The organism is Enterobacter sp. H2G27 (assembly GCF_054403075.1).
The window spans coordinates 3784749-3842419 of the sequence record NZ_JBSVSI010000001.1; the positions used below are offsets into that span (position 1 = coordinate 3784749).

Below are 57671 nucleotides of genomic sequence, written 5' to 3' on the forward strand. Positions count from 1 at the left end.
GATCGGTCAGGTCGGATTCATCAACCTGGGACAACCGCCACTGCTTATGTTCGGCGTCAAATTTCGCCGAAGAGGCGTGGCGAACGGACTGCAGACGGCGCTGGTCATCGAAAGCGTAGATGCTCACCCCGCCCAGTTCATCATTCCCCTTCACCCGTTCGATGTAGACGAAGTTTTTACCGTCTTTAGCCCATAAACCTTGCTGAGTCGAGAGCAGTGAACCACCGTACATGGCCTGAGCACGGTAGTTACGCGCCATCTGTTCACCCTGAGGCGCAACCCATTCGCCAATCGCCATGGTCAACAGCACCAGTGGGATTGCGGTTTTCATCACCGACAGCGCAACCTGCATACGGGTAAAACCCGAGGCCTGCATAACGACCAGCTCGCTGCGCTGCGCCAGCATTCCCAGCCCCAGCAGCGCACCCAGCAGGGCCGCCATCGGGAAGAAGATCTGTACATCTTTCGGCACGCTGAGCAGGGTATACATCCCCGCGCCCAGCGCGTCATAGCTCCCCTGCCCGGCTTTTTTCAGCTGATCGACAAATTTGATAATGCCGGAGAGCGACACTAGCATGAACAACGTCATCATGATGGTGGTAAAAATGGTTTTACCGATATAGCGATCAAGAACGCCAAACGCCTGCATTAGATGGCTCCTTTACGCGAGAATCGGGCACGTATACGGCGCACAGGCACCGTATCCCACAGGTTTAACCCCAGCGCCAGTAAGATGTACAGGCTGTTGACGAACCATGTCCAGACCATAGGGTCCAGCTTACCCTTCGCGCCGTTGGAACGAATCGAGGTTTGCAGCAGGAAATAGATCAGGTAAAGCAGCATCGCCGGCAGCATAGAGAGCACGCGTCCCTGACGCGGGTTCACCACGCTCAGCGGAACGACAATCAACGCCATCATAAACACGGTGAAGACGAGCGTGATACGCCAGTGGAACTCAGCGCGCGCCCGGTCAGTATCGGTATTCCAGAGGGTACGCATGTCCATTTGCTCGGTATCCGTTGGATCGAGCGTCACGGTCTGATGGCCGATAATGGCCTGATAGTTCTGGAAATCCGTAATACGGAAGTCGCGCAGCATCGCGGTGCCTTCGAAACGAGTACCTTTGTTCAGCGTCACGACCTGTGAACCATCTTTGCGCTGAGCCAGCTGACCGGAGTCTGCAACCACCACTGAAGGACGCGCGTTTCCTTTGGGACGCAGCTGCGCAAGGAAGACGTCGTTGAATTTACTGCCGTCAACGCTCTCAATAAACAGCACGGAGTTTCCGTCGGTTGCCTGCTGGAACTGCCCCTGGGCTAACGCCGCCATGCCGGGGTTGGCTTTCGCTTCGGCCAGCACTTCGTCCTGATGGCGGGAAGACATGGGCCCCGCCCACATCACATTCACCGCCGCAACGATACCCGTGAACAGCGCCAGTATCATGGCGGCTTTCACCAGGACCGCTTTGCTCAGGCCGCAGGCGTGCATCACCGTGATTTCACTCTCGGTGTAGAGTTTCCCAAGCGTCATGAGCAGGCCAAGGAAAAGACTTAGCGGCAGGATAAGCTGCGCCATTTCCGGGATCCCTAAGCCAAGCAGGGAAAGTACCAGATTTGTTGGAATTTCGCCGTCAACGGCCGCACCGAGGATCTTAACCAGCTTCTGACAGAAAAAAATCAGCAGCAGGATGAAAAGGATCGCCAGTTGGCTTTTGAGCGTCTCCCGCACCAGATATCTTATGATTATCACTTTAAATACGCCCGTAAAAACCCGTCTCTTTGCTGGAAAATCGCTTGTTTCATGGCTTAAACGTCATTTATTCTCTTGAGTCGTCGAAATCATCGCTAAGATTAAAACATCCGGCGGATTCACGCTTCAGGATTGTTTCTGACGTGTCGAAACCGTAGTAACGTAAGATTAACACGAAGTCACCACAACAGCGGACATGAGTTACGAAAGGTTTCAATTCTATCCGTAGCTGCCGCCGTTGTCTTTAAGATTCAGGAGCGTAGTGCATGGAGTTCAGTGTAAAAAGCGGTAGCCCGGAGAAACAGCGGAGTGCCTGCATCGTTGTGGGCGTCTTTGAACCACGCCGACTCTCCCCGATCGCCGAGCAACTCGATAAAATCAGTGACGGCTATATTAGCGCCCTGCTGCGCCGTGGCGAACTGGAAGGCAAACCTGGGCAGACGCTGTTACTGCACCATGTTCCGAACGTACTGTCAGAGCGTATTCTGCTGATTGGCTGCGGCAAAGAACGCGAGCTGGATGAACGTCAGTATAAGCAGGTGATTCAGAAAACAATCAATACGCTGAATGATACTGGCTCAATGGAAGCCGTCTGCTTCCTGACCGAGCTGCACGTCAAAGGGCGTAACACCTACTGGAAAGTGCGTCAGGCGGTTGAAACGGCAAAAGAGAGCCTGTATAGCTTCGATCAGTTGAAAACCAATAAAAGCGAGCCGCGTCGTCCGCTGCGTAAAATGGTCTTTAACGTGCCAACCCGTCGTGAACTGACCAGCGGTGAACGCGCTATTCAACACGGTCTGGCCATTGCAGCCGGCATTAAAGCGGCTAAAGATCTCGGCAACATGCCGCCGAACATCTGTAACGCGGCGTACCTGGCTTCTCAGGCGCGTCAGCTGGCCGACGCCTACAGCAAAAACGTCATTACCCGCGTCATCGGCGAACAGCAGATGAAAGAGCTGGGGATGCACTCTTATCTGGCGGTCGGTAACGGCTCGCAAAACGAATCCCTGATGTCGGTCATTGAGTACAAAGGCAACCCGTCCGAAGACGCACGCCCGATTGTGCTCGTCGGTAAAGGCCTGACCTTCGACTCCGGCGGTATCTCCATCAAGCCTGCCGAAGGCATGGATGAGATGAAGTACGACATGTGCGGTGCGGCGGCGGTTTACGGCGTGATGCGGATGGTTGCGGAACTTCAGTTGCCTATCAACGTGATCGGCGTTCTGGCGGGCTGCGAAAACATGCCTGGCGGCCGCGCCTATCGTCCGGGGGACGTTCTGACCACCATGTCCGGCCAGACCGTTGAAGTGCTGAATACCGACGCCGAAGGCCGTCTGGTACTCTGTGACGTGTTGACCTACGTTGAGCGCTTCGAGCCGGAAGCGGTGATTGACGTCGCCACGCTCACCGGAGCCTGTGTGATTGCGCTGGGCCATCACATTACCGGCCTGATGTCGAACCACAATCCGCTGGCGCACGAGCTGATTGGTGCGTCAGAGCAGGCCGGGGACCGCGCATGGCGTCTACCGCTGGGTGACGAATATCAGGATCAGCTGGAGTCTAACTTTGCGGATATGGCGAACATTGGCGGACGTCCTGGCGGGGCGATCACCGCGGGCTGCTTCCTGGCGCGCTTCACCCGCAAGTACAACTGGGCGCACCTGGATATCGCGGGCACCGCGTGGCGCTCCGGCAAGGCCAAAGGCGCAACCGGTCGCCCGGTAGCGCTGTTGTCGCAGTTCCTGCTCAATCGTGCGGGTTTTAACGGCGACGAGTAAGTCAAAACGGCAGTAAACCGTAGGCCGGGTAAGGCGAAGCCGCCGCCCGGCTTAAGCATTTAAAGTGAGCACAAGAAGCCCCATATATGAAGAATGCAACGTTCTACCTTCTGGACAACGACACCCATCAGGATGGCCTCAGCGCCGTCGAACAGCTGGTGTGTGAAATTGCCGCAGAACGTTGGCGCGCAGGCAAACGCGTGTTGATAGCCTGTGAAGATGAGCAGCAGGCGATTCGTCTCGATGAAGCGCTGTGGGCCCGCCCGCCGGAGAGTTTTGTTCCGCATAACCTGTCAGGCGAAGGTCCGCGCGGCGGGGCACCGGTTGAAATTGCCTGGCCGCAAAAGCGCAACAGCAGCGCGCGCGACATTCTGATTAGCCTGCGGATAGATTTTGCAGATTTTGCCACCGCTTTCACAGAAGTGGTAGACTTTGTCCCTTACGAAGAATCTTTGAAACAACTGGCGCGCGAACGCTACAAAGCGTACCGCCTGGCTGGTTTTAACCTGAATACGGCAACCTGGAAATAATGGAAAAGACATATAACCCACGCGATATCGAACAGCCGCTTTACGAGCACTGGGAACAGCAGGGCTATTTCAAGCCTAACGGCGACGAAAGCAAAGAGTCCTTCTGCATCATGATCCCGCCGCCGAACGTCACCGGCAGTTTGCATATGGGTCATGCTTTCCAGCAGACCATCATGGACACCATGATCCGTTACCAGCGCATGCAGGGCAAAAACACGCTGTGGCAAGCGGGGACTGACCACGCGGGTATCGCGACCCAGATGGTGGTTGAGCGTAAAATTGCCGCTGAAGAAGGAAAAACCCGCCACGACTACGGTCGCGACGCTTTTATCGACAAAATCTGGCAGTGGAAAGCGGAATCTGGCGGCACCATTACCCGTCAGATGCGTCGTCTCGGCAACTCCGTAGACTGGGAGCGCGAGCGCTTCACCATGGATGAAGGCCTCTCCAATGCCGTTAAAGAAGTCTTCGTTCGCCTGTATAAAGAAGACCTGATTTACCGCGGCAAACGCCTGGTAAACTGGGATCCGAAACTGCGCACCGCCATCTCTGACCTGGAAGTGGAAAACCGCGAGTCTAAAGGCTCCATGTGGCACATCCGCTATCCGCTGGCCGACGGTGCAAAAACCGCCGACGGCAAAGATTACCTGGTGGTCGCGACCACCCGTCCGGAAACTCTGCTGGGCGATACCGGCGTGGCCGTTAACCCGGAAGATCCGCGTTATAAAGATTTGATCGGCAAATTCGTGGTGCTGCCGCTGGTAAACCGCCGTATTCCGATTGTGGGCGACGAACACGCCGACATGGAAAAAGGCACCGGCTGCGTGAAAATCACCCCGGCGCACGACTTCAATGACTATGAAGTGGGTCGTCGTCACGCCCTGCCGATGATCAACATTCTTACCTTCGACGGCGATATCCGCGAAAGCGCAGAAGTGTACGATACCAAAGGCAACGAATCCGACGTTTATTCCAGCGACATCCCGGCGGAGTTCCAGAAGCTGGAACGTTTTGCCGCGCGTAAAGCGATCGTGGCTGCCGTTGACGCACTGGGCCTGCTGGAAGAGATCAAGCCTCACGACCTGACCGTGCCGTACGGCGACCGTGGTGGCGTGGTAATCGAGCCAATGCTGACCGACCAGTGGTACGTGCGTGCCGACGTGCTGGCGAAACCGGCTGTGGAAGCGGTTGAGAACGGCAGCATTCAGTTCGTGCCGAAGCAGTACGAAAACATGTACTTCTCCTGGATGCGCGATATTCAGGACTGGTGTATCTCTCGTCAGCTGTGGTGGGGTCACCGTATCCCGGCATGGTACGACAATGAAGGCAACGTCTACGTTGGCCGCAGCGAAGATGAAGTGCGTCAGGAAAACAACCTGAGTGCAGACGTTGCGCTGCGTCAGGACGAAGACGTGCTGGACACCTGGTTCTCCTCCGCGCTGTGGACCTTCTCCACCCTCGGCTGGCCAGAAAACACCGACGCGCTGCGTCAGTTCCACCCGACCAGCGTGATGGTGTCCGGCTTCGACATCATCTTCTTCTGGATTGCCCGCATGATCATGATGACCATGCACTTCATCAAAGACGAAGACGGCAAGCCGCAGGTTCCGTTCCATACCGTCTACATGACCGGTCTGATCCGCGACGACGAAGGCCAGAAGATGTCCAAATCCAAGGGTAACGTCATCGACCCGCTGGACATGGTTGACGGGATTTCTCTGGAAGATCTGCTGGAAAAACGCACCGGCAACATGATGCAGCCGCAGCTGGCGGAGAAAATCCGCAAGCGCACCGAGAAGCAGTTCCCGAACGGGATTGAGTCTCACGGTACCGACGCCCTGCGCTTCACCCTGGCGGCGCTGGCCTCTACCGGCCGTGACATCAACTGGGACATGAAGCGTCTGGAAGGTTACCGTAACTTCTGTAACAAGCTGTGGAACGCCAGCCGCTTCGTGCTGATGAACACCGAAGATCAGGATTGTGGCTTCAACGGTGGCGAAATGACGCTGTCTCTGGCTGACCGCTGGATCCTGGCGGAATTCAACCAGACGGTGAAAGCGTTCCGCGAGGCGCTGGACAGCTACCGCTTCGACATCGCGGCGGGCATCCTGTATGAATTCACCTGGAACCAGTTCTGCGACTGGTATCTGGAGCTGGCGAAGCCGGTCATGAACGGCGGCACTGAAGCGGAACTGCGCGGCACGCGCAACACGCTGATTACCGTTCTGGAAGGCCTGCTGCGCCTGGCGCACCCGGTTATTCCATTCATCACCGAGACCATCTGGCAGCGCGTGAAGGTGATTGCTGTCATCAACGCAGATACCATCATGCTGCAGCCGTTCCCGGAATTCGATGCGGCGAAAGTCGATGAAGCGGCATCAGCGGATACCGAGTGGCTGAAGCAGGCGATCGTTGCGGTACGTAACATCCGTGCTGAAATGAACATTGCCCCTGGCAAACCGCTGGAGCTGCTGCTTCGTGGCTGCAGCGAAGCTGCCGTTCGTCGCGTCACAGAGAACAACACCTTCCTGAAAACTATGGCGCGTCTGGAAAGCATCACCGTGCTGCCTGCGGATGACAAAGGTCCGGTTTCCGTGACCAAAATCATCGACGGCGCCGAGCTGCTGATCCCGATGGCGGGTCTGATCGACAAAGACGCCGAGCTGGCTCGTCTGGCGAAAGAAGTGGCAAAAGTCGACGTGGAAATTGGCAAAATCGAAAGCAAGCTGGCGAACGAAGGCTTTGTAGCCCGCGCGCCGGAAGCGGTCATCGCGAAAGAGCGTGAGCGTCTGGTTGCCTTCGCCGATGCGAAGACCAAGCTGATTGAGCAGCAGGCGGTTATCGCTGCCCTGTAATGCTTTTACCCCTTACGCTTCAGAGCGTAAGGGGTATCCTTCCTGAAAACTCCTCGCTTGCACTCCCCTTTCTGCGGTGCTATTAACAGCAGTTATGTGTCAATTTTTGTAATGAGTAATGCTATGAGCGTGATTACCCCCGTCGCGACGACGATGCGCCGGATCGCTGAGCAGGATAACCCGGCTATCGCCGCCGTTATCCGCACCGTTTCTGCCGAATATGGCCTGACGGCTGACAAAGGCTACACGGTTGCCGACCCGAACCTGGACGCGCTTTACCAGCTCTACAGCCAGCCAGGGCACGCCTACTGGGTAATCGAGCAGAACGGCCAGGTTGTCGGAGGCGGCGGCGTGGCGCCCCTCAGCTGCAGCGAGCCGGATATCTGCGAGCTGCAGAAAATGTATTTCCTGCCAACGGCGCGCGGGCAAGGACTGGCGAAAAAGCTGGCGCTGATTGCTCTGGATCATGCGCGCAAGCAGGGCTTCACCCGCTGCTACCTTGAAACGACCGCGTTCCTCAAAGAGGCCATCGGCCTGTATGAACATCTGGGCTTTGAGCATATCGATGCGCCCCTGGGCTGTACCGGTCACGTTGACTGCGAAGTCAGAATGCTGAAAAGTCTGTAACTTTCGTTCCTGCCCTCTTCTGTTAAGCGGCTGTAAACTGAATGCTCTACACTCTCAGTTCACACCACAACGGGGGAAACACGATGTCGAAGATAAAAAGCTACGCCGCACCGCAGGCGGGTGCAGAACTTGAGCTGTACGAGTACGATGCGGGCGAACTAAAAGCAGAAGACGTCGAAGTACAGGTTGATTACTGCGGGATCTGCCACTCGGATCTCTCGATGATCGACAACGAATGGGGCTTCTCCAGCTATCCGCTGGTTGCCGGACACGAAGTCATTGGCCGCGTCGTGGCGCTCGGTAGCGCCGCGCAGGACAAAGGGCTGAAAGTAGGCCAGCGCGTAGGCATTGGCTGGACGGCACGCAGCTGTGGTCACTGCGACGCCTGTATCAGCGGAAATCAGATCAACTGCCTCGAAGGCGCCGTTCCTACCATCCTGAACAAAGGCGGTTTTGCCGATAAGCTGCGCGCCGACTGGCAATGGGTGATCCCGCTGCCGGAGAGCATTGATATCGAATCCGCCGGTCCGCTGCTGTGCGGCGGTATCACCGTCTTCAAGCCCCTGCTGATGCACCATATCACCGCCACCAGCCGCGTGGGCGTCATCGGTATTGGCGGACTGGGGCATATCGCCATCAAGCTGCTGCATGCGATGGGCTGCGAAGTCACGGCGTTCAGCTCGAACCCGGCGAAAGAGAAAGAAGTGCTGGCGATGGGGGCGGATAAAGTGGTGAATAGCCGCGATCCGCAGGCGCTGAACGCGCTGGCGGGCCAGTTTGATCTGATCATCAACACCGTTAACGTGGATCTCGACTGGCAGCCGTACTTTGAAGCGCTGGCCTACGGCGGTAACTTCCACACCGTGGGTGCGGTGATGAAGCCGCTGCCGGTTCCGGCGTTTACCCTGATCGGTGGGGATCGCAGCATATCCGGTTCTGCTACCGGTACGCCGTACGAGCTGCGAAAACTGATGAAATTCGCCGGACGCACCAAAGTGGCACCGACCACCGAACTGTATCCAATGTCGAAAATCAACGAAGCGATCCAGCACGTGCGCGACGGTAAAGCCCGCTACCGCGTGGTGCTGAAAGCGGATTTCTGATGTGAGTTTGCCGGGTGGCGGCTTCGCCTTACCCGGCCTACCTTCACTGCTGCGCCAATACGTTAAATACTTCCGCTACCGCGACCGCTCCCGGATCCATTACCCCATCCAGGTTCTCTTTATTGACATACGACGAGCGTCCCGCGCCGGCTTTCGCCATTTTCGCCGTTGCTTCGGCACCGTGCTGTGCAGCCTTCGCCGCTGCCTCGATATCTCCCTTCAGCAACGCCTCCAGCGCCGGTTGCAGCGCATCGATCAGCGTGCGATCGCCGAGATCTGCCCCGCCGTACTGCTTCATCTGCGCCAGTCCGCTGAGCAAGGCCTCAGGGAGCGTCTGACCATCGTGAAGCTTTTGCCCGGCCGCGGTGAAGAAGATCGACATCAGCACCCCGCTCGACCCGCCCATCACCGTCGCCAGCCGCTCGCCAACCAGCAGCAGCAGCTTAGACACATCATTAAGCGGGAGCGTGTTCTCCTCCAGTCGCTGCGCAATATCCCGCGCCCCTTGCGCAAAGGTGGAGCCGGTATCGCCATCACCCACTTTCGCATCCAGCGCGTTCAGGCGGTTTTCCAGCTGGATCAGCGTTTTTGTCACTGAGAAGACACACGCTCCCACCTGCGGATTGTCCGATGAGGTATATTCCACTCGATCATGAATGGCGCTGTGCTCAACGGTACGCAGTGGCGCAAACGCCACGGGCTTCTGCCAGCCCAGCGTCTCGACATCAGCGTGAATCGCCTTTTCGAAGAAATCAGTGAGCTTCAGCAGCGTCAGCGAAAAGCCTTTCATATCCAGCGCGCTGACCAGCGGCGCTGGGCCAATCAGGTACGCGATGTTCTCTTTCAGCGCCGAGTGCGCCAGCTCTTTGGTCAGCAGCGCCATCTCCAGCGCCGATACGCCGCCAAGATTGTTAATCAATACCGCAAAACGCCCCTCGCCCGCCTGCGCGCGTAACGGCGTCACCAGGGTGTCGATAATGGCTTTGCTGTTTTGCGTATCCACCACGGAAGCCCCGGGCTCGCCGTGAATGCCCAGGCCCAGCTCGACATGGCCTTGTTTAATCCGCCCCTCTTCATCGTCGCTGCCCGGCAGGTTGCACGTTTGCATCGCCACGCCCAGGCTCCAGAGGTTATCGCAGGCCTGTTGCGCAATATTCCGCACCTCGCTCAGCGATTTCCCCTGCTCCGCCGCATAGCCGGCAATCTTGTGGACCAGTGCCGTTCCTGCAATACCGCGCGGCTGCTTGTTATCCGGCAGCGCGATATCGTCTGCCACGATCACCATCTCCACCTTAAGACCGTAACGTTTAGCCTTTTCCGCCGCCAGACCAAAGTTCAGGCGATCGCCGGTGTAGTTTTTTACGATCAGCAGACAGCCCCGGTCGCCCGTGACCGCCACAATGGCATTCAGCACCGCATCCACGCTCGGCGAAGCAAAAAGATCGCCACACACTGCCGCCGTCAGCATCCCTTTGCCGACAAACCCGGCGTGCGCGGGTTCGTGGCCTGAGCCGCCGCCGGAGATCACCGCCACGCGGCTTTTGTCCCAGTCGCCGCGTGCGACGATCCTGATGGCCGGATCGATATCAAGCTTGACGAGATTGGCATGTGGCGCAGAAAGCAGTATGCCTTCAATGGCATCGTTGACCAGCTGTTTACGATCGTTAAAGAAGAATCTGGACATAGTTTCCCACTATTTTGTGAACCGTATGCAAAAGCATAGTCCGCGCTGGATAATGCGCCGCAAAGTCAGGAATTTACTCAACCAAATTGCGGCCAGGTTGCCTATACTCCACCCAGGACTAAGAGAGGAAGCGCATCATGAGTACACCATTGTTAATTGCCAGGACGCTGGAAAAAGAGCTGTATTTACTGCCCGCGATGGCGAACCGCCACGGTCTGATCACCGGAGCGACCGGGACGGGGAAAACCGTCACCCTGCAAAAGCTGGCGGAGTCGCTTTCAGAGATTGGCGTACCGGTCTTTATGGCTGACGTGAAAGGCGATTTAACCGGTGTGGCTCAGGATGGGACGGCATCTGAAAAACTGCTCGAGCGGCTGAAAAATATTGGCATCACGGACTGGACGCCGCACGGTAACCCGGTGGTGGTGTGGGATATCTTTGGTGAGAAAGGCCACCCGGTGCGCGCCACCGTCTCCGATCTCGGCCCACTGCTGCTGGCCCGTCTGCTTAACCTCAACGACGTGCAGTCCGGCGTGCTGAATATTATCTTCCGCATTGCCGACGATCAGGGACTGCTGCTGCTTGATTTCAAAGATCTACGCGCCATTACGCAATACATCGGCGATAACGCCAAATCCTTCCAGAACCAGTACGGCAATATCAGCAGCGCCTCGGTGGGCGCTATTCAGCGCGGTCTACTGACGCTTGAGCAGCAGGGCGCTGAGCATTTCTTTGGTGAACCCATGCTGGATATCAAAGACTGGATGCGCACCGACAGCAGCGGCAAAGGCATTATTAACATCCTGAGCTCAGAGAAGCTCTACCAGATGCCGAAACTCTACGCCGCTAGCCTGCTGTGGATGCTCTCCGAGCTCTATGAACAATTACCGGAAGCGGGCGATCTGGAAAAACCGAAGCTGGTGTTCTTCTTTGACGAAGCGCATCTGCTGTTTAACGACGCGCCGCAGGTATTGCTGGATAAGATCGAACAGGTTATCCGCCTGATCCGCTCCAAAGGAGTCGGCGTCTGGTTTGTCTCGCAAAACCCGTCGGATATCCCCGACAACGTGCTCGGGCAGCTCGGCAACCGCGTGCAGCATGCCCTGCGCGCCTTTACGCCAAAAGATCAGAAAGCGGTGAAAGCCGCCGCGCAAACCATGCGCGCCAATCCTGCCTTTGATACCGAAGCGGCGATTCAGGCGCTAGGCACCGGTGAAGCGCTGATCTCGTTCCTGGATGCGAAGGGCAGCCCGTCTGTGGTAGAACGCGCCATGGTGATCGCGCCTTGCTCGCGTATGGGGCCGGTGACCGACGATGAGCGCAACGGCCTGATTAACCACTCTCCGGTTTACGGGAAATACGAAGACGAGGAGGATCGCGAGTCCGCGTTCGAGATGCTGCAAAAAGGGGTCCAGGCGACAACAGAATCGCAGGCTGCGCCTGCCGCTAAAGGGCAATCTGTCGCCGTCGATGACGGCATTCTCGGTGGGCTCAAAGACATTCTTTTCGGCAGCACCGGGCCGCGCGGCGGCAAGCGCGACGGCGTGGTGCAGACCATGGCGAAAAGCGCAGCCCGACAGGTCACCAATCAAATCGTGCGCGGCATGCTGGGGAGTTTGCTAGGCGGCCGTCGCCGCTAGACGCGGAATCCAGGGGCGGCCCAGCGCCGAACCCTGTACGCCGTTCTCCTGCAGATAGCGGTCAATTTCCACCATCCCCGTCCAGCGTTTTTCACACCATAGCGGTGCCAGAAGCGTTGGACGGCGGGCGCTGGCCGAGATGCGATGGTAGACAATATCCGGCGGCGTATGGCGAATCATCTCCCCCGCCGTCACCGTATAGTCTTCAAGCTCAATACCGCTTAACCGCCCTGCTTCCCAGGCTTTCGCCATAATGCTTCCCGTAACAATATGCAGCGGGTGCAGCTTAATGCCGTCCACGCCGGTTTCAACCACCTTTTCCAGCGTTTCAAGACCGTGCTGTTGACCCTCGCCGGGTAACCCAACAATCAGATGCGAGCAGACCTTCAGCCCGCGCTCGCGGGCCAGGCGCGTGGTGCGCTGGTAGCAGGCGAAATCATGGCCACGGTTAATACGGTGCAGCGTTTTGTCGTGCGCGGTCTGCAAGCCCAGCTCCAGCCAGATCTCGTAGCCTTGTTCTTTGTACTCGCTGAGCAGGTCCAGCACCGCGTCCGGTACGCAGTCCGGGCGTGTGCCCACGCAAAGCCCAACAATATTGGCCTGGCTGACGGCCTGCTGATACATCGAACGCAATACCTGCACCTCCGCCCACGTGCTGGTGTAGGCCTGGAAATAGGCCAGATATTGCTTCGCGCGGTTCACCAGGCTGGCCTGATGGGCAAGCTGTTCAGCGATAGATTTATGCCGCTGGGCCTCGTCAGCAAAGGACGCAACGTTACAGAAGGTGCAGCCGCCGCGCCCGATGGTGCCATCGCGATTCGGGCAGCTAAACCCGCCGTGCAGCGTCAGCTTATGAACCTTTTGCCCGTACCGCTGCAAAAGATCCCCACCAAACATATTGACTAATTTCTGTAACTGCATAATCTGATAGACCGTCCCGGAGAAAGGGGACAAGCCTGCCACTTTTAGCCTCTGTCGGCGATGACCTGGATCAATCGCCCTGGACGGCCTTTATCCATATGAATAAATACTCACGATTACTGCAATTTCATTCACGCCGCCTGTGATTACTTTTCCTTATGTTCTGATTGTTTTTTTCATTTATAGCGCCACCACTGAAAAACAGTGGGTTTATGCGGGTTTGCATCCATTGCCAGATTATTGTTCTGCTATAAAACCGCTATTCAGCACGCTACATTGATAATACCGCTTTCATATAGTGAGTCAGATCACACTCCGCTGCTCGCTCTCAGGTCATTCAATCAATGTAAAAATAGTTAAATACACTTAAAATACAATTACATAGACTCTCTTTAGCACATTTTTGTATAAATAAGATTGCCATTTGACCTGTGTACCAATTCCCGATAAGTTGGAAATCCGCTGGAAGCTTTCTGGATGAGCGGCCTGCTCATCATATTTATGCAGTAATTGAGATTCCCTCTGAAGCAAGTCCTCAAACTTGTTTACCTGCGCGAAAGGATGAAAAAGAGGGCGAATGCGAGGTCCGCGTATGAAACGCAAACCCCGTCGCCATGCTCTTTCTGTGCCTGTGCGCCACGGTAAAGTTCAGTGGGAGCCCGACGAGCCTGGGGAGGTTCACTGATATGTTGTACGATAAATCCCTTGAGAAGGATAACTGTGGTTTCGGCCTGATCGCCCACATAGAAGGCGAACCTAGCCACAAGGTAGTGCGTACTGCTATTCACGCACTGGCCCGTATGCAGCACCGTGGCGCCATCCTTGCCGATGGTAAAACCGGCGACGGTTGCGGCCTGCTGCTGCAAAAACCGGATCGTTTCTTCCGCATCGTGGCGGAAGAGCGCGGCTGGCGTTTAGCCAAAAACTACGCTGTCGGCATGCTGTTCCTGAATCAGGATCCTGAAAAGGCTGCCGCCTCACGCCGCATCGTCGAAGAAGAACTTCAGCGTGAAACCCTGTCGATTGTCGGCTGGCGCGATGTGCCAACCAACGAAGGGGTGCTCGGTGAAATCGCCCTCTCCTCGCTGCCTCGTATTGAACAGATTTTCGTCAACGCGCCTGCGGGCTGGCGTCCACGTGATATGGAACGCCGTCTGTTTATCGCCCGCCGCCGCATTGAAAAACGTCTCCAGGACGATAAAGAGTTCTACGTCTGTAGCCTCTCTAACCTGGTGAACATCTATAAAGGTCTGTGTATGCCGGCTGACCTGCCGCGCTTCTACCTGGACCTGGCGGACCTGCGTCTGGAATCGGCCATTTGCCTGTTCCACCAGCGCTTCTCCACCAACACCGTTCCACGCTGGCCGCTGGCTCAACCGTTCCGCTACCTGGCGCACAACGGCGAGATCAACACCATCACCGGTAACCGCCAGTGGGCCCGTGCCCGTACCTATAAGTTCCAGACGCCACTGATCCCTGACCTGCACGATGCCGCGCCGTTCGTGAACGAAACCGGCTCGGACTCCAGCTCGATGGATAATATGCTGGAACTGCTGCTGGCGGGCGGGATGGATATCGTGCGCGCCATGCGTCTGCTCGTGCCGCCGGCCTGGCAGAACAACCCGGATATGGACCCCGAGCTGCGCGCGTTCTTCGACTTCAACTCCATGCACATGGAGCCGTGGGACGGCCCAGCGGGCATCGTTATGTCCGACGGCCGTTTTGCTGCCTGTAACCTGGACCGTAACGGTCTGCGTCCGGCGCGCTACGTTATCACCAAAGACAAGCTCATCACCTGCGCCTCTGAAGTCGGCATCTGGGATTACCAGCCTGACGAAGTGGTCGAGAAAGGCCGCGTCGGTCCGGGCGAGCTGATGGTTATCGACACCCGCGGTGGGCGCATCCTGCACTCCGCCGAAACCGACAACGATCTGAAGAGCCGCCACCCGTACAAAGAGTGGATGGAGAAGAACGTGCGTCGCCTGGTGCCGTTCGAAGATCTTACGGACGAAGAAGTGGGCAGCCGCGAGCTGGACGACGATACTCTCGCAAGCTACCAGAAGCAGTTTAACTACAGCGCGGAAGAGCTGGACTCTGTCATCCGCGTGCTCGGTGAAAACGGCCAGGAAGCGGTCGGCTCGATGGGTGACGATACCCCGTTTGCCGTGCTCTCCAGCCAGCCGCGCATCATTTACGACTACTTCCGCCAGCAGTTCGCGCAGGTGACCAACCCGCCAATCGATCCGCTGCGTGAAGCACACGTGATGTCGCTGGCCACCAGCATCGGTCGTGAGATGAACGTCTTCTGCGAGGCCGAAGGCCAGGCGCATCGTCTGACCTTTAAATCGCCGATCCTGCTGTATTCAGATTTCAAACAGCTCACCACCATGAAAGAGGAGCACTACCGCGCCGACACGCTCGACATTACCTTCGACGTGAACGAAGCGAGCCTTGAAGAGACGGTGAATGCGCTGTGTGACAAAGCCGAACAGATGGTGCGTAACGGCACCGTGCTGCTGGTGTTGTCCGACCGTAATATCGCGAAAAACCGTCTGCCTGTACCTGCCCCGATGGCGGTCGGCGCTATCCAGACGCGTTTGGTCGATAAGAGCCTGCGCTGCGACGCGAACATCATTGTTGAAACCGCAAGCGCCCGCGACCCGCATCACTTTGCCGTGCTGTTGGGCTTCGGCGCGACGGCGATCTACCCGTACCTGGCCTACGAAACGCTGGCCCGTCTGGTGGATACCCGCGCGATCGACAAAGATTACCGCGCGGTGATGCTGAACTACCGTAACGGCATCAACAAAGGTCTGTACAAGATCATGTCCAAAATGGGCATCTCGACCATTGCCTCCTACCGCTGTTCTAAGCTGTTTGAAGCGGTCGGCCTGCATGACGAGGTTGCCAACCTCTGCTTCCAGGGCGTGGTCAGCCGCATCGGCGGCGCCGGTTTTGCGGACTTCCAGCAGGATCTGGTGAACCTGTCCAAGCGCGCCTGGCTGGCACGTAAGCCGCTGGATCAGGGCGGTCTGCTGAAATACGTTCACGGTGGCGAATACCACGCCTATAACCCGGACGTGGTGCGCACGCTGCAGCAGGCGGTTCAGAGCGGTGAATACAGCGATTATCAGCAGTACGCTGAGCTGGTGAATAACCGTCCGGCGGCGACGCTGCGCGACCTTATTGCCCTCAATCCGGGCGATGAAGCGGTCAGCATTGACGAAGTTGAACCGGCATCGGAACTGTTCAAACGCTTCGATACCGCGGCGATGTCCATCGGCGCGCTGAGCCCGGAAGCCCACGAAGCGCTGGCGGAAGCCATGAACAGCATCGGCGGCAACTCCAACTCCGGCGAAGGCGGTGAAGACCCTGCGCGTTACGGCACCAACAAAGTGTCCCGTATCAAGCAGGTGGCATCCGGTCGCTTTGGCGTAACGCCTGCGTACCTGGTCAACGCCGACGTGATTCAGATTAAAGTTGCTCAGGGTGCTAAACCGGGCGAAGGCGGTCAGCTGCCGGGTGATAAAGTCACCCCGTACATCGCCAAACTGCGCTATTCCGTGCCGGGCGTGACGCTGATCTCCCCGCCGCCGCACCACGATATCTACTCTATCGAGGATCTGGCGCAGCTCATTTTCGACCTGAAACAGGTCAACCCGAAGGCGATGATCTCCGTGAAGCTGGTTTCCGAACCGGGCGTTGGCACCATCGCGACCGGCGTGGCGAAGGCCTATGCGGATCTCATCACCATTGCCGGTTATGACGGCGGTACCGGCGCAAGCCCGCTCTCCTCCGTGAAATATGCGGGCTGTCCGTGGGAGCTTGGCCTAGTGGAAACCCAGCAGGCGCTGGTGGCTAACGGTCTGCGTCATAAGATCCGTCTGCAGGTGGATGGCGGTCTGAAAACTGGCCTCGACATCATCAAGGCGGCGATCCTCGGTGCGGAAAGCTTCGGTTTCGGTACGGGTCCAATGGTCGCGCTGGGCTGTAAATACCTGCGTATTTGCCACCTGAACAACTGCGCAACCGGCGTTGCAACCCAGGACGAGAAGCTGCGTAAGAACCACTATCACGGCCTGCCGTTCAAAGTGACTAATTACTTTGAGTTCATCGCCCGCGAAACTCGCGAGCTGATGGCCCAGCTGGGCGTTAAACGTCTGGTGGACCTGATTGGCCGTACCGACCTGCTGAAAGAGCTGGAAGGCTTCACCGCCAAGCAGCAAAAGCTGGAGCTGTCTAAGCTGCTGGAAACCGCGCAGCCGCATCCTGGCAAAGCGGTCTACTGCACCGAGAACAACCCGCCGTTTGATAACGGCGTGCTGAACGCACAGCTGCTGCAGCAGGCGAAGCCGTACGTGGACGACAAGCAGAGCAAAACGTTCTGGTTTGATATCCGCAACACCGACCGTTCCGTGGGTGCATCGCTCTCCGGCTACATCGCGCAGACGCACGGTGACCAGGGGCTGGCGTCGGATCCGATTACCGCGCATTTCAGCGGTACCGCGGGTCAGAGCTTCGGCGTGTGGAACGCAGGTGGTGTTGAGCTGTACCTGACCGGCGATGCCAACGACTACGTCGGTAAAGGCATGGCGGGCGGTCTGCTGGCGGTGCGCCCTCCGGTCGGCTCAGCCTTCCGCAGCCATGAAGCCAGCATCATCGGTAACACCTGCCTGTACGGCGCGACCGGCGGTCGTCTGTTTGCAGCAGGCCGTGCGGGCGAGCGTTTTGCGGTGCGTAACTCCGGTGCCATCACCGTGGTGGAAGGCATTGGCGATAACGGTTGTGAATACATGACGGGCGGGATTGTTTGCGTTCTGGGTAAAACCGGCGTGAACTTCGGCGCGGGCATGACGGGCGGTTTTGCGTACGTCCTGGACGAAGACGGCGAGTTCCGCAAACGCGTGAACCCGGAGCTGGTGGAAGTGCTGGACGTTGACACGCTGGCCATTCACGAAGAACACCTGCGCGGTTTAATTACCGAACACGTGCAGCATACCGGTTCTTCGCGCGGCGAAGAGATCCTGGCGAACTGGCCGGCGTTCTCTGCGAAATTCGCGCTGGTTAAGCCGAAGTCCAGCGATGTTAAAGCCCTGTTGGGTCACCGTAGTCGTAGCGCAGCAGAGCTGCGCGTGCAGGCGCAGTAAGGAATTCAGATGAGCCAGAACGTATACCAGTTTATCGACCTGCAGCGTGTTGATCCGCCAAAGAAACCGCTGAAGATCCGCAAAATTGAATTTGTTGAAATCTACGAGCCGTTTTCAGAAGGCCAGGCCAAAGCACAGGCAGACCGCTGCCTGTCCTGCGGTAACCCTTACTGCGAATGGAAATGTCCGGTACACAACTACATCCCTAACTGGCTGAAGCTGGCCAACGAAGGACGTATTTTTGAAGCCGCCGAGCTGTCTCACCAGACCAATACCCTGCCGGAAGTGTGCGGCCGCGTGTGTCCTCAGGACCGTCTGTGCGAAGGCTCCTGTACGTTGAACGACGAGTTCGGTGCGGTGACCATCGGCAACATTGAGCGTTATATCAACGATAAAGCGTTCGAGATGGGCTGGCGTCCGGACATGACCGGCGTGAAGCAAACCGACAAGCGCGTGGCGATCATCGGCGCGGGCCCGGCGGGCCTGGCCTGTGCGGACGTACTGACCCGCAACGGCGTGAAGGCGGTGGTCTTTGACCGTCATCCGGAAATCGGCGGTCTGCTGACCTTCGGTATCCCGGCCTTCAAGCTGGAAAAAGAGGTCATGACCCGTCGCCGGGAAATCTTCACCGGCATGGGCATTGAGTTCAAACTGAACGTGGAAGTGGGCCGCGACGTGCAGCTCGACGACCTGCTGAAGGATTACGACGCCGTATTCCTGGGCGTGGGCACCTATCAGTCCATGCGCGGCGGTCTGGAAAACGAAGACGCGCCAGGCGTGTACGACGCGCTGCCGTTCCTGATTGCCAACACCAAGCAGATCATGGGCTACGGCGAAACCGCCGATGAGCCGTTCGTCAGCATGGAAGGCAAACGCGTGGTGGTGCTGGGCGGCGGTGATACCGCGATGGACTGCGTGCGTACCTCCATTCGTCAGAATGCGGCACACGTGATCTGCGCCTACCGTCGTGACGAAGAGAACATGCCGGGCTCTAAGCGCGAAGTGAAAAACGCGCGTGAAGAGGGCGTGGAGTTCCAGTTCAACATCCAGCCTCTGGGTATTGAAGTGAATGCCAACGGCAAAGTGAGCGGCGTGAAGATGGCGCGTACCGAGATGGGCGCACCGGATGCGAAAGGCCGTCGTCGCGCCGAGATCGTTGCCGGTTCTGAACACGTGATCCCGGCCGATGCCGTGGTGATGGCGTTTGGTTTCCGCCCTCACAGCATGGAGTGGCTGGCGAAGCACAGCGTTGAGCTGGATTCACAGGGCCGCGTAATCGCGCCAGAAGGTAGCGATAACGCGTTCCAGACCAGCAACCCGAAAATCTTCGCGGGTGGCGATATCGTTCGCGGTTCCGACCTGGTGGTAACGGCGATTGCCGAAGGCCGCAAGGCGGCTGACGGGATCCTGAACTACCTGGAAGTGTAAAAAAAACAGGCCCGATTGGGCCTGTTTTTTTATTTCACGACGCGAAGAGCCGGACGACCACCGCGCGGAGGCGGATCGTCATCAGGGTCATTGTCGTCGTGATGATCGGGTTTATCACCATCGATAAGTGACATCACCGTGTCGCTTTCGCGCTCGTCGGATGCGTTGTCATCATTCAGGCTGGCAACATCTTCATCATACGCCGCTTCCGGCTCGAACATGGTACCCGCACCGTTTTCACGCGCGTAGATAGCCAGCACGGCTGCCAGCGGCACGGAAACCTGACGCGGCACGCCGCCGAAACGCGCGTTGAAGCGCACTTCATCGTTCGCCAGCTCCAGGTTACCCACCGCGCGCGGGGCGATGTTCAGTACGATCTGCCCGTCACGCGCGTATTCCATTGGAACCAGCACGCCCGGCAACGTCACATCCACAACCAGGTGCGGCGTGAGCTGGTTATCCAGCAGCCATTCATAGAAGGCGCGCAGCAGATAAGGACGGCGTGGGGTAAGTTGTGACATTTCCACAGTCATTAGCCTCGGCCGAGACGCATTTCACGTTCCGGTTCAGTTAAGGATGCCAGGAAAGAGTCGCGCTCAAAGACGCGAGTCATGTAGCCCTTCAGCTCTTTCGCGCCAGGACCGCTGAACTCTACGCCCAGGGTCGGCAGACGCCACAGCAGCGGTGCCAGGTAGCAATCCACCAGGCTGAACTCATCGCTCAGGAAGAACGGTTTCTGACCAAACACCGGGGCGATTGCCAGCAGCTCTTCACGCAGTTGCTTACGCGCAGCGTCAGCTTCAGAAGCGGAACCGCTGGTAATCACGTTCATCAGCGAGTACCAGTCTTTTTCGATACGCTGCATGTACAGGCGGCTTTCACCACGCGCGACAGGGTAAACAGGCATCAGCGGCGGATGCGGGAAACGCTCATCCAGATATTCCATAATGATACGGGATTCCCACAGGGTCAGCTCGCGATCCACCAGCGTCGGTACGCTTTGGCTCGGGTTGAGATCGATCAGATCCTGAGGCGGGTTATCCTTTTCCACATGCTCGATCTCAAAACTGACACCCTTCTCGGCCAGCACGATACGAACCTGATGGCTATAAATGTCAGTAGGACCAGAAAACAGCGTCATTACCGAACGTTTGTTGGCAGCGACAGCCATGAAAACCTCCAGGTATATTCAGAATTTTTACTGCTACCAGCCCAACAGGGGCCAGCCAGATGTTGTATCGCCCATCCCAGAGAAAACACATTGTTCAAGAAACGAACAAAAATCGAGTATTCACCGATATTTGGGCAGAAAATTGGATGATAGTTTACCAGATTTTGATGGCTTTGTGGTGAGGGGATTCTGGAAATGTGGAAAAAGAGAAGATATATGCATGCATATTGTGGATAACCTGCGCATTATCCATAAAAAAACCCGCCGAAGCGGGTTTTTCGCCAATCGTTCTGCGTAAGCAGAATGGATTAACGTTTGGAGAACTGTGGACGACGACGTGCTTTACGCAGACCCACTTTCTTACGTTCAACCTGACGCGCGTCACGAGTAACGAAGCCAGCTTTACGCAGTTCAGAACGCAGGGATTCGTCGTACTCCATCAGAGCGCGGGTGATACCGTGACGGATCGCACCTGCCTGACCGGAGATACCACCACCTTTAACGGTGATGTACAGATCCAGTTTTTCTACCATGTCAACCAGTTCCAGCGGCTGGCGAACTACCATGCGGGCAGTTTCGCGACCGAAGTATTGTTCCAGAGAACGCTGGTTGATTACGATTTTACCACTGCCCGGTTTGATGAAAACGCGAGCTGCGGAACTTTTGCGGCGACCAGTGCCGTAGTATTGATTTTCAGCCATTGCCTATAATCCCGATTAGATGTCAAGAACTTGCGGTTGCTGTGCCGCGTGGTTGTGCTCGTTGCCTGCGTAAACTTTCAGTTTACGGAACATAGCACGACCCAGCGGGCCTTTTGGCAGCATGCCTTTAACCGCGATTTCAATCACACGCTCAGGACGGCGGGCAATCATCTCTTCAAAGGTCGCTTCTTTGATACCACCGATGTGGCCGGTGTGGTGGTAGTACATTTTGTCAGTACGCTTGTTGCCGGTTACAGCAACTTTATCAGCGTTCAGAACGATGATGTAATCACCGGTATCAACGTGCGGAGTGTATTCCGCTTTGTGCTTACCGCGCAGGCGACGAGCCAGTTCAGTAGCCAGACGGCCCAGAGTTTTACCGGTCGCGTCAACAACATACCAGTCGCGCTGTACGGTTTCTGGTTTAGCTGTAAAAGTTTTCATTAAAAGCTTACCCAAATAATAAGTTACACGTTGGTGAACACCCAAACGTTTAGTCAGTTGAGGTTCACACGACAAAGTCCGGCAAACCTACCCCTTCGAATAGCACATGCCGACACATAGAAAGTTTCGGGAAAAAAACCTTCTCGTAACGTGGGGTCGCAAGATTATAGAGAAGTTGAGGTCAAAGATCGACCCTTAAATGTGATTTGGAATGGGTTTTTCGGGGCCACGGAAAATGCCGGGTGGCGGCTGCGCCTTACCCGGCCTACAAGGCACCCTTCTCAGGGAGAGGGTGGTATTTATTACGGCATATGCTCCAGCTTCAGGTAGTCCTCGCTCTGCATCTCCTGCAGGCGAGACAGGCAGCGCTGGAACTCAAACTTCAGCCGCTCTCCCTGGTAAATCTCATATAAAGGTACCTCGGCGCTGACCACCAGCTTGACGTGGCGCTCATAAAACTCGTCCACCAGCGCAATGAAGCGTCGCGCCTCGCTCTCCATCAGCCGCGTCATCACCGGCACATCCAGCACCATCACGGTGTGGAACAGACGTGAAAGCGCAATGTAGTCGTGCTGGCTACGGGCATCCACGCAAAGCGTCGTAAAGGAGACCGCCAGCGTTTGGTTTTCGACGCCAAGGGTGGGGAGCGGGCGATGGTTAATCTCGAGTTCCGGAGCGTGCTCGCGTTTTGCTCCCGCCAGCGCCAGCCAAAGTTTATCCATCTCGCAGGTGGTATCGGCATTTAGCGGCGAAAGCCACAGGTGCGCCTGGGTCAGCGTGCGCAGACGATAATCGACACCGGCATCGACGTTCATAATGTCACAATGCTGTTTGATAGCGTCAATGGCGGGCAGGAAGCGTGCCCGCTGCAGGCCGTTGCGGTACAGATCGTCCGGCGGGATATTCGACGTGGCCACCAGCGTAATCCCGCGGGCAAATAACGCCTTCATCAGGCCGCCTAACAGCATGGCATCGGTGATGTCAGACACAAAAAACTCGTCGAAGCAGAGCACGTCGGTTTCCGCCTTGAACCTGTCGGCCACAATCTCCAGCGGATCGCTTTTACCCTGCAGCACAGTCAGCTCTTCATGCACCCGCAGCATAAAACGATGGAAGTGCAGACGCTGTTTACGTGTACCCGGCAGGCTCTGGTAGAACATGTCCATCAGCCAGGTTTTTCCGCGACCGACCCCGCCCCACATGTATAAACCGCGCGCCGGCGCGTGAGCCTGTGGCGCTTTTTTACCGAGCAACCGCCCAAACGCCGCCTTTAGCCCACCGTTCGGTTCGACTTCTGCGGGTTTTGCAGTGAGCTCCTGATAAATCATCTCCAGGCGGTTTACCGCCTCACGTTGAACGTCGTCAGGCTGATGAGTGCCCTCGTTAAGGGCCAGTTGATATCGCGATGCAGGGGACAGGTTTTGCATAATCTTATTGTTATTCCTTCAATTAACGCTCACCAGCAGACGTGACTGATGAAAAAAAGGCCGTTCTACACTACGCGATGATACGTCAGGATTCCACTTCTGCAGAAATAGCGGTTATAGTGGCATTATCAGGCACAGGCAGGAGCCGAGCCAACACCCTACGGAACAACAAGACAACGGGAGAAGTTCATGACCTGGGAATATGCGCTAATCGGTTTAGTCGTCGGCATCGTCATCGGTGCTGTGGCCATGCGTTTCGGTAATCGCAAATTGCGTCAGCAGCAGTCACTGCAGTACGAACTGGAAAAGAACAAAGCCGAGCTGGAAGAGTATCGTGAAGAGCTGGTCAGCCATTTTGCCCGCAGCGCCGAGCTGCTGGACAACATGGCGACCGACTATCGTCAGCTGTATCAACATATGGCAAAAAGCTCCAGCAGCCTGCTGCCGGAAATGACCGCTGAAACCAACCCATTCCGCAACCGTCTGGCTGACTCTGAGGCCGGTAACGATCAGGCGCCCGTTCAGATGCCTCGCGACTACTCCGATGGCGCGTCCGGCCTGCTGCGCGGTGGTGTAAAACGCGATTAAGCACACAACCTGAATTTATTTTACGGGCGCAGCGATTGCGCCCGTCCTTTCTTCATGACCCCAGCTATCATTTAGTTAAACACCTCATTGTTCAGCGTTTTAAAATTCAATAACATCAACGTGTTTTTAGGGCCGTTTTTCCTTTATTCCAGGTTACGAGAGTCAACATCGATGAAGAAAAAAAACCAGCTGTTGAGCGCTATCGCGTTAAGTGTCGGGTTATCTCTCTCGGCGTCCGTCCCTGTATTCGCTGCTATCCCCTCCCAGGTGCCTGGCCAGGCGGCCATTCCAAGCCTCGCGCCCATGCTGGAAAAAGTGTTGCCTGCGGTCGTCAGCGTTCAGGTTGAAGGCACGGCGGTACAAAGCCAACGCGTCCCTGAAGAACTGAAAAAATATTTTGGCGATGAGTCTCCCGACCAGCAGGCACAGCCTTTTGAAGGCCTGGGCTCTGGCGTCATTATTGATGCAGCTAAAGGCTATATTCTGACTAACAACCATGTCATCAGCCAGGCCGATAAAATCAGCGTCCAGCTAAATGATGGCCGCGAATTTGATGCCAAACTGATTGGCGGCGATGACCAGAGCGACATCGCGCTGCTGCAGGTGCAAAACCCGAGCAATCTAACCCAGATTGCCATCGCGGATTCTGACAAACTGCGCGTCGGCGACTTTGCCGTCGCCGTGGGCAACCCCTTTGGCTTAGGGCAAACCGCCACCTCCGGGATCGTCTCCGCGCTGGGGCGTAGCGGCCTGAATCTGGAGGGGCTGGAAAACTTTATCCAGACCGATGCCTCAATCAACCGTGGAAACTCCGGCGGGGCATTGCTCAACCTTAACGGCGAGCTGATTGGGATTAACACGGCGATTCTGGCCCCAGGCGGCGGCAGCATCGGGATCGGTTTTGCTATCCCCAGCAATATGGCCAAAACCCTGGCGCAGCAGTTGATCCAGTTCGGTGAAATCAAACGCGGGCTGCTGGGCATTAAAGGTATGGAGATGAGCGCTGATATCGCAAAAGCGTTCAACATCAATGTACAGCGCGGGGCGTTTGTCAGTGAAGTGCTGCCAAACTCCGGCTCCGCAAAAGCGGGCGTGAAATCGGGGGATGTGATCGTCAGCCTGAACGACAAACCGCTTAACAGCTTTGCAGAACTGCGTTCGCGGATTGCCACAACGGAACCTGGCGCCAAAGTGAAGCTGGGCCTGATACGTGACGGTAAGCCGCTTGACGTTGAAGTGACGCTGGATAAGAGCACCTCCTCCTCGGCCAGCGCGGAGCTGATCGCCCCGGCGCTGCAGGGTGCGACCCTGAGCGATGGACAGCTGAAAGACGGCACAAAAGGCATTCGCATCGACACCGTCGAGAAGAGCAGCCCTGCCGCGCAGGCCGGATTGCATCAGGATGATGTGATCATCGGTGTAAACCGCAATCGCGTGCAGTCTATTGCCGAACTGCGCAAAGTGCTGGAAAGCAAACCGGCGGTTATTGCCCTGCAGGTCATGCGTGGCAATGAGTCCATCTATATTCTGTTGCGCTAAGCATTTGCGATCCGGACATCACCGCTGCATGTGATGTCCGGATAACTCATGTTATGCTGCAAATCGTTCCTTTTTTAACGAAACGCGCATCATGCTTTCAAAGCTCTTACGTTCTATTGTCATCGGTTTGATTGTCGCTGGCCTGCTGCTGCTGGCGCTGCCGTCTTTACGTCAGTTCAATAAACTGTCGGCTCCCCAGTTTGATAGCGCGGATGAAACGCCGGCCACCTATAACCAGGCCGTACGCCGAGCCGCCCCCGCCGTAGTTAACGTCTATAACCGTGGCCTGAATAGCTCAGCCCACAACCAGCTGGAGATCCGCACCCTCGGCTCCGGCGTGATCATGGACGAGCGCGGCTACATTATTACTAACAAGCACGTGATAAACGATGCTGACCAGATCATCGTCGCCCTGCAGGATGGCCGCGTGTTTGAGGCATTACTCGTTGGGTCTGACAGCCTGACCGATCTGGCCGTCCTGAAGATTAACGCCACGGGCGGTTTGCCGGTCATCCCGATCAACCGTAAACGTACCCCGCATATTGGTGATGTCGTCCTGGCGATTGGTAACCCTTACAACCTGGGCCAGACCATCACCCAGGGGATTATCAGCGCGACCGGTCGTATCGGCCTCAACCCATCCGGACGGCAGAATTTCCTGCAAACCGATGCCTCCATCAACCACGGTAACTCCGGCGGTGCGCTGGTCAACTCGCTGGGCGAACTGATGGGCATCAACACCCTCTCGTTCGACAAGAGCAACGACGGTGAGACGCCGGAAGGGATCGGCTTTGCCATTCCGTTCCAGCTGGCGACCAAAATTATGGATAAGCTGATCCGCGACGGACGCGTGATCCGCGGCTATATCGGTATCGGCGGGCGCGAAATTGCGCCGATGCATACCCAGGGCGGCGGTATCGATCAGATTCAGGGCATCGTGGTTAACGAGGTGGCACCGGGTGGTCCGGCGGCCAACGCGGGAATTCAGGTAAACGATGTGATTGTGTCGGTCAACGGCACGCCGGCGGTCTCTGCGCTGGAGACGATGGATCAGGTGGCGGAAATTCGCCCGGGTTCTATCATCCCTGTTGAGGTCATGCGCAACGATAAGAAACTGACGCTGCACGTAACGATTCAGGAATACCCGGCAACAAACTGACAGGCATAAAAAAACGGAGCGATAAGCTCCGTTTTTTGCCGGGAGACGGTTCGTATTACTTGTTAACGAACTCTTCACCCAGGGTGATATCTTTCTTCAGCGTATCCAGCATGCCTTCCATCGCGTGTTGTTCAAACGCGCTCAGGGTACCAATGGATTTACGCTCTTCGATACCGTTTTTACCCAGCAGCAGCGGCTGAGAGAAGAAGCGAGCGTGTTCGCCATCGCCTTCAACGTAAGCGCATTCAACAACGCCTTTCTCGCCCTGCAGAGCGCGAACCAGTGACAGACCGAAACGTGCAGCCGCCTGGCCCATAGACAGGGTTGCAGAACCGCCACCCGCCTTCGCTTCCACCACTTCGGTGCCCGCATTCTGGATGCGTTTAGTCAGGTCAGCCACTTCCTGCTCGGTGAAGCTCACGCCTGGGATCTGCGACAGCAGAGGCAGGATGGTAACGCCAGAGTGACCGCCGATGACCGGAACTTCCACTTCTGTTGGCTGTTTGCCTTTCAGCTCAGCAACAAAGGTGTTGGAACGGATGATATCCAGCGTGGTTACGCCGAACAGTTTGTTTTTGTCGTAAACACCTGCTTTCTTCAGCACTTCTGCCGCGATAGCAACGGTGGTGTTCACCGGGTTAGTGATGATACCGATGCACGCTTTCGGGCACACTTCAGCAATCTGCTGCACCAGGTTTTTCACGATGCCCGCGTTGACGTTGAACAGGTCTGAACGATCCATGCCTGGCTTACGCGCCACGCCTGCAGAAATCAGCACCACGTCGGCACCCTGCAGTGCAGGACGTGCATCTTCACCGGAGAAGCCTTTGATTTTTACAGCAGTTGGGATGTGGCTCAGGTCAACCGCCACGCCTGGGGTTACCGGAGCAATATCGTACAGGGAGAGTTCTGAGCCTGAAGGCAGTTGGGTTTTCAGTAGTAGGGCAAGCGCCTGGCCGATACCACCAGCAGCGCCGAGGACTGCGACTTTCATCCTAAACTCCTTATTATGGTTAACTTAAGTATCTGTAAATCCGTTGCGGCGACCATAATTCAGCAAGTAAATAATTACAATTTTCGTAGCTAAAGAATTTGAGGTCACGCGACTTTATCTCTCACCAGAAAACTATCTGACGACAGAGGGCAACGCATTAAGAGGTGGTTACAATACACCCTGCCCCGCCACCAAAACAACATCATTTTGATAACATTTAATTTACTTTTAAGCTTATTTGCGCGGCGTGACCCAGGCATGTTTTCTGATAACGAAATCTGATAAAATCACTCCCTTTCATAACATTATTTCAGCCTGGCGCTGAGTAGATAATTTGCATAAAAATTCATCCACATGCATAATAATGTTGTTTCTATCGTCATATTCCGGGTGACTTATGCGAAGCTCGTCTAAGCAAGAAGAATTAGTTAAGGCGTTTAAGGCGCTACTTAAAGAAGAGAAATTCAGTTCTCAGGGAGAAATTGTTCAGGCGCTGCAGGAACAAGGCTTCGATAATATCAATCAGTCGAAAGTCTCCCGCATGTTAACGAAATTTGGCGCGGTGCGTACCCGTAACGCCAAGATGGAGATGGTCTATTGCCTGCCAGCAGAACTTGGCGTGCCGACCACCTCCAGCCCGCTCAAAAATCTGGTTCTGGATATCGATCATAACGACGCCGTAGTGGTGATCCACACAAGCCCCGGCGCCGCACAGCTGATTGCCCGCATGCTGGACTCGCTGGGTAAAACGGAGGGTATCCTCGGGACTATCGCCGGCGATGACACCATCTTTACCACACCGGCTAGCGGTTTTTCCGTGAAAGATCTCCACGAAGCGATTCTGGTTCTGTTCGAACAGGAACTCTAATCCCCTCTCCCCGTAGCGCCGCTGCGGGGATCGTTCTGCTTCCGCTGCGTTCTCCCCTCTTTTCTACTGCCCTTCACTTTGACAAATAGTGCTTTTTACCACCCATTAACATTCACATGGTGAATGCTAAATCAAAGAATCGCACAAAAAATCAAAAGTTGATATCCATATGATTTTATTAGTTATAACCAACTAAGGCGTGCAAAAAACACCCAATATTATGCAGTTTGGTTATAAAAAAAGGACTGGTTAACACGTAATAACAAAAGAAACCATTAGTCTGGTATTAATTTTTACCGTTATTAGTGTATACTTGATTTTGTGATGAGGGTCACGAAACAAGACCCCACTAAAAAATTCGACGAGGTAAGAATCATGAAAATCAAATCAACTGTAGCGGCTCTGAGCGTCCTGTCTGTCCTGTCATTTGGTGCTTTCGCGGCTGACTCTATTAATGCTGACCAGGCGCAATCCCGCCAGGCCATCGGTACGGTTTCTGTCGGCGCGGTCGGCACATCGCCAATGGACATGCATGAGATGCTGAACAAAAAAGCGGAAGAACAGGGTGCATCATCCTATCGCATCATCGAAGCGCGTTCTGGTGACCACTGGCACGCCACCGCTGAGCTGTACAAATAAGTTTTAGTAATAGCTGAAAACGTAAAACTCCACTCAACGGCACCAGGCATAAAAATAGCAGTTCAACCCTTCTCGCCGTTGAGTAAAAACCCTATTCAGGAGTAAAGACTATGAAAACCAAATTGATCATCGCAACCCTCGGTCTGGCGTCCGTTCTCTCTTTCGGCGCAAGTGCAGCCGTACAGCAGGTGAATGCCGACCAGGCACAAAATCTACAGCGTATGGGCAGCGTCTCCGTGACGTCTGTCACCGGCTCACCGATGGATATCCGTCACGAACTGGCAGCCAAAGCTGAAAAAGCAGGTGCCAGCAGCTATCGCGTCACCGAACTGAATCAGGGTGACCACTGGCATGCAACTGCAGAACTGTATAAATAAACCCTCGTCGTATCTCATCATACGACTTGCCCCTGGCCTCATGGTCAGGGGCTTTTTTCATTCAGTGCCGCGCGTTAAAGCGCAACTGCCCTTCAAGCTCTTCTTCCGCTTCATCGAACAGCAATATCAGCGCGCCAAAACGTCTTCGCAGCTTATCGGGCAAATGGATAAACTCAATCTCCAGCGGGAGCGGCAACAGACTGCCGGTGACCACGTCCCAAAGCGTATCCAGATTCGTCACGCTTTCCCTTTCAAGATCAAACACCCGGATAAATTCCCGGTAGAAGTCTTCCTGACTGTCGATCTCGTCAAAATCAAACGTATAGGTTTTCATTGCCAGCCACCCAGTCCAGGCGAGCGGCAGCTGCCGCCCTGTCTATTATAATCCCCCAATATGCAGGGTTTTAACTTCCAGATACTCTTCCAGTCCCAGCACGGAGCCTTCTCGTCCAAGACCTGACTCTTTTACGCCGCCAAAAGGCCCGAGCTCCGTGGAGACGGCGCACTCGTTAATGCCAATCATCCCGCTCTCGATGGCCTGTGAAACGCGGAAGACCCGTGAGAGATTCTGGGTATAGAAGTAAGCCGCCAGCCCATAGGGCGTGTTGTTGGCGCGCTGGATGACCTCATCCTCCGAGGTGAAACGAAAGCACGCCGCCACCGGGCCAAACGTCTCTTCTTCTGCCAGCTTCATGCCTTCATGGCAGTCGCCCAATACGGTTGGCATCCAGAAATTCCCGCCAAGCGGATGGGGCTTACCTCCTGCCAGTACGGTTGCGCCCCGGGCAACGGCGTCGTCGACATGCTCACGCACTTTGTTCACCGCAGAAGGTTCAATCAGCGGCCCGACGACCACCCCCTCCTCAAGACCATTACCCACCTTCAGCGCATTCACCGCATCGGCGAGTTTATTCACAAATTTGTCGTAGACGGTTTCCTGAATATAAAAACGGTTCACGCTGACGCAAACCTGCCCGGCATTGCGAAACTTGTTGGCGATCGCGCCCTTAACCGCTGCGTCGATGTCCGCATCCTCAAAAACGATATACGGGGCATTTCCGCCCAGCTCCATCGAGACTTTCTTCATGGTTTCGGCTGCATTACGCACCAGCGTTTTGCCGACGGAGGTTGAGCCGGTAAAGGAGATCTTACGCACGTCGCGACTTGCCATAATCGCATCGCTGATTTCATGCGTATTCCCGGCAACGGCGTTGAGAACGCCATCGGGCACACCCGCCTGTTTAGCCAATGTTAGCAGCGCAAAGGCGCTGAGCGGCGTGTTATTGGCCGGTTTAATTACCCCGGTACATCCTGCCGCCAGCGCCGGACCTAACTTGCGGGTAAGCATGGCCATCGGGAAGTTCCACGGCGTTATCGCCGCGACCACGCCTACAGGTTCACGGGTCGCCAGAATGCGCGAGCCGGGTTTGATCGGTGGAATAATTTCACCGTTCGCGCGTTTAGCCTCTTCGGCAAACCACTGGATAAAGCTGGCGGCGTACTCCACTTCGCCCTCCGCTTCTTTCAGGGGTTTGCCCTGTTCGGTGGTCATTAACCGCCCGAGCCAGCTTTTATTCTCAATAATCAATTCATACCAGCGGTAGAGAATCGCCGAGCGTTCTTTCGCGGTTTTGGCACGCCATGCCGGGAAGGCTTTGGTAGCCGCTGCGATAGCCTCTTCGGTTTGTGATTTACCCGCTTTGGCAACTTTCGCGATGACTTCCCCGGTAGCGGGGTTAAACACATCGAAGGTCGTATCCAGCGTTTTCCAGATTCCGTTGACCAGATAGCCGGTCTGAAAAAGGATGTGGTCCTGAAGCGCCTGGGTCGTCATGTGTCCTCCCTTTCTGAAATGTAAGAACGTGCTGGAATAAGTATAGCCACAAAAAAACCGACGCTTTTGGCGTCGGTTTTTTTACTTCAGTCAGCTATCAGTGAGGGCATTCTGGTAACGATGCAGCATAAACACTAGCCTTCCTACCGGCTCGGTCACCTGAGGCGGCGCTTCCCAGTGCTTGAGCTTTTCCTGATAGACATCGAGCTCTTCAAGCAGCTGCGTAAAGTAACGACGCCGTTTGTCATCGCTGCTGGCGGAAAGCACGTGATCGGCGGTACGACGTAACTGGCGGTGGAAGGCCGACAGATCGTCGTTAATCGGCACGGGCGCGTTACGCAGACGCTGGTGCGCGATGATCAGGGTTAACGCCAGGCGGAACTTCGCGATATCGCCCGGGAACTTGTTCAGCAGTAAAAACAGCTGCTGGTAGAGCGCGGGCAGATGGTTCTCTTTACGGCGCGCGGTGTTGGTTGTCAAAGACGACACGGCGGCCGACACGAACTGGTTCAGCAGCACGCGGCCCGTTCTTGCCTGCGAGTTATCCCGCACCAGCAGTATCACCATCATTGCCAGGAAACAGCCCACCAGCTGACCTAACGCGCTGTCCAGGAACTGGCTGAAATGGAAGGTCATCGGGTTATCGAGCACGATGATGTTAATCGTACTCGCCAGCGCACCCAGCGATCCCAGGCGCCGCTTTTGCACTTCAATGCCGATAAAGAACGCCATTACCGCCAGGCTAATACAGAGCAGCAGCATGCTCTGTTGCGTCGACGGGATAATGACCAGGAAATAGAGCGCGCCTATCGGCAGGGCGGCAATGGCGCCGTACAGGAAATCGATGGCGACCATACGCGGATTAGGCAGACGCATCGCCAGTGCGGTAACGACGGCAATCATCACCATCGCGCCGTTGCCGGACGTCCAGCCCGTCCACAGCCAGAACAACGTGCCGAGCATACAGGCAAGCGTCGTACGCCAGAAGTTGACCATCGCGTGATGGCGCTCAGCGGATTCCGCCTTGATCACCACTTCGCCCTGCAGTACCTCTTCTTCTGCCGCGCTGATTTTGGTGTTACCAATCACGCCGCGTTTCAGCAGCAGGTAGCGCGTCGCAGCGCCGACCCAGGTGTAGATCGTTACCGGCGTGTCGCGCTCCCCGGTCCAGGCAATCACCCGGCGCATACGTTTAAGCTGCTTATGCACGTCCTGCACGGTTTCCACCGGCTCGGCGAACAGTTCGCGGAACGTATCGGTGACCGCTTCCGGCCGGGTGTTCTGAATCAGATAGGTTTCACATGCCTGGGTAATCAGCGTCAGAGAGACAGTATTAAGGGCTTTAAGGCGACGATTTGCGCGGGCCCAGCGCGAGGACTCCATGTTAAGGTTGCTGCGCATCCCTTCCAGCGCCTGCGTGCGACGAACAAGCCCGCTCCAGGCTTTATCGACCTCTTCGCTGTCGCCGTGTTTAATACACAGCTGCATCAGCTGGTATTGAGCAACGATCAGCGCGTCAAGCTCACGGTCGACTTCCTGCTTGATGGAGCGCGGAGAGAACAGCAGATCCGCGACAATCGCACTCACGATACCAATGACAATCTCGCTGCAGCGCTCAACTGCAAACTGCGGGGCGAGCAGCGGCTCGGACTGAATGGTGATGACAATAATCAGCGCGGTATAGCCCGCCAGCCCCCAGGCGTAGGAGTTCTCCACTTTCACCAGAGACGAGATCCAGGTGCAAAAACCCGCCCAGATACAGCACACCATCAGCATCAGCAATGGCGTGCGGATCATCAGAATAATAATGGTGAGCGCCGCGAGACAGCCGATGAACGTTCCGATGATACGCAGCATCCCGCGATAGCGGATCGCGCCTGAATAAGGTTCCCCACCCGCGGCAAAGGCCGGGCCCGCCGCGACAATCGCAGCCGTCAGCACTGCCCAGCGAGGTGTTTCAAGCTGGAAGTGAAAGCCAACAAACAGCGCCAGCACAATGGCACACGCCAGCTTCACGGCGAAGCGAATGTGCTGGCTGGCGATGGAAAAGATGCCCATAGCGATTAACCAAACTCGCGCAGACGGTGGGCGATTTTACGGAAGAACGAGTCCTGGCTGGCATCCCGATCTTTTTCACCGGTAATCACCACCGTCGCCGTGGTACCCGCAGGCCACAGGTTGCCCTGCTGTTCGTCCAGATGGATACGGACCGGCACGCGCTGGGCCAGACGCACCCACTCGAGGTTGGAATCCACCGTTGCCATCCCTTTGGCATCATTCGAACTGCTGGAATTAGTCACCCCTGCGGCGACGCTGTCGACGGTACCTTTAAAGACGCGATTGCTGCCCAGCGGCGTAATTTCTGCCCGGTAGCCCGGTCGTACGCCTTCCAGCTTGGTCTCTTCCATATAGGCGAGTACGTAGAAGGAGTTCTGTTTCACCAGCGCCACGGCGGTTGAGCCACGGGTAATGAATTCCCCGGCATAGACGTTAAGGTTGGTCACCCAGCCATCGGACGGCGCGCGGATCACGGTACGCTCAAGATCGAGCTTTGCCAGATCGCGCGTTGCCTGCGCTTTCGCCAGCTGGTGCAGCACGGTTTGCAGCACGTTGTTGGACTGGTCAATCTCTTCACGGGACATTGCCTGAACGCCAAGCTGGTTACGGCGGCCAGCCTCGCGGCGTTTCTCCGCAGCCAGCGCCTGGTAATAGGCCACGTCCGCTTCCGCCTCTTCCAGCGCTTTCTGGTAACGAGGCTGGTCGATGGTGAACAGGACCTGATCTTTTTTCACCAGCTGGTTATCGTGGACGTTGACCGCCGTGATAAGACCGGCCACGTCAGGAGCGATTGCCACCACATCGGCGCTGAAGCGTGCATCACGCGTCCACGGTGATTCAGTGTAATAGACCCAGGCGCGGAAAATAGCGATGAAGGCGAGGATAACCAGCGCCATGGTGATGGCAGTGCGGGAGATTTTTCTTGTTAGCGTTTTCACATCAACCTCAGACAAACATGCGCGATATCAGATAAAACAGGCAGCAATACAGCGCGGTATTGAACAATGCAGGGTGCCAGACGAAATCGTAGATCCCGGTAGGGACCAGCACCTTGCGCACCAGCCAGAAGATCGCCAGTGATAAAAGAAGCTCGAAAAATATCGGTGGGAAGGACAGACCGAACACCACGATAACGGGAAACAGACTCATGTTGACCTTGATTAGAGAGAGTGCAGGCTTCAGAATTTTTTTAGCGCACGCCATCGCAGGAGAGCAAGAAACGCCGGGCGAGAATGGCGCAGCCGTTATGTAATAAATAATATATTAACGTAACTGTTATGCTGTTATCTATAATATGTGATCTAAATCACTTTTAAGCCAGAGTGAACAATGGAACGTTTAAAACGCATGTCGGTCTTCGCCAAAGTGGTTGAACTGGGCTCCTTTACCGCCGCTGCACGCCAGCTTCAGATGAGCGTCTCATCCATCAGCCAGACGGTCTCTAAACTGGAAGATGAGCTTCAGGTCAAGCTGCTCAACCGCAGTACCCGCAGCATTGGGCTGACGGAAGCGGGCAAAATTTACTATCAGGGCTGTCGCCGTATGCTGCTGGAAGTGCAGGATGTTCACGAACAGCTCTACGCCTTCAACAACACCCCCATCGGCACGCTGCGCATCGGGTGTTCTTCAACTATGGCACAAAATGTTCTCGCTGCCATGACGGCGGATATGCTGAAAGAGTATCCCGGGCTTACCGTTAATCTGGTGACGGGTATCCCGGCACCGGACCTGATTGCCGACGGTCTGGACGTGGTGATCCGCGTCGGCGCGCTGCAGGATTCCAGCTTGTTCTCGCGTCGGCTGGGCAGCATGCCGATGGTCGTCTGCGCTTCGAAGAGCTATCTGGCCCAGTACGGTGTTCCGGAGAAACCCGCCGATCTCACCAACCACTCGTGGCTGGAATACAGCGTGCGGCCCGACAATGAATTTGAGCTGATTGCCCCGGAAGGGATCTCCACCAAACTGCTGCCTGAAGGGCGATTTGTCACTAACGATCCGATGACCATTTCGCGCTGGCTGGTGGCCGGCGCCGGGATTGCCTACGTGCCGTTAATGTGGGTGATCAACGAGATCAACAGCGGCGTGCTTGAGATCCTCTTCCCGCGCTACCAGTCCGATCCGCGTCCGGTGTACGCCCTGTATACCGAAAAAGACAAACTCCCGCTAAAGGTGCAGGTGTGTATTAACTATCTGACCGAGTATTTTGTGGACGTAGCAGAGCTGTTTCAGGGGATGCGGGGAAGAAGGAAAGAATAGGTTTTGTAATTCGAGACACCTCTCCCGGTTTGGGAGAGGGTTAGAGTGACGGGAAAACTTACGCCGTGCCGCCCACCGTCAGGTTGTCCACTTTCAGCGTTGGCTGGCCCACGCCAACCGGCAGGCTCTGGCCCTCTTTACCGCAGACGCCCACGCCGTTATCCAGTTTCAGATCGTTACCGACCATCGAGATCTGCTGCATGGCTTCAATACCAGAGCCAATTAGCGTCGCACCTTTCACCGCTTTGGTCACTTTGCCCTTCTCGATCAGGTACGCTTCTGAAGTAGAGAAGACAAACTTACCGGAGGTGATGTCCACCTGGCCGCCGCCAAAGTTTGGCGCAAAGATACCGTAATCAACGGATTCGATAATCTCCTGCGGCGTGGATTTACCCGGCAGCATATACGTGTTGGTCATGCGCGGCATCGGCAGGTGCGCGTAAGATTCGCGACGTCCGTTGCCCGTCGGCGCGACGCCCATCAGGCGCGCGTTGAGTTTGTCCTGCATGTAGCCTTTCAGCACGCCATTTTCGATCAGCACGTTGTACTGGCCGGGCGTACCTTCATCGTCGATAGCCACCGAGCCGCGACGATCGCGCATCGTGCCGTCATCCACCACGGTGCACAGTTCAGAGGAGACAAGCTGCCCGATCTGACCGCTGAAGACCGACGTCCCGCGACGGTTAAAGTCGCCTTCCAGCCCGTGGCCTACCGCCTCGTGCAGCAGCACGCCCGGCCAGCCAGCACCCAGCACCACCGGGAATGAGCCCGCCGGCGCCGCGACGGCATTCAGATTCACCAGCGCCATGCGCACGGCTTCTTTTGCCCACGCGTCAGCGCGCGCTTCACCGTCAACGTCGCCCAAGAACCAGTCATAGCCGAAACGACCGCCGCCACCGCTTGAGCCGCGCTCGCGTTTGCCATCGTCGTCGACCTGCACGCTGATGGAGAGACGTACCAGCGGGCGAACGTCTGCCGCCAGAGTGCCGTCCGTTGCCGCCACCAGAATCAGTTCATACACACCGCTCAGGCTGGCTGAAACTTCCTGCACGCGTTTATCCGCCGCGCGGGCGACTTTGTCCACGCGACGCAGGATATCCAGCTTCTCTTCACGGCTCATGCTCTGCAGAGGATCGATGCTGGTATAGAGCGCAGAGTGCTGCACTTCTCCAAGGGTTTTCACGCGACCATCGCCAGTATCACGCACAATGGTACGCGCGGCCTGCGCGCTCTGCTCAAGTGCAGCCAGGCTAATCTGATCGGCATAGGCAAAACCGGTTTTCTCGCCGCTGACGGCGCGGACGCCGACGCCCTGGTCGATGTTGTAAGAGCCATCTTTAATGATGCTGTCTTCTAAAACCCAGGATTCGTGATAGCTCGACTGGAAATAAAGGTCGCCGTAGTCGAGACGGCGTTCGGTCAGTTGACCAAGAATGGAGAACAGGTCCTGATGATTCAGGCCGTTCGCTGCGAGCAAATGTTCACTTACCAGGTTCAGACTCATCGTATTGCTACTCGTTCGTTGCCGCCCGTGGCGGTATAAAGATCGTATTTATTGAGAGTGAGGCAATTACCTGCCCACGTCAAATCATTGCTGTGCATCTTTGCGCGGCTGGCGCAGCACCTCGTTAATCTGCGGTTTATCGACCGGACCGGTAATGCGGTAGCGCAGAATGGAGACCTTGCTCCACAGCGGACCCAGCACTTTGCTGGCGGCAAACACCGCCGCACCGACAATCGGGTTCACCACAAAGGCCGCCGCAACGCCCACGCTCGCGGAAATTTCCGGTGCCACCACGGCTTCCATATCCAGTTCGCGGCGCACGAGGTTGACCGAGCCTTTCATGGCGATATCCGCTTCCAGGCCATCCACCAGCGTATCGTCCGTATGCAGAACGCCGTCCTTAATCCATGCCGTACTGCGGATGGAATCGTAGTAGAAACCTTCGCTGAACGTATCGCTGAAATCGAAGCGCAGCTTGCGCAGCAGCGCATCAAAACTCAGCAGGCGCAGGATCTGCCCGGCGCGCCCCGTGCTCACGTCGGCTATCTCACCTTTACCAAAGCGGGTTTTCAGAATGCCGTTCAGCGAGGCCTCATCGGGCTTCCACGGAGCGTCGCGCCAGTGAAGATCGTAATTAACATCAAATGACGAACCGCGCAGCGGCGTGCTGATACCAAAGAAATTGGCTGCCGCATCCAGCTTGTTGCCTTTGATGTCGCCCTTGAGGGACGTTCGCTGCTCGCCCGGGTTATTCACCCACTCCCCTGCGGCCGTCATGCGGCCAAAGCCGGTATCAACCAGGCCACCGGAGAGCGTAAGCGTGTTGGCCTGAATAGTGAAATCACCGTCAATACGGCCATATTTCTGCCCCCACAGCCAGCACTCAGCGCAGCGCAGCTGGAGATCGGGCCAGCCGCTAAAATCGACGCGGGAGGCATTACTCAGCGGAGACGCTTCCGCCGGTTTATCTTTCCCGCTCGTGGCGCTTGCCGGGTTGTAGTAGAGATAGCGAATCGCCGCCTGCCATGGCGCGTGATTGCGCATGGTCAAAGTACCGTTGATCTCTCTGCCCTGGGCCTCTACCTTCGTGCCGTTAGCGCCAGGCTGCGAGACGATGCTCAGGTTGTTCCACTGCTGCCCGCCCAGCATCAGCGAAGGCGTACGTACGGTAATGGTTTGCGGGAACTGGGCGGTTTCATCAACGTTTTGCCCAACGCCTTTCTGGAACAGCGCCAGCCACTCTGCACCGTCCATCGGTGGGAGATTCAGCTCAACGCCCGTCTGCTCCGGCAGCGGCGGCGTGGAGCGGCTATCCGTAGTCCAGATGGCTTTGTCGAGGGTGAGCTTGCGGTTAAGCAACCAGCGGCTGTTGAAGTGGTTTGTCCCGCCCGCGCTGCCGGTCAGTGCGAAGCTGTTCAGGTTGCCATCGACGTTCAGCTTTACCGGCAGCGGCTGTCCGGCCTGTTTATCCAGCGGCGCTGGCAGCTGGCTTCGAATATTCTTCAGGTCACCCGTGATGTCGACCTTATACTGGGCTCCCGCGTGATAAGGCAGGTCGATTGCCACTTTACCCTGCCAGGCGACCGCGCCATCCACTGACGCCTCAATGAGCTTCGGCAGGACGTCCATACGCCCTGGCTGCCAGTTGCCGTCCAGATTGACGGCCACCTGATACGCCTTTTCACCCTCTGTGGTCGTGAAGTCGATATTCACGGGCTGATTAAACCAGCTGGCAGTAAGCGGCTCGCTCCTCAGGTTACCGTTTTCAAAGCTGAACTGCCCGCTGAGATTTTTCAGCGTGCTCTCAAGGGGTTTGATGAACAGGCTGTTGTTTTTCAGGCGGACATCACCTTTGGCGGTGGTCATCTCTCCGTCCAGCGGGATATCAAGATGTAAGCGAGCATTCACATCGCCATCAAGCTGGAGCTGCTGAAGCGTCGCGGCCAGCGACTCTTTCAGCGGCGTCTCCTCAAAGTACGGTCCCACCGCCTTGCCGGGACCGTTGATCTCGGCATCAATCAGCAGCTTCTCTTTGGAGTAATCCGGGATGTTGGCCGTCAGGTTGCTGGCCGTCACGCCGCCCAGCGCCACGCTGTCGGACTTCATCCAGAGTCCGTCATTGAGGAAATTAAGTTCGATATCCAGGTTTTTCAGCGCGGGCCAGCCCGGCTGGAACGCGAAGGTTGCGTCATGCAGCGGGACCAGAACCTGGAACTGACCTTCATTGTGTTTGTACGGGAACAGATGGGGATTACCGCCGTAGACCAGCGTGGCATTATCCGCCTGACCGCCCTGAATCGCGCCGCTGAGATAGTCTACCAGCGCTTTCCCCATCAGGTTTTCCGGGAAATAGCGCCAGGCCTGGGAGCCATCATCGGTACTGATCCCGGCCAGAATCCCCAGCCATGGCTCATCGCCTTCAGGCTGCAGATAGCGGAAATCGCCGCGCGCGTGCACCGCTTTCGCTTTGACGTCGATATGCCGACCATCGAGCTGGAAACCCTTATCGTTACGGAGCCAGTTAAGCACTGCGTTGCCCTGTTCGATTTCCAGCGGCGCGCGGAAGACCGTCTCGTAAGGCATTTTGGCGTCGTGCATATCAACCGTCAGCCTGCCGTTCTCCACGCTGCCTTCCAGCTTGCCGCTAAAGTGCTCCGCACCCGGCAGCAGCTTCCACTGCTTCCAGGCAAGATCTTTCCATGTCGCCTGGAAACGGGTTTTTTCCGTCGCCTGAAGCGGAATATCCAGCGCCAGAGAATCAATCTTTCCGCTCGGCTGCGTAGCCAGCCAGATCTCGCCCAGGTCAGGAGAGAGCTTAGCCGCCATCGATCGCAGCCCTTCAATGGCGGCCAAATCCAGGTTGCTGGCGCGGATGCGCAGCTCGTCGCTGCGTTTACTGGCGGTGCCGCCAACGTCCTGCTCCGGCATCCAGGCCAGCGTCAGCGCACCGCGCGGCCACGGCTTGCCGTCCATCGTGATGCGCGTATCGGGAATGGCAAACTGCCAGCCCTCTTTCTCCTGCGTCACGTGCGCGGTGAGGTTATCGACGGAAAGCTGATGCTGTTGTTTTTCGCCTTTCCAGCTCGCGCCCCCCTGCTTGAGCCAGATATCACCGCTGGCAAATTCGCCTTTCGTCAGGGTCAACCAGCCCTCAAGGCTGAAGCGGGCCGTTTCCAGCTGCATGTTTTGCTGGAGCCAGTCGCCAAGCCACGGCTTGACGTCCACATCGTCGGCCTGAAGCCAGACTTTGCCGTTATTTAACAGGCCGTCATCGTCGCGCAGATCCATACGCACCTGCATCACGCCGTGCTGGCCGTTCAGGCTCGAGAGATTGACCTGCCCCTCGGCGCGGTGCCGATCCTTACCGTTAAGCCAGGTAAGCTGCGGGATCGCCAGCTCGGCGCGCTGCCCGGAAAGGGTAATAAAGCTCACTTCGCTGTCGCGCAGATCGAAATGATCGAACTGGCGGAGGAAAAGATCGCTGAAGCGGTTAGCTTCAAGACCCTGACCGCTATCGCCGCCAGACAGCGGCGTATTGGTCAGAAACTGGAGCTGATAAAAGGTGAGATCGCGAAACTGCCAGCGCAGATGCAGCAGGCTTTGCCAGACGTCCAGCGCCAGGGTCACGCGTTTGATTTTCAGGTAGCCGCCATCTTTCAGGCTGGCGTTGATATCCCGGACATCAAGCGTCGGGCCAAAATTCTGCCAGTTAGCGCTAACCTGGCTTACGTTCACCGGCACGCCGGTGGTGGATTCGATTTTCGCCAGCAGCTGCGGACGCCAGCTGTCCAGATGCGGTAAAACGAGGCGTAGCCCGCTCACGAGCAACGCGACAATCACGACCAGCGTTGCCCCTGTAAGCAATAAAATCCCCGGCAATCGCCTCACGCATCTCTCCTTGTCAGCTTCGTCACGCAGCGTACTGCGCTTACATCATCACGACGTCAAACTGCTCCTGGTTATAGAGCGGTTCAATTTGTACTTTTACCTGTTTGCCGACAAAGATTTCCACTTCCGCCAGCGCGTGCGACTCTTCGCCTTTCAGCGCTTCAGCCACCGCAGGGGAAGCATAGACCAGAAAACGATCGGAGTCGTAGGCATGATGAACACGGACGATTTCACGCATAATTTCGTAGCAGACGGTCTCAACCGTCTTTACCGTTCCGCGTCCATGGCAGGTTGGGCATTCATTGCACAGCACATGCTCCACGCTCTCGCGGGTACGCTTACGCGTCATTTCCACCAGCCCCAGCTGCGAGAAGCCGTTAATGCTGGTTTTCACGCGGTCTTTGCTCAGCGCCTGCTCAAGCGAGTGCAGCACGCGGCGACGGTGGTCTTCATTACTCATATCGATGAAGTCGATGATGATAATGCCGCCCAGATTGCGCAGACGAAGCTGGCGCGCAATTGCCTGCGTGGCTTCGATATTGGTGTTGAAGATGGTGTCATCCAGGTTGCGATGGCCGACAAAAGCGCCGGTGTTGATATCGACGGTAGTCATCGCTTCAGTCTGATCGATGATCAGATAGCCGCCTGACTTCAGCTCGACCTTACGCTCCAGGGCACGCTGGATCTCGTTTTCGACATCATAGAGATCGAAGATCGGCTGACGCCCGGTGTAGTGCTCCAGCAGGCCAGGCATCTCAGGGATATATTCGGCGGTAAACTCGAGCAGGGCCTCGTACGTCAGACGAGAGTCCACGCGAATGCGGTCGAGCTGCGCGTCGGCAAAATCACGCAGAACGCGCTGCGCCAGCGCCAGCTCACCATAGAGCTGATAGCGGGTCTGGTTACGTTTTTTACGCTCCATCACTTTTGTCCAGACGCGCTTCAGGTAAGCCGCATCCGACGCCAGGTCTTCCTCGCTGATCCCTTCCGCGGCGGTACGGATGATAAATCCGCCCTGTTCATCGCAGTAGGCGCTGACCACTTTCTTCAGACGCTCGCGCTCGGTTTCACTCTCAATACGCTGCGAAACGCCCACGTGCGACGCGCCGGGCATAAAGACCAGATAGCGGGAAGGTAAGGTGATGTCGGTGGTCAGACGGGCGCCTTTGGTACCGAGGGGATCTTTCACCACCTGCACCATCAGATCCTGTCCCTGACGCACCAGTTCAGAAATGTCGCGCACGGCAAACTGCTTTTGCTCTTCGCCCGCGACGCACTCGGTGTGCGGCATGATATCGGAGGCATGTAAAAATGCCGCCTTATCGAGTCCAATATCTACAAAAGCCGCCTGCATACCCGGTAGTACACGACTGACACGACCTTTGTAGATATTGCCTACTATTCCGCGCCGCGCTTCACGCTCAATATGAATTTCCTGAAGAATGCCACCATCAATATAGGCCACACGGGTTTCCGAGGGCGTTACGTTTACCAACAATTCAGCCGTCATAATTATCCCTTCCCTCACGCAGTGAGTTAAAATTGCTCAGCAACTCATACGTTTCCACCAGCGGTAAGCCGACTACGGCGTGATAGCTGCCATGAATCTTCCTGACAAAACAGCCACCCAGCCCCTGAATACCGTATGCACCTGCTTTATCCATCGGTTCACCGCTGGCAATATAAGCGGCGATGTCGTCGTCGGTAAGTACTCTGAAGGTCACTTCCGTCACCACCAGGCAGTCCAGCACATGCTGGCTGTCAGCCAGCGCGACGGCCGTCATCACCTGATGCGTTTGTCCGGACAGCTTGCGCAGCATGCGCGCTGCATGATCGGCGTCGTGCGGTTTCTCCAGCACTTCACCGTTCAGGATAACGATGGTATCTGCCCCCAGCACGGGAAGATCGCGTGGCACACTGGCCACGCCCGCCTGCGCTTTCTCCCGCGCCAGACGTGACACGTACTGTTGAGCACTTTCGCCCTCAGCACGTTTTTCTTCAATGCCGGTCACGATGCGTTCAAAAGAGACCCCTAGCTGCGTCAGGAGTTCCTGACGGCGCGGGGAGCCGGAAGCGAGATACAAAGACGTCATAGAAACCTTTTATTGCACAGCAAACTGCTGGCGAACCTTACGCATCAGCAGGAATAGCCATGGCCAGAGCACACCGTTTACTACACTACTCCAGAACACTTCCGGTCGGAAAGAGACGTTGATCACTAAAAACTCTGCCCAGAAAACAACGATATCCGCAGCGAGCGACAATAGCATCACCACCAGGGCCTGTTGCCAGAGCGCAAGGTTACGAAAGAGCTGGAATTTGAGTGCGACGAGGTACGCAATAATGCTCATGGACAAGGCGCGTACGCCAAGCGTTGAGCCGCTAATGAGATCCAGTATGGCACCCATCACAAAACCTGTGCCGACATTTACGCGATGCGGCAGGGCAAGGATCCAGTAGAGTAAAATGAGCAATACCCAGTTTGGCCGGAAAACGAGAATGTCATCCGGCCAGGGCATAACCTGCAGTAACAGTGCAATAAGAAACGAGAGCCAGATGACCCAGCGTCCCTGGCTACGATAGCTTGCCACTACTGCCCTCCCGAAGAGAGTTTAGGCGGTGGCGGCGCATCCGGCAGCGGCTGCGTTAACCCGGTTGCCGGCGCCGGGACTGGCGCAGGCGGCCCCATGGAATCCGCAGGCGGAAGAACCTGCGGCATCATCTGCATCAGGCGCTCGTTTGCTACGCGATGGACCTCTTCAGGCGTCATCGGGTTAGCCCCGTTACGATCGGCACCCCACAGCAGCAGCAGATAGCGCAGACGCTGCAGACCAGCAGTTGGACGCGCCTGAATCACGGTATAGGCACGCTGGGTATCCAGCTTGACCGAAGAGACCACCGCAACCGGATAGCCTTCAGGGAAGCGTCCACCCAGACCAGACGTCACCAGCACGTCGCCTACGCGGATATCCGTGTTAGCCGGCAGGTGTTCCAGCTGCAGGTCGTCCGTACAGCCGTTACCGGCCGCGATCACGCGGATGTCGTTGCGCAGGACCTGGATCGGCAGCGCATGCGTGGCATCGCAAATCAGCAGCACGCGGCTGGTCAGTTTAGCCACGGCAACAACCTGGCCTACTACGCCTTTATCGCTGATAACTGGCTGGCCTTCATACACCCCGTTCACGCTGCCTTTGTCGATCACAACCTGATCGCTGTAGGGGTCGTTCACGGTGGAGATCACCTGCGTGACCATTTTCTGCTCATCCTGACGCAGCGGCGAGCCGAGCAGTTCACGCAGACGCGCGTTCTCCTGCTTGTATTGCCCCAGCATCAGCAGTTCGCTGTTTTTCAGCAACAGTTCCTGACGTAATGCCCGGTTTTCGAGTTCGAGTTGGTCACGCGAAGACAGCGTTTGAGAAACGGAGTCAAGCAGTTCACGGGGACCATTTGAAACAAAGTAGAAAGGACTGACGGCGGTATCCATGTACGTTCTGATCTGGCTGAACGTACCGAGGCGGCTATCGGCAATAATGACCCCAAGCGCAACCAGAACCGCCAGAATGAGGCGAAACTGTAGCGATGGGCCACGGCTAAAAATTGGCTTCATAGGCTATGCGTATTCTCGCGTCAGAGAGAAAGGGTAGCAAATTGCTACCCTCTCAAACTCGACTACTCTTCGCTGAACAAATCGCCGCCGTGCATGTCGATCATTTCCAGCGCCTTGCCACCACCACGGGCGACGCAAGTCAGTGGATCTTCTGCAACTACGACAGGAATACCTGTCTCTTCCATTAACAGGCGGTCGAGGTTACGCAGCAGCGCACCACCACCGGTCAGAACCATACCGCGCTCGGAGATATCGGACGCCAGCTCTGGTGGACACTGTTCCAGCGCGACCATTACCGCGCTCACGATGCCCGTCAGTGGTTCCTGCAGTGCTTCCAGAATTTCGTTGGAGTTCAGGGTGAAACCGCGTGGAACACCCTCAGCCAGGTTACGGCCACGTACTTCGATCTCACGCACTTCATCGCCCGGATACGCAGAGCCGATTTCATGTTTGATACGCTCTGCGGTGGCTTCACCGATCAGAGAGCCGTAGTTACGGCGCACATAATTAATGATGGCTTCGTCGAAGCGGTCACCACCGATACGTACGGAAGAGGAGTACACCACGCCGTTCAGAGAGATAACGGCCACTTCAGTGGTACCACCACCGATATCCACCACCATGGAACCGGTCGCTTCAGACACAGGCAGACCTGCACCGATTGCCGCCGCCATTGGCTCTTCAATCAGGAACACTTCACGCGCACCTGCACCCTGGGCAGATTCACGGATTGCGCGACGTTCTACCTGGGTTGCGCCAACCGGCACACACACCAGAACACGCGGGCTTGGACGCATGAAGCTGTTGCTGTGAACCTGCTTGATAAAGTGCTGAAGCATTTTTTCAGTCACGAAGAAGTCGGCGATAACGCCGTCTTTCATTGGGCGGATAGCGGCAATGTTGCCTGGGGTACGACCCAGCATCTGCTTCGCGTCATGACCCACTGCGGCCACGCTTTTTGGCGAGCCTGCACGATCCTGACGAATGGCCACAACGGAAGGCTCATTCAATACGATGCCTTGTCCTTTTACATAAATAAGGGTATTCGCGGTACCCAGGTCAATGGACAGGTCATTGGAAAACATGCCACGAAATTTTTTCAACATACTAAGGGATAATCCTGAAAGCTGGGGCGGAAAACAAAATCCGCTTACTTTACCAACCACACGCAGCAGCGACAAGGCGCAAAAATCATCTGCAACGGTGAAAATTTATGCAGTACGTTTCCTGATGTTACAAAATCATCCCCTGACTCCTTCAGGGCTGAGTAAACAGTTGCGTTCCCCACTGACGTTTGTAACCCATTAAAGGTCGTTCACTGGCTTTTTGCTCGACATACTCAAAGCTACAGGCGCGATATTCTACGTGAAAACAGCGTAAACGGCAGGTCAAACAGAGTATCTTTGCAAATATTTTTTCACGTTGGTGTCAAGCGGTTGAGAGGCAGCAAAAAAATCCCCCTGACCACCCATCACGCCGCGCGCTGTTAACATCTGCCATTCGCTTCTGGAGCGCACGCCCGTGGCAAACACTTGTGTTCGCGTTCCCTTGCATGCTTCTACCAGACTCTGTACCAGAAGCTGGTTTTCCGTACGCTTCTCGATATTCCTTACCAGCCCCGGATGTAGCTTTAATAACTCCACATCCAGTTCCTTGATCCAGTTGGTACTGACCAGCGTTAAACCAGCCTGCGTCACCGCTACACGCGCACCGAGCGCATTGATCAAACGTACCACCGGACGTAACCGGCTGATGTGTTGACCTACATCGGCCTCAGCAAGTTCAAAAATAATGTGTTTGCGCTGTGATTTTTCGCATTGCATTAATGTATCACGTAGCCAGCGCTGAAAACGTGGGCGTATTAGCGACTCAACGGTGACCTGTAACGCCAGGTTTTCTTCAGGCCAGAAGGATAAAAACGGAATCAGCCGGGTAATTTGCTGGCGGTCATACTCTTCGGACAGCCCAAATTGCAGCACCATCGGCAGATATTCCGCAGAGATGACCTCTTCGGTACCGTCAAAAATACGACACATCAGCTCTCGGTGATGAACATTGCCGTTTTTCATGACCGCGGGTTTTTGATAAATACGCGGTCCGCCGCGGCTCAGCATTTGCTCAATCAAAGTACGCCAGCGCACGTTACCGCGCCCTTTTTCCGGCAGCGAGTCATCATACACCGCCCATCCGTTCGCCCCCTGTAAGACAGCGTTGCGGGTAGCGGCTTCCGCATGTTCCATTACCTGTTCTGTCGATTGTCCGCCACGCCAGGCGCAGATCCCCATATGGACCATATCATCCCTGTCGAGCATTTTGCTCTGCGGCAGCGCATCCACCGCCTTCAGCAGCTGGCTGGCGATGCTTTCCGACTCCTTCAGCGTACGGTGCGGCAGTAACACGGCAAAGTCACTGCGGTGATAGCGGGCCAGTAATGCGCCCGGGTAGCGCATAATAAAGGTGGAGAGCAGGTTGATTAGCGTAAAGAGATTTTCTTCCGCGGCCCGCTGTCCCCATGTGTCGCGGAGGAGATCAAAATCGGGCAGGCGAATCATCATCACTACCCCATGTGTCCCCACTTTTTCTGAATCGTCGAGCAGCGTGGCCAGCTGATTATCAAAGAAAAGACGATTGTTAAGGCCAGTTTTATTATCCTGCGCAGCATAAGAGCGGATCAGCGTATCCATACGGCTGCGCTGGTCGCTGGCAAACTGGACTTCGGAGAGCAAGGTATCCAGCGCGCTGCTGGCGCGTGAAGGCCATTCATGAACCGAACCGCGCACCTGCGGGCCGCGTTCACCGTTCAGGATACGTACGGAGCGCATCTCCAGCAGCTCCTGGCCGGAGAGCTGGCGGCGCAGCCAGCGGACCGCGAGAAAGATCTGCAGGACGATAAACGCCACCGCGACGGTGAGCGGCGCGGTGGTCATCATGGATCGGAAATAGCTGGCCATCGGATCGAGATAGACCATGCGTATGGTCATCCCTGGATTTTTGAGGGAATGCACCGTCACTTCCCGATACTGGCTCACCACGCCCGCAGGCCGATAACTCCCCGGCCGTTCATGGCTTAAAACACGATGCTTTCCCTGCTGAATGTCGATCTGAACAATATCAACAGGTACCATCAACTCATCAAGCTCACTGGTGAGCGCTGGTAGCGGCGTCGTTAGCAGACGCGTATCAATCACCGACGCGACAGACTGTACCCGGTTGACCAGTTTGTCCTGAATGGCGTTGTAAAAGCTCAGAGAGCAGCCCAGAAGGGTGACAAAAATGGTAAGCCCCGTCAGCAAGGTGATAAAAGCTGAGAACTTCGTCGTTAATCGCATCCTTGAGATTACTCCGTGGGTTGATGGGGGTAGCGAGTAAGCGCTAACTTGCATTTCAAATGCGGCATACTACCAAATCGGGTGTATCTGGCAATTTATTGCGTTAAATCGGCACCGCGTTTCCCTGAGCGAGTATAGTCTTCAGAAATTATTTTCCAATCATATGAGTTGAGAGGACCCCGTATGCAGGCTTTGATCTTAGAACAGCAGGACGGCAAAACGCTTGCCTCAGTGCAGCCGGTAGAAGAGAGCCGCCTGCCGGAAGGCGAAGTAACCGTCGACATCGACTGGTCCAGTTTAAATTATAAAGATGCGCTGGCTATTACAGGTAAGGGTAAAATCATCCGAAATTTCCCTATGGTGCCTGGTATTGATTTCGCGGGCCGGGTTCATACCAGCGAGGATCCGCGCTTCCATCCGGGCCAGCAGGTGCTGCTCACCGGCTGGGGCGTGGGTGAAAATCACTGGGGTGGGCTGGCCACGCAGGCGCGCGTGAAGGGCGACTGGCTGGTGCCGATGCCGAAAGGCATGGATGGACGCAAGGCGATGATCGTCGGTACGGCAGGCTTTACCGCCATGCTGTGCGTGATGGCGCTGGAAGATGCGGGTATCCGCCCTGAGTCGGGTGACATTGTCGTCACCGGCGCCAGCGGCGGCGTGGGCAGCACGGCTGTCACGCTGCTCCACAAGCTAGGCTATCAGGTCGCTGCGGTTTCCGGCCGTGAAAGCACCCATGACTATCTGCGCCAGCTCGGTGCAAACCGCATTCTCAGCCGTGACGAATTCGCTGAAACCCGTCCGCTGGAAAAACAGGTCTGGGCAGGGGCTGTGGATACCGTAGGTGATAAGGTGCTGGCCAAAATCCTGGCTCAGATGAACTACGGCGGCTGCGTGGCAGCCTGCGGTCTGGCGGGCGGATTTGCCCTGCCAACCACCGTGATGCCGTTTATTCTGCGTAACGTCCGCCTGCAGGGCGTGGATTCCGTGATGACACCTGCGGCTCGTCGCCATGAAGCCTGGGAACGGCTGGTGCGCGATCTGCCGGAATCTTTCTATACCCAGAGCGCGACGGAGATAAACCTGAGCCAGGCGCCGGAATACGCCTCTAAGATCATGGATAACCAGTTCCACGGTCGCGCGCTGGTGAAAATCGCCTAATCTTCAAATTTTCGTGACATATTCGCGCGAATCCCTCTCCTCCGTCATGCTTAGAAAAACGCATGACGGAGGATGCCATGAAAAACCGAAAACTGACGGAAGCCGACGTAACGTCTGAGTCTGTCTTTATGTTACAGCGCCGCCAGATCCTGAAAATGCTTGGCATCAGCGCCACTGCCCTGACGCTCTCTCCAGCGGCACACGCCGACCTGCTCGACTGGTTTAAAGGCAACGATCGGCCAAAGGCTCCATCCGGCGCCCCGCTCACCTTTACGAAACCGGCCGAATGGCAAAACAAGCTGACGCTCACGCCGGAAGATAAAGTTACCGGCTATAACAACTTCTACGAATTTGGTCTCGATAAGGCCGATCCTGCCGCCAACGCGGGGAGCCTCAAAACCGATCCGTGGACGCTGAAGATTGATGGCGAAGTGGCGAAACCCCTGACGCTGGACCACCACGATCTCACCACCCGTTTCCCGCTCGAAGAGCGTATATATCGCATGCGCTGCGTGGAAGCCTGGTCGATGGTTGTGCCCTGGGTCGGCTTCCCGCTGCATAAATTGCTGGCGATGGTTGAGCCCACCAGCAATGCAAAATATGTCGCCTTCCAGACTCGCTATGCGCCGGACGAAATGCCCGGGCAGAAAGATCGGTTTATCGGCGGCGGGCTTGATTATCCGTATGTAGAAGGGTTACGTCTCGACGAAGCTATGCACCCCCTCACCCTGCTGACCGTCGGCGTTTACGGTAAGGCGCTTCCGCCGCAGAACGGTGCCCCCATCCGTTTAACCGTACCGTGGAAATATGGCTTCAAAGGGATTAAATCTATCGTCAGCATTAAGCTTACCCGTGAGCGGCCGCCAACCACCTGGAATCTGGCGGCCCCGGACGAATACGGTTTCTTCGCCAACGTGAACCCGCATGTGGATCATCCGCGCTGGTCGCAAGCGACCGAGCGGTTTATTGGTTCCGGCGGTGCGCTGGACGTGAAGCGCCAGCCGACGCTGCTGTTTAACGGTTATGCGGATGAAGTGGCCTCGCTTTATCGTGGTCTCAACTTACGGGAGAACTTCTGAGTGCGTCTAACGGCAAAACAGATTACCTGGCTGAAAGTGCTTCTGCACCTGGCCGGGGTACTTCCTTTTATTTGGCTGTTCTGGGCCGCCAGCCAGGGGCTCTTTAGCGCAGACCCGGCCAAGGATATCCAGCATTTTACCGGTCGGATGGCTCTGAAATTTTTGCTGGCCACCTTGCTCGTCTCGCCGCTGGCGCGCTACGCTAAACAGCCCTTATTGATACGCACCCGTCGGCTGTTAGGGCTATGGTGTTTTGCCTGGGCAACGCTGCACCTTACCAGCTATGCCCTGCTGGAACTGGGAATTAACAATCTGGCGCTGCTTGGCCGCGAACTGGTGACACGCCCTTATCTGACGCTGGGCATCGTGAGCTGGGTGGTTTTACTGGCGTTAGCGCTAACCTCCACGCAATATGCACAGCGAAAACTGGGCAGGCGCTGGCAGCTGCTGCACAACTTCGTCTATCTTGTCGCGATCCTCGCTCCCATTCATTACCTGTGGTCGGTGAAGATCCTCTCCCCGCAGCCGGTCCTGTACGCACTGGCCGCCGTGGCGCTTTTAGCATGGCGTTACAAGAAGTTCCGTCAGTGGTTGCGATAGTTCGCGAAACTGTGCGTTTTCCCGCAGATTACCGGTCAACCGCAAATCTTTTTCGGATAGCGGTTGATAATCTTCCCTGATAAGACCAGTATTTAGCTGCTAAATGCTACGAAATCGTTATAATGTGCGACCTTGGTTCGCCTGACAGCGGTTTTAAGCCTCTGAAAAGGTGACATTTGCGTTTCGAAGGTATATTTTGTTTTTTACCCGAAAATCGCAGGAGATAGCGGCATAATGACTGATAAGTTCCATATCTTAGTTTTGAACGGACCGAACCTGAACATGCTCGGCACCCGTGAGCCAGAGAAGTACGGCACGCTGACATTGAGTGAAATTGTTAACCGTCTTGGAACGGAAGCAGCGTCGCTGAATGTGGATTTGGATCATTTTCAGTCGAATGCGGAGTACGCACTCATCGACCGTATTCATCAGGCTAAAGACAATGTGGACTATATCCTGATCAATCCGGCCGCGTTTACGCACACCAGTGTTGCTATCCGCGACGCACTTCTCGCGGTGAGTATCCCGTTTATCGAGATCCACCTGAGTAATGTGCACGCCCGAGAGCCGTTCCGTCACCATTCGTATCTGTCGGATATCGCTGCTGGCGTTATCTGTGGACTGGGCGCAGACGGCTATTCATACGCTTTACAGACAGCGGTAAAACGCTTGTCACAATCACACTAAACAAGAGTACGGAACCCACTCATGGATATTCGTAAGATTAAAAAACTGATCGAGCTGGTTGAAGAATCAGGCATCTCCGAACTGGAAATTTCTGAAGGCGAAGAGTCTGTACGCATCAGCCGTGCAGCCCCAGCCGCTAGCTTCCCGGTAATGCAGCAGGCTTATGCTGCGCCAGTGCAGCAGCCTGCGCTCTCCGCAGCCGTTGCACCAGCAGCTGAAGCCGCACCTGCCGCTGCAGCAGAAATCAGTGGTCACATCGTACGTTCCCCAATGGTTGGTACTTTCTACCGCACCCCGAGCCCTGACGCGAAGGCGTTCATCGAAGTGGGTCAGAAAGTCAACGTCGGCGATACCCTGTGCATCGTAGAAGCGATGAAAATGATGAACCAGATCGAAGCAGACAAATCAGGTACTGTGAAAGCGATTCTGGTCGAAAGTGGTCAGCCGGTTGAATTTGACGAGCCGCTGGTCGTCATCGAGTAACGAGGCGTACATGCTGGATAAAATTGTTATCGCCAACCGCGGCGAGATCGCACTGCGTATTCTTCGTGCCTGTAAAGAACTGGGCATCAAGACCGTCGCTGTGCACTCAAGCGCGGATCGCGATTTAAAACACGTATTGCTGGCGGATGAGACGGTCTGTATTGGCCCGGCTCCGTCCGTAAAAAGCTATCTGAACATCCCGGCTATCATCAGTGCCGCTGAAATCACCGGCGCGGTGGCAATTCATCCGGGTTATGGCTTCCTCTCTGAGAACGCCAACTTTGCTGAGCAGGTTGAACGCTCTGGCTTCATCTTCATCGGCCCGAAAGCCGACACCATCCGCCTGATGGGCGACAAAGTGTCTGCAATCACCGCCATGAAAAAAGCCGGTGTTCCAACCGTACCAGGCTCTGACGGCCCTCTGACCGACGACATGGATGCTAACCGTGCTCATGCTAAACGCATTGGCTATCCGGTTATCATCAAGGCGTCCGGCGGCGGCGGCGGTCGCGGTATGCGCGTTGTGCGTAGCGATGCTGAACTGGCGCAGTCCATCTCCATGACCAAAGCAGAAGCGAAAGCCGCTTTCAGCAATGACATGGTGTACATGGAAAAATACCTGGAAAACCCACGCCACATCGAAATTCAGGTGCTGGCTGACGGTCAGGGTAACGCAATCTATCTGGCAGAACGTGACTGCTCTATGCAGCGTCGTCACCAGAAAGTGGTCGAAGAAGCACCAGCGCCGGGCATTACTCCGGAACTGCGTCGCTACATCGGCGAGCGTTGCGCTAAAGCGTGTGTCGATATCGGCTATCGTGGAGCGGGTACCTTTGAGTTCCTGTTCGAGAACGGCGAGTTCTATTTCATCGAAATGAACACCCGTATTCAGGTTGAGCACCCGGTTACCGAAATGATCACCGGCGTTGACCTGATCAAAGAGCAGCTGCGTATCGCTGCAGGCCAGCCGCTTTCCATCAAGCAGGAAGAAGTTGTGGTGAAAGGCCATGCGGTAGAATGCCGTATCAACGCCGAAGACCCGAACACCTTCCTGCCAAGCCCGGGCAAAATCACGCGTTTCCACGCGCCGGGTGGCTTTGGCGTGCGCTGGGAGTCTCATATCTACGCCGGTTACACCGTACCGCCGTACTATGACTCAATGATCGGCAAGCTCATCTGCTACGGCGAAAATCGTGACGTGGCGATTGCCCGCATGAAGAACGCCCTGCAGGAGCTGATCATCGACGGTATCAAAACCAACGTTGATCTGCAGATGCGCATCATGAGCGACGAGCACTTCCAGAATGGTGGAACTAACATCCACTATCTGGAGAAAAAACTCGGTCTGAACGAGAAGTAAGAGACCTGTGTTGCTAAAAGGCCGGATTATCCGGCCTTTTTTATTTCTGGGGCCTGGAAAGGCTCATCATGTACAATCCCCGCTTTCTTCATCCACAAGGGACAATAAATGAACAAACGTTTTGTTCAGGCCCATAAAGAAGCGCGCTGGGCGCTGTGGCTGACCCTTCTCTATCTCGCAGCATGGTTGGTAACTGCTTACTTACCTGACTCCGCTATTGGCTTCACCGGCCTGCCGCACTGGTTCGAAATGGCGTGCCTGCTGGTACCGCTGGTCTTCATCCTGCTGTGCTGGGCAATGGTGAAATTCATCTATCGCGATATCCCGCTGGAGGACGATGATGCAGCTTGAAGTCATTCTGCCGCTTATCGCTTACTTGTTAGTGGTGTTTGGTTTATCCGTTTACGCCATGCGTAAAAGAACGACGGGCACCTTCCTGAACGAGTATTTTCTTGGTAGCCGCTCGATGGGCGGCGTCGTGCTGGCCATGACGCTGACCGCGACCTACATCAGTGCCAGTTCGTTTATCGGCGGACCCGGAGCAGCCTATAAATATGGGTTAGGCTGGGTGCTTCTGGCGATGATCCAGCTTCCAGCCGTCTGGCTCTCACTGGGCATACTGGGCAAAAAATTTGCCATTCTGGCGCGCCGTTATAATGCCGTGACGCTCAATGATATGCTGTTTGCCCGCTATCAGAGCCGTTTACTGGTGTGGTTGGCCAGCTTAAGCCTGCTGGTGGCCTTTATTGGCGCAATGACGGTGCAGTTTATCGGCGGGGCACGTCTGCTGGAAACGGCGGCCGGGATCCCCTACGAGACAGGCTTGATCATCTTCGGAGTCAGCATTGCGCTGTATACCGCGTTCGGCGGATTCCGAGCCAGCGTGCTGAACGATACGATGCAGGGATTGGTGATGCTTGTTGGCACCATTGTTCTGCTGGTGGGCATTGTGCATGCTGCTGGTGGCCTGAGCCACGCAGTCGAAACGCTGGAAACCATCGACCCGAAACTGGTCTCTCCGCAGGGCGCAGATGACATCCTTTCGCCAACCTTTATGACCTCGTTCTGGGTGTTGGTGTGCTTTGGAGTGATTGGCCTGCCGCATACCGCCGTGCGCTGTATCTCTTACAAAGACAGCAAAGCCGTGCACAGAGGTATCATTATCGGCACTATCGTGGTTGCGATCCTGATGTTTGGTATGCACCTGGCGGGCGCGTTAGGCCGGGCAGTTATTCCTGACCTTACCGTACCCGATCTGGTTATCCCAACCCTGATGGTTAAAGTGCTGCCGCCATTTGCCGCCGGGATCTTCCTCGCCGCCCCGATGGCCGCCATTATGTCGACAATCAACGCTCAGCTGCTGCAAAGTTCCGCTACGATCATTAAAGATCTCTATCTGAACCTGCGTCCTGAGCAGGCAGAGAATGAACGGCGCCTGAAGCGCATGTCGGCCATTATTACTCTGGCGTTAGGGGCATTGCTGCTGTTAGCCGCATGGCGCCCGCCTGAGATGATCATCTGGCTGAACCTGCTGGCGTTTGGTGGGCTTGAAGCGGTATTCCTGTGGCCGCTGGTGTTAGGGCTCTACTGGGAGCGTGCAAACGCTGCGGGCGCGCTGAGCGGCATGATTGTCGGCGGTGTGCTGTACGCCGTCCTTGCAACGTTTAAGATTCAGTACCTGGGCTTCCATCCGATTGTGCCTTCGTTACTGCTGAGTTTACTGGCGTTTGTGGTGGGAAACCGTTTCGGTCAGCCCCTCCCACAGCCCGCTATGATTTCTACTGATAAATAAAGAGTTTTGCCATGCCGTGGATCCAACTAAAACTGAACACAACCGGCGCTAACGCCGAGGAACTGAGCGATGCGCTGATGGAGGCCGGTTCGGTCTCTATCACCTTCCAGGACACGCATGACACGCCGGTCTTTGAGCCGTTGCCGGGCGAAACCCGCCTGTGGGGTGATACCGACGTTATTGGCCTGTTTGATGCCGAAACCAACATGAAAGAGGTTGTCGCGATTCTGGAGAATCATCCTCTGCTGGGTGCGGGTTTTGCCCATAAAATCGAACAGCTGGAAGATAAAGACTGGGAACGCGAGTGGATGGATAACTTCCACCCGATGCAGTTCGGCAAACGCCTGTGGATCTGCCCGAGCTGGCGCGACGTTCCTGATGATAACGCGGTTAACGTCATGCTCGATCCGGGCCTGGCGTTTGGTACCGGCACTCACCCAACCACGTCCCTGTGCCTGCAGTGGCTGGATGGTCTGGATCTGGACGGTAAGACAGTGATCGACTTCGGCTGTGGATCCGGGATCCTCGCGATTGCTGCCCTGAAGCTGGGCGCGGCAAAAGCTATCGGGATCGATATCGATCCGCAGGCGATTCAGGCCAGCCGTGACAACGCCGAGCGTAATGGCGTTTCCGATCGACTGGAGCTGTATTTGCCGGATGCGCAGCCAGAAGCGATGAAAGCCGACGTGGTGGTCGCAAACATTCTGGCGGGCCCACTGCGCGAGCTGGCCCCGCTAATCAGCGTGCTGCCCGTTGAGGGCGGTCTGCTGGGGCTTTCCGGTATCCTGGCAAGCCAGGCCGACAGCGTATGTGAAGCCTACGCCGATCTCTTTGCCCTCGATCCGGTCGTGGAAAAAGAAGAGTGGTGCCGCATCACCGGCCGTAAAAAATAAGAATCTGGCGTGGTCATCTGACCACGCCTTTCTCCCTTTGATAATCCTCTCTCCCCCGGTCATTCTTCGGTAAAATAACCACACAAATCACGTTGGTTTGTATTACAAAAATTCACCGGAAGAATATGATGAAACACATTACAGGCAAGGCAGCGCTGCTGGCTCTGAGCATGATCTCGGCTTCAGCATTTGCATCACACTGGAACTACGAAGGGGAAGGTTCACCGGAACACTGGGGCGAGCTGGACGAGGCCTACAAGACCTGTCAAAGCGGGATGAACCAGTCTCCGATTAATATTGATTCCACCGCTAACGCCCATCTTTCCCCGCTGCAAACCCACTACGTTGATGGCCCTGTTACACTGACAAACAATGGCCATACCATTCAGGCTGGTGAACAGGCTGACACCCGCGATACCCTTACTCTTGATAAGCAAACCTGGACGTTACAACAGTTCCATTTTCACGCGCCGAGCGAAAATACCGTGCATGGCAAAAGGTACGCGATGGAAATGCATCTGGTTCATAAAAATGCCGGCGGGGAACTGACGGTGGTGGCGGTCATGTTTGATAAAGGGGCCGCAAACCCGGAGCTTGAAAAACTGTGGCGCGTTATGCCTCAGCAGGCCGAGCAGAACATCTCCATCAAACAGGATCTCAACCTGAACAAACTGCTGCCGAAAGATAAAACGTACTGGCGCTTTAGCGGTTCACTGACCACCCCGCCGTGTTCAGAAGGCGTCACCTGGATTGTGCTTAAGCAACCCTTGACGGTTTCTGCAGAACAACTTGCCAGATTCACCGGGACAATGCATCACGATAATAACCGTCCGGTACAGTCTCTGCATGGGCGTGTTGTGGTCGAATAACGCCCATCCAGAGGCTAAAGATCATGTTCTAAAATGCGACGCAGATCGCAAAGAAGACGGGAAATCTGCTGCTAAAAACAGCAGATTATCCCGCTCAGGTAAGCCCTTTATTCAGAAATGATGAGAAGTTACGGGAAATTGTAAGCGCCCATAAAATAGTCATTCTCGCATAACACAATGATTTAAATAGTGAATAATTCTTAACGGAAAGATTGAGCGGCGATTCCTTGATCTACAACAGTGGATTGTTCAAAGTTTGGCCTTTCATCTCGTGCAAAAAATGCGTAATATACGCCGCCTTGCAGTCACAGTATGGTCATTTCTTAACTCATGCGCATCGGACACCACCAGCTTAGAAATCGCCTGATCGCAGCCCCAATGGCAGGTATTACAGACCGGCCGTTCAGGACGCTGTGCTATGAGATGGGAGCCGGTTTAACCGTATCCGAGATGATGTCGTCTAACCCGCAGGTTTGGGAAAGCGATAAATCCCGCCTTCGGATGGTGCACGTTGATGAACCAGGTATTCGCACCGTGCAAATTGCCGGAAGCGTGCCTGAAGAGATGGCAGATGCCGCGCGAATTAACGTGGAAAGTGGTGCCCAAATTATTGATATCAATATGGGGTGCCCGGCCAAAAAGGTGAATCGCAAGCTTGCAGGTTCAGCCCTTCTGCAATACCCCGACCAGGTGAAAGCTATCCTGACGGCGGTTGTCAGCGCGGTGGACGTTCCTGTTACGTTGAAGATTCGCACGGGTTGGTCGCCGGAACACCGTAACTGTGTAGAGATTGCCCAACTGGCCGAAGACTGTGGCATTCAGGCCCTGACCATTCATGGACGCACTCGCGCCTGTTTGTTCAACGGCGAAGCTGAATACGACAGCATTCGGGCAGTTAAGCAGAA

General features: G+C 55.9%; 49 protein-coding genes (2 of these 49 cut by a window edge). 26 read left to right on the forward strand and 23 right to left on the reverse strand.

From position 1 onward, the window contains the following. Window positions 1–649, reverse strand: the 5' portion of a protein-coding gene (gene lptG, locus ACW9E7_RS18015; RefSeq protein ID WP_115876359.1) for an LPS export ABC transporter permease LptG. 434 nt of this gene lie to the left of the window's left edge; only the first 649 of its 1083 coding nucleotides appear in the window; its start codon is at window positions 647–649; its stop codon lies off the left edge, out of view. Next, entirely contained in the window at window positions 649–1749 is a 1101-nt protein-coding gene (lptF, locus tag ACW9E7_RS18020) for an LPS export ABC transporter permease LptF (protein WP_458728176.1), read from the reverse strand. The genes lptG and lptF overlap by 1 nt, the downstream gene beginning before the upstream one ends. 266 nt (window positions 1750–2015) lie before the next feature. Here lptF and pepA point away from each other — a divergent pair, with 266 nt between their 5' ends. The 5 genes from pepA (at window position 2016) to ahr (ending at window position 8642) form a co-directional block, all read left to right on the forward strand. Then, the gene (gene pepA / locus ACW9E7_RS18025) at window positions 2016–3527 is read left to right on the forward strand and encodes a leucyl aminopeptidase (RefSeq protein WP_023309366.1); all 1512 of its coding nucleotides are present in this window, start codon (window positions 2016–2018) and stop codon (window positions 3525–3527) included. An 86-nt stretch (window positions 3528–3613) separates the two neighbouring features. Beyond that, window positions 3614–4057 carry a DNA polymerase III subunit chi gene (holC, locus tag ACW9E7_RS18030; protein WP_008502815.1) on the forward strand — a complete coding sequence of 148 codons (444 nt, stop codon included), beginning with the start codon at window positions 3614–3616 and terminating at the stop codon, window positions 4055–4057. Then, a complete protein-coding gene (locus ACW9E7_RS18035) occupies window positions 4057–6912 on the forward strand; it encodes a valine--tRNA ligase (protein WP_458728177.1) in 2856 nt (951 codons plus the stop codon). Before holC ends, ACW9E7_RS18035 begins: the two co-directional genes overlap by 1 nt. Before the next feature lie 123 nt (window positions 6913–7035). Continuing rightward, window positions 7036–7539 (forward strand): GNAT family N-acetyltransferase, encoded by a 504-nt coding sequence (locus ACW9E7_RS18040; RefSeq protein ID WP_045403561.1) that lies wholly within the window; start codon window positions 7036–7038, stop codon window positions 7537–7539. Between the two features lie 83 nt (window positions 7540–7622). Then, complete coding sequence (gene ahr, locus ACW9E7_RS18045) at window positions 7623–8642, forward strand: NADPH-dependent aldehyde reductase Ahr (protein ID WP_045403564.1); 1020 nt, start codon at window positions 7623–7625, stop codon at window positions 8640–8642. Window positions 8643–8685: 43 nt separating this feature from the next. On the opposite strand, the gene ACW9E7_RS18050 is transcribed toward ahr, so the two are convergent. Beyond that, a complete protein-coding gene (locus tag ACW9E7_RS18050) occupies window positions 8686–10326 on the reverse strand; it encodes a dihydroxyacetone kinase subunit DhaK (RefSeq protein WP_458728178.1) in 1641 nt (546 codons plus the stop codon). 137 nt (window positions 10327–10463) lie between these two features. On the opposite strand from ACW9E7_RS18050, the gene ACW9E7_RS18055 reads away from it, so the two are divergent. Then, window positions 10464–11966 (forward strand): helicase HerA-like C-terminal domain-containing protein, encoded by a 1503-nt coding sequence (locus ACW9E7_RS18055; protein WP_126303140.1) that lies wholly within the window; start codon window positions 10464–10466, stop codon window positions 11964–11966. Here the strand turns inward: ACW9E7_RS18055 and ACW9E7_RS18060 are convergent. Further along, window positions 11946–12887: a TIGR01212 family radical SAM protein gene (locus ACW9E7_RS18060; RefSeq protein WP_458728404.1), complete on the reverse strand. Its 942-nt coding sequence runs from the start codon at window positions 12885–12887 to the stop codon at window positions 11946–11948. The two genes, ACW9E7_RS18055 and ACW9E7_RS18060, sit on opposite strands and share 21 nt — an antisense overlap. Before the next feature lie 686 nt (window positions 12888–13573). Here ACW9E7_RS18060 and gltB point away from each other — a divergent pair. Beyond that, entirely contained in the window at window positions 13574–18034 is a 4461-nt protein-coding gene (gene gltB, locus ACW9E7_RS18065; protein ID WP_115876363.1) for a glutamate synthase large subunit, read from the forward strand. Window positions 18035–18043: 9 nt separating this feature from the next. Beyond that, entirely contained in the window at window positions 18044–19462 is a 1419-nt protein-coding gene (gene gltD / locus ACW9E7_RS18070) for a glutamate synthase subunit GltD (RefSeq protein ID WP_023309377.1), read from the forward strand. 29 nt (window positions 19463–19491) lie between these two features. Here the strand turns inward: gltD and sspB are convergent, their stop codons facing one another. The 5 genes from sspB to zapE all read right to left on the reverse strand — a co-directional run bounded on the left by sspB (window position 19492) and on the right by zapE (window position 23205). Continuing rightward, window positions 19492–19989 (reverse strand): ClpXP protease specificity-enhancing factor, encoded by a 498-nt coding sequence (sspB, locus tag ACW9E7_RS18075; protein WP_024906337.1) that lies wholly within the window; start codon window positions 19987–19989, stop codon window positions 19492–19494. Window positions 19990–19994: 5 nt separating this feature from the next. Further along, window positions 19995–20633: a stringent starvation protein SspA gene (gene sspA / locus ACW9E7_RS18080; protein ID WP_014885418.1), complete on the reverse strand. Its 639-nt coding sequence runs from the start codon at window positions 20631–20633 to the stop codon at window positions 19995–19997. Window positions 20634–20941: 308 nt separating this feature from the next. Then, window positions 20942–21334: a 30S ribosomal protein S9 gene (gene rpsI / locus ACW9E7_RS18085; RefSeq protein ID WP_003860436.1), complete on the reverse strand. Its 393-nt coding sequence runs from the start codon at window positions 21332–21334 to the stop codon at window positions 20942–20944. A 15-nt stretch (window positions 21335–21349) separates the two neighbouring features. Further along, entirely contained in the window at window positions 21350–21778 is a 429-nt protein-coding gene (gene rplM / locus ACW9E7_RS18090) for a 50S ribosomal protein L13 (protein WP_003860434.1), read from the reverse strand. A gap of 302 nt (window positions 21779–22080) precedes the next feature. Continuing rightward, a complete protein-coding gene (gene zapE, locus ACW9E7_RS18095; RefSeq protein WP_458728179.1) occupies window positions 22081–23205 on the reverse strand; it encodes a cell division protein ZapE in 1125 nt (374 codons plus the stop codon). Window positions 23206–23394: 189 nt separating this feature from the next. Here zapE and zapG point away from each other — a divergent pair, with 189 nt between their 5' ends. The 3 genes from zapG to degS all read left to right on the forward strand — a co-directional run bounded on the left by zapG (window position 23395) and on the right by degS (window position 26491). Continuing rightward, window positions 23395–23793 carry a Z-ring associated protein ZapG gene (gene zapG / locus ACW9E7_RS18100; RefSeq protein WP_008502832.1) on the forward strand — a complete coding sequence of 133 codons (399 nt, stop codon included), beginning with the start codon at window positions 23395–23397 and terminating at the stop codon, window positions 23791–23793. A gap of 171 nt (window positions 23794–23964) precedes the next feature. Beyond that, on the forward strand, window positions 23965–25332 hold the full coding sequence (degQ, locus tag ACW9E7_RS18105; RefSeq protein ID WP_458728180.1) for a serine endoprotease DegQ: 1368 nt from the start codon (window positions 23965–23967) through the stop codon (window positions 25330–25332). A gap of 91 nt (window positions 25333–25423) precedes the next feature. Further along, window positions 25424–26491: an outer membrane-stress sensor serine endopeptidase DegS gene (degS, locus tag ACW9E7_RS18110; protein WP_458728181.1), complete on the forward strand. Its 1068-nt coding sequence runs from the start codon at window positions 25424–25426 to the stop codon at window positions 26489–26491. 55 nt (window positions 26492–26546) lie between these two features. On the opposite strand, the gene mdh is transcribed toward degS, so the two are convergent. Next, a complete protein-coding gene (mdh, locus tag ACW9E7_RS18115; RefSeq protein WP_008502835.1) occupies window positions 26547–27485 on the reverse strand; it encodes a malate dehydrogenase in 939 nt (312 codons plus the stop codon). Between the two features lie 397 nt (window positions 27486–27882). Between mdh and argR the strand changes: the two genes are divergently transcribed. The 3 genes from argR to yhcN (ACW9E7_RS18130) all read left to right on the forward strand — a co-directional run bounded on the left by argR (window position 27883) and on the right by yhcN (ACW9E7_RS18130) (window position 29369). Then, the gene (gene argR / locus ACW9E7_RS18120; protein WP_023309388.1) at window positions 27883–28353 is read left to right on the forward strand and encodes a transcriptional regulator ArgR; all 471 of its coding nucleotides are present in this window, start codon (window positions 27883–27885) and stop codon (window positions 28351–28353) included. Window positions 28354–28728: 375 nt separating this feature from the next. Then, window positions 28729–28992 carry a peroxide/acid stress response protein YhcN gene (gene yhcN, locus ACW9E7_RS18125; protein WP_023309389.1) on the forward strand — a complete coding sequence of 88 codons (264 nt, stop codon included), beginning with the start codon at window positions 28729–28731 and terminating at the stop codon, window positions 28990–28992. 110 nt (window positions 28993–29102) lie between these two features. Beyond that, window positions 29103–29369: a peroxide/acid stress response protein YhcN gene (gene yhcN, locus ACW9E7_RS18130; RefSeq protein ID WP_032659672.1), complete on the forward strand. Its 267-nt coding sequence runs from the start codon at window positions 29103–29105 to the stop codon at window positions 29367–29369. Window positions 29370–29430: 61 nt separating this feature from the next. Here the strand turns inward: yhcN (ACW9E7_RS18130) and ACW9E7_RS18135 are convergent, their stop codons facing one another. From ACW9E7_RS18135 to aaeX, 5 genes are all read right to left on the reverse strand, one after another. Then, a complete protein-coding gene (locus ACW9E7_RS18135; RefSeq protein ID WP_008502839.1) occupies window positions 29431–29703 on the reverse strand; it encodes a barstar family protein in 273 nt (90 codons plus the stop codon). A gap of 45 nt (window positions 29704–29748) precedes the next feature. Continuing rightward, window positions 29749–31203: an NAD-dependent succinate-semialdehyde dehydrogenase gene (locus ACW9E7_RS18140; protein ID WP_133295220.1), complete on the reverse strand. Its 1455-nt coding sequence runs from the start codon at window positions 31201–31203 to the stop codon at window positions 29749–29751. 90 nt (window positions 31204–31293) lie between these two features. Next, the gene (aaeB, locus tag ACW9E7_RS18145; protein WP_458728182.1) at window positions 31294–33261 is read right to left on the reverse strand and encodes a p-hydroxybenzoic acid efflux pump subunit AaeB; all 1968 of its coding nucleotides are present in this window, start codon (window positions 33259–33261) and stop codon (window positions 31294–31296) included. A 5-nt stretch (window positions 33262–33266) separates the two neighbouring features. Further along, a complete protein-coding gene (gene aaeA / locus ACW9E7_RS18150; RefSeq protein WP_023309394.1) occupies window positions 33267–34199 on the reverse strand; it encodes a p-hydroxybenzoic acid efflux pump subunit AaeA in 933 nt (310 codons plus the stop codon). A gap of 7 nt (window positions 34200–34206) precedes the next feature. Then, a complete protein-coding gene (gene aaeX / locus ACW9E7_RS18155; protein WP_003860416.1) occupies window positions 34207–34410 on the reverse strand; it encodes a p-hydroxybenzoic acid efflux pump operon protein AaeX in 204 nt (67 codons plus the stop codon). 180 nt (window positions 34411–34590) lie between these two features. Here aaeX and aaeR point away from each other — a divergent pair, with 180 nt between their 5' ends. Then, window positions 34591–35517 carry an HTH-type transcriptional activator AaeR gene (gene aaeR / locus ACW9E7_RS18160; protein ID WP_023616809.1) on the forward strand — a complete coding sequence of 309 codons (927 nt, stop codon included), beginning with the start codon at window positions 34591–34593 and terminating at the stop codon, window positions 35515–35517. Between the two features lie 58 nt (window positions 35518–35575). Here the strand turns inward: aaeR and tldD are convergent, their stop codons facing one another. The 8 genes from tldD to csrD all read right to left on the reverse strand — a co-directional run bounded on the left by tldD (window position 35576) and on the right by csrD (window position 47845). Next, window positions 35576–37021: a metalloprotease TldD gene (tldD, locus tag ACW9E7_RS18165; RefSeq protein WP_023309396.1), complete on the reverse strand. Its 1446-nt coding sequence runs from the start codon at window positions 37019–37021 to the stop codon at window positions 35576–35578. An 84-nt stretch (window positions 37022–37105) separates the two neighbouring features. Continuing rightward, window positions 37106–40909, reverse strand: coding sequence for an AsmA2 domain-containing protein YhdP (yhdP, locus tag ACW9E7_RS18170; protein WP_458728183.1), 3804 nt, complete (start codon window positions 40907–40909; stop codon window positions 37106–37108). A gap of 40 nt (window positions 40910–40949) precedes the next feature. Further along, a complete protein-coding gene (gene rng, locus ACW9E7_RS18175; protein WP_111964993.1) occupies window positions 40950–42419 on the reverse strand; it encodes a ribonuclease G in 1470 nt (489 codons plus the stop codon). After that, entirely contained in the window at window positions 42409–43002 is a 594-nt protein-coding gene (locus ACW9E7_RS18180) for a Maf family protein (protein WP_111964994.1), read from the reverse strand. The genes rng and ACW9E7_RS18180 overlap by 11 nt, the downstream gene beginning before the upstream one ends. Window positions 43003–43011: 9 nt before the next feature. Continuing rightward, window positions 43012–43500, reverse strand: a complete 489-nt coding sequence (gene mreD, locus ACW9E7_RS18185; protein WP_023309399.1) for a rod shape-determining protein MreD — start codon at window positions 43498–43500, stop codon at window positions 43012–43014. Beyond that, a complete protein-coding gene (gene mreC / locus ACW9E7_RS18190) occupies window positions 43500–44516 on the reverse strand; it encodes a rod shape-determining protein MreC (RefSeq protein ID WP_023309400.1) in 1017 nt (338 codons plus the stop codon). The genes mreD and mreC overlap by 1 nt, the downstream gene beginning before the upstream one ends. 62 nt (window positions 44517–44578) lie before the next feature. Next, on the reverse strand, window positions 44579–45622 hold the full coding sequence (gene mreB, locus ACW9E7_RS18195; protein ID WP_000913396.1) for a rod shape-determining protein MreB: 1044 nt from the start codon (window positions 45620–45622) through the stop codon (window positions 44579–44581). 282 nt (window positions 45623–45904) lie between these two features. Further along, the gene (gene csrD / locus ACW9E7_RS18200; RefSeq protein ID WP_458728184.1) at window positions 45905–47845 is read right to left on the reverse strand and encodes an RNase E specificity factor CsrD; all 1941 of its coding nucleotides are present in this window, start codon (window positions 47843–47845) and stop codon (window positions 45905–45907) included. A gap of 183 nt (window positions 47846–48028) precedes the next feature. On the opposite strand from csrD, the gene acuI reads away from it, so the two are divergent. The 11 genes from acuI to dusB form a co-directional block, all read left to right on the forward strand. Further along, complete coding sequence (gene acuI / locus ACW9E7_RS18205) at window positions 48029–49003, forward strand: acrylyl-CoA reductase (NADPH) (RefSeq protein WP_115876371.1); 975 nt, start codon at window positions 48029–48031, stop codon at window positions 49001–49003. 77 nt (window positions 49004–49080) lie between these two features. Next, complete coding sequence (gene msrP / locus ACW9E7_RS18210; protein ID WP_248228435.1) at window positions 49081–50082, forward strand: protein-methionine-sulfoxide reductase catalytic subunit MsrP; 1002 nt, start codon at window positions 49081–49083, stop codon at window positions 50080–50082. After that, on the forward strand, window positions 50083–50682 hold the full coding sequence (gene msrQ / locus ACW9E7_RS18215) for a protein-methionine-sulfoxide reductase heme-binding subunit MsrQ (protein WP_111964998.1): 600 nt from the start codon (window positions 50083–50085) through the stop codon (window positions 50680–50682). Between the two features lie 234 nt (window positions 50683–50916). Continuing rightward, window positions 50917–51369, forward strand: a complete 453-nt coding sequence (gene aroQ, locus ACW9E7_RS18220) for a type II 3-dehydroquinate dehydratase (RefSeq protein WP_023309405.1) — start codon at window positions 50917–50919, stop codon at window positions 51367–51369. A 21-nt stretch (window positions 51370–51390) separates the two neighbouring features. Continuing rightward, window positions 51391–51852, forward strand: coding sequence for an acetyl-CoA carboxylase biotin carboxyl carrier protein (accB, locus tag ACW9E7_RS18225; RefSeq protein ID WP_010436174.1), 462 nt, complete (start codon window positions 51391–51393; stop codon window positions 51850–51852). A gap of 10 nt (window positions 51853–51862) precedes the next feature. Beyond that, window positions 51863–53212 carry an acetyl-CoA carboxylase biotin carboxylase subunit gene (accC, locus tag ACW9E7_RS18230; protein ID WP_003860388.1) on the forward strand — a complete coding sequence of 450 codons (1350 nt, stop codon included), beginning with the start codon at window positions 51863–51865 and terminating at the stop codon, window positions 53210–53212. A gap of 108 nt (window positions 53213–53320) precedes the next feature. Then, the gene (locus ACW9E7_RS18235) at window positions 53321–53563 is read left to right on the forward strand and encodes a YhdT family protein (protein WP_458728185.1); all 243 of its coding nucleotides are present in this window, start codon (window positions 53321–53323) and stop codon (window positions 53561–53563) included. Beyond that, window positions 53553–55004: a sodium/pantothenate symporter gene (gene panF / locus ACW9E7_RS18240; RefSeq protein ID WP_274243320.1), complete on the forward strand. Its 1452-nt coding sequence runs from the start codon at window positions 53553–53555 to the stop codon at window positions 55002–55004. Before ACW9E7_RS18235 ends, panF begins: the two co-directional genes overlap by 11 nt. An 11-nt stretch (window positions 55005–55015) precedes the next feature. Beyond that, entirely contained in the window at window positions 55016–55897 is an 882-nt protein-coding gene (gene prmA / locus ACW9E7_RS18245; protein ID WP_458728186.1) for a 50S ribosomal protein L11 methyltransferase, read from the forward strand. Window positions 55898–56025: 128 nt separating this feature from the next. Beyond that, a complete protein-coding gene (locus ACW9E7_RS18250) occupies window positions 56026–56766 on the forward strand; it encodes a carbonic anhydrase (protein WP_127732844.1) in 741 nt (246 codons plus the stop codon). A gap of 330 nt (window positions 56767–57096) precedes the next feature. Beyond that, window positions 57097–57671, forward strand: partial view of a tRNA dihydrouridine synthase DusB gene (gene dusB, locus ACW9E7_RS18255; RefSeq protein WP_023309409.1) — the 5' portion only. Its footprint extends 391 nt past the window's final position; the window shows 575 of its 966 coding nt (coding positions 1–575); the start codon lies at window positions 57097–57099; the stop codon falls past the right edge of the window.

Excerpts from the sequence above, each read along its gene's own strand:
- pepA (WP_023309366.1), top strand. The coding sequence starts at position 2,016 with ATGGAGTTCAGTGTAAAAAGCGGTAGCCCGGAGAAACAGCGGAGTGCC.
- holC (WP_008502815.1), top strand. The coding sequence starts at position 3,614 with ATGAAGAATGCAACGTTCTACCTTCTGGACAACGACACCCATCAGGAT.
- ACW9E7_RS18035 (WP_458728177.1), top strand. The coding sequence starts at position 4,057 with ATGGAAAAGACATATAACCCACGCGATATCGAACAGCCGCTTTACGAG.
- ACW9E7_RS18040 (WP_045403561.1), top strand. The coding sequence starts at position 7,036 with ATGAGCGTGATTACCCCCGTCGCGACGACGATGCGCCGGATCGCTGAG.
- ahr (WP_045403564.1), top strand. The coding sequence starts at position 7,623 with ATGTCGAAGATAAAAAGCTACGCCGCACCGCAGGCGGGTGCAGAACTT.
- ACW9E7_RS18050 (WP_458728178.1), bottom strand. The coding sequence starts at position 10,326 with ATGTCCAGATTCTTCTTTAACGATCGTAAACAGCTGGTCAACGATGCC.
- ACW9E7_RS18055 (WP_126303140.1), top strand. The coding sequence starts at position 10,464 with ATGAGTACACCATTGTTAATTGCCAGGACGCTGGAAAAAGAGCTGTAT.
- ACW9E7_RS18060 (WP_458728404.1), bottom strand. The coding sequence starts at position 12,887 with ATGCAGTTACAGAAATTAGTCAATATGTTTGGTGGGGATCTTTTGCAG.
- gltB (WP_115876363.1), top strand. The coding sequence starts at position 13,574 with ATGTTGTACGATAAATCCCTTGAGAAGGATAACTGTGGTTTCGGCCTG.
- gltD (WP_023309377.1), top strand. The coding sequence starts at position 18,044 with ATGAGCCAGAACGTATACCAGTTTATCGACCTGCAGCGTGTTGATCCG.
- sspA (WP_014885418.1), bottom strand. The coding sequence starts at position 20,633 with ATGGCTGTCGCTGCCAACAAACGTTCGGTAATGACGCTGTTTTCTGGT.
- rpsI (WP_003860436.1), bottom strand. The coding sequence starts at position 21,334 with ATGGCTGAAAATCAATACTACGGCACTGGTCGCCGCAAAAGTTCCGCA.
- rplM (WP_003860434.1), bottom strand. The coding sequence starts at position 21,778 with ATGAAAACTTTTACAGCTAAACCAGAAACCGTACAGCGCGACTGGTAT.
- zapE (WP_458728179.1), bottom strand. The coding sequence starts at position 23,205 with ATGCAAAACCTGTCCCCTGCATCGCGATATCAACTGGCCCTTAACGAG.
- zapG (WP_008502832.1), top strand. The coding sequence starts at position 23,395 with ATGACCTGGGAATATGCGCTAATCGGTTTAGTCGTCGGCATCGTCATC.
- degQ (WP_458728180.1), top strand. The coding sequence starts at position 23,965 with ATGAAGAAAAAAAACCAGCTGTTGAGCGCTATCGCGTTAAGTGTCGGG.
- degS (WP_458728181.1), top strand. The coding sequence starts at position 25,424 with ATGCTTTCAAAGCTCTTACGTTCTATTGTCATCGGTTTGATTGTCGCT.
- mdh (WP_008502835.1), bottom strand. The coding sequence starts at position 27,485 with ATGAAAGTCGCAGTCCTCGGCGCTGCTGGTGGTATCGGCCAGGCGCTT.
- argR (WP_023309388.1), top strand. The coding sequence starts at position 27,883 with ATGCGAAGCTCGTCTAAGCAAGAAGAATTAGTTAAGGCGTTTAAGGCG.
- yhcN (WP_023309389.1), top strand. The coding sequence starts at position 28,729 with ATGAAAATCAAATCAACTGTAGCGGCTCTGAGCGTCCTGTCTGTCCTG.
- yhcN (WP_032659672.1), top strand. The coding sequence starts at position 29,103 with ATGAAAACCAAATTGATCATCGCAACCCTCGGTCTGGCGTCCGTTCTC.
- ACW9E7_RS18135 (WP_008502839.1), bottom strand. The coding sequence starts at position 29,703 with ATGAAAACCTATACGTTTGATTTTGACGAGATCGACAGTCAGGAAGAC.
- ACW9E7_RS18140 (WP_133295220.1), bottom strand. The coding sequence starts at position 31,203 with ATGACGACCCAGGCGCTTCAGGACCACATCCTTTTTCAGACCGGCTAT.
- aaeB (WP_458728182.1), bottom strand. The coding sequence starts at position 33,261 with ATGGGCATCTTTTCCATCGCCAGCCAGCACATTCGCTTCGCCGTGAAG.
- aaeX (WP_003860416.1), bottom strand. The coding sequence starts at position 34,410 with ATGAGTCTGTTTCCCGTTATCGTGGTGTTCGGTCTGTCCTTCCCACCG.
- aaeR (WP_023616809.1), top strand. The coding sequence starts at position 34,591 with ATGGAACGTTTAAAACGCATGTCGGTCTTCGCCAAAGTGGTTGAACTG.
- tldD (WP_023309396.1), bottom strand. The coding sequence starts at position 37,021 with ATGAGTCTGAACCTGGTAAGTGAACATTTGCTCGCAGCGAACGGCCTG.
- rng (WP_111964993.1), bottom strand. The coding sequence starts at position 42,419 with ATGACGGCTGAATTGTTGGTAAACGTAACGCCCTCGGAAACCCGTGTG.
- ACW9E7_RS18180 (WP_111964994.1), bottom strand. The coding sequence starts at position 43,002 with ATGACGTCTTTGTATCTCGCTTCCGGCTCCCCGCGCCGTCAGGAACTC.
- mreC (WP_023309400.1), bottom strand. The coding sequence starts at position 44,516 with ATGAAGCCAATTTTTAGCCGTGGCCCATCGCTACAGTTTCGCCTCATT.
- mreB (WP_000913396.1), bottom strand. The coding sequence starts at position 45,622 with ATGTTGAAAAAATTTCGTGGCATGTTTTCCAATGACCTGTCCATTGAC.
- csrD (WP_458728184.1), bottom strand. The coding sequence starts at position 47,845 with ATGCGATTAACGACGAAGTTCTCAGCTTTTATCACCTTGCTGACGGGG.
- acuI (WP_115876371.1), top strand. The coding sequence starts at position 48,029 with ATGCAGGCTTTGATCTTAGAACAGCAGGACGGCAAAACGCTTGCCTCA.
- msrP (WP_248228435.1), top strand. The coding sequence starts at position 49,081 with ATGAAAAACCGAAAACTGACGGAAGCCGACGTAACGTCTGAGTCTGTC.
- aroQ (WP_023309405.1), top strand. The coding sequence starts at position 50,917 with ATGACTGATAAGTTCCATATCTTAGTTTTGAACGGACCGAACCTGAAC.
- accB (WP_010436174.1), top strand. The coding sequence starts at position 51,391 with ATGGATATTCGTAAGATTAAAAAACTGATCGAGCTGGTTGAAGAATCA.
- accC (WP_003860388.1), top strand. The coding sequence starts at position 51,863 with ATGCTGGATAAAATTGTTATCGCCAACCGCGGCGAGATCGCACTGCGT.
- ACW9E7_RS18235 (WP_458728185.1), top strand. The coding sequence starts at position 53,321 with ATGAACAAACGTTTTGTTCAGGCCCATAAAGAAGCGCGCTGGGCGCTG.
- panF (WP_274243320.1), top strand. The coding sequence starts at position 53,553 with ATGCAGCTTGAAGTCATTCTGCCGCTTATCGCTTACTTGTTAGTGGTG.
- prmA (WP_458728186.1), top strand. The coding sequence starts at position 55,016 with ATGCCGTGGATCCAACTAAAACTGAACACAACCGGCGCTAACGCCGAG.
- ACW9E7_RS18250 (WP_127732844.1), top strand. The coding sequence starts at position 56,026 with ATGAAACACATTACAGGCAAGGCAGCGCTGCTGGCTCTGAGCATGATC.